This window comes from Bacteroides sp. AF39-16AC, from assembly GCF_003602735.1.
GTDB classification, from domain to species: Bacteria; Bacteroidota; Bacteroidia; order Bacteroidales; family Bacteroidaceae; genus Bacteroides; species Bacteroides uniformis.
The window spans coordinates 1-57,671 of the sequence record NZ_QTLN01000007.1 but is presented as its reverse complement, the minus strand read 5'-3'; the positions used below and the strand labels follow the sequence as shown (position 1 = coordinate 57,671).

Sequence of the window (57,671 nt, the reverse complement as noted above, 5' to 3'; positions counted from 1 at the left end):
AAGACAATTTCGTATCTTCTGTTTGTGGCGTTTGGATTTGTTCTTGTAAATACTTGACTGGATGGAGGCATGCTTCATCCTCCATACGGTAAACAAGCAGAGTAATAAGCATAGTAAAATAACGCCTGCCATATATTCTATTGTCTGTATCAATAATAGGTCCCGTTCAATGACTAATGTGAAATCAAATAAAGAGAATGAAAGGTAAGGGGTAAATATTTCTATCAGACAGAAAGTCAATAAGAAGGCTATGAACGAAATGATAATGGCTTGGGTAAAAAGTAACCAAAATAGTTTGTTGCCATTACTTCCATTCACTTTACGAATGCCGAACTCGTGCGAACGGTTCAGATAACTCCCCGTCAAAAAATGAAAAAAGTTGAGTAGACCAGTCAGTAGAATCAAAAGGCCGACAATGAATGTGATTCCGGCAAAGTAAGGGGCAACGGATTTCTCCCGAAAAAGTTTTCCGAAATTCGAGGCTGATACGGTATTTTTCTCATTGAATATTGTGTGCTTCAAGTCCATTGCACGGAAACTAGCTTCAAGTTGCGCGGATGTTTTGCCCGGACGAAGAAGAGCAAAAGTAAGTCCACCGGTCATACTGTCTCGTCCATCGAATTGTATAAGTCCTTCGCTGTCGTTCAAGATTAACATATCAATCTTTTGGAGAAAGCTAAGGCTGGTATTCAATGGAATATCTTCTATTATCGCTTGTATGGTATAGATGGTACCTCCTGTTCGTGGTGTGGTATCAGGTGAAGAGAAAAGCCGTTGTGCTAAGGTCATTCGCTTTCCTATCGGATTCTCTCCGAGACCAAATATTTTGTGTGCCAGAGAGCGTGTCAGTATCACGGCATTGGGAGTTTGCGATGCTACAGCCCATGAACCTTGTAATACTTCCGGGGTGAACACGCTATGGTAGGCTGTATCTACTTCCATAGCATATAAATCTTCGTAAGGCAGTTCTTCCTTGTCGATAGTTTCCACATTGTAGCTACGTGGGCGGGGATAGGCAACAAAAGTAAATGCTTCTACTTCTTGGAATTGCAATTGGCGCAGACTCTCAAACAACGTAGCGGGAGTTCCGGAATAAGGTTCTTCTGCTGGAGTGTATAGGTTTATGTCTGCAATGCGTTCCCAGTGGGTAAAGCACTTGTCGGTAGAATTTATATAGCGGCTGCAATATAGGCAGATACTAAAACAAAGTATACCTACCGACAGTCCGATGATAGAGATGATATTCTGTGCCTTGTACTTTAATAGGTTTCTGAATGCTGTTTTAATATAATGTCTTATCATAATAGTATCATTATTGTATTATTCGCTTTTGATTACTTCCGCCGGATTCTGTCGTGCAGCCTTTTTTACTTGATAAACCAATGTTAATATGGAAATTAATGATATGATGATTGCTGCAATAATGAACAACCAACTGCTGATGTTGGCTTTGTAGGCAAAATCTTTCAGATAAATGGTTATTCCCCAATAAGATATAGAAATGGCAATCAAAAATGACATTGCTAATATGATAATGTATTTTTTGAGTAATAACAATAAAATTTCCTTATGTGTAGCGCCATGTACTTTTCGTATAGCTATTTCCCGGTATCTTTGTTGTATGTCAAATAAGGACAATCCAAACAAAGCTATTGAGGATATTAGAATGGCCATAAAGGCGAAAAAGGAATAGGTAATAGTTATTTGCTTGTCTGACTTATAGAGATTCTCAACTTCCTGTTTTGCAAAAGTATAATTGAAGGCTCCATCAGCATTGTCGTTGTGTAGGTTTTCCAGGAAGGCAACGGCATCTTTTTGATGTCCTGGAGCAATTTTAGCTTGCAAAGGAATTTGTGAAAGATATGTTTCACCGTATATAAAAGCGATAGGAAGAACCGGTTGGGATAAATGTCCGCAATAAAAATCTTCGACGATACCTATAATCTGATAAGGGCTCAAATCCCTACGCGGCCATAAAGGTTGTTGGGGTTCCAGCCGGGCATTGATTGCGCTTTCGAGTCCGAAGAGTTGCATGGCTTTTTGATTGAGAATCAGTTTTGCTTCACCTTCATGGTCGATGTCGGCATCCCATAAACGTCCCTGGGATAAACGGAAGCCATGAAATCTTATTTCTTCTTCTGTTATGGGAATGCAATACAATTGTTTGAAATTGGCTTCTCCGAGCTTACGGAAAAGTACCGGAGATTCTGTGAAATATTCATAAGGGGATAAAGAGTAATTCCATGCCGTGAATAAAGGAGAGGCATTCATTGCAGTGGATATATTTTCTTTGGAGGCTTTGCGCAAGGAGGTCTGTTTCAGATATTCTGCTTCAGTGGTAGGCTGTTTGCGTTCATAGCGTTCAAAATGGACTTTAACGATAGAGTCTGTGTCATAGCCTAAATCTATATGAGTCATTTCATACAGTTGTTTGGCGAAGAACATGGAAACAACTATTAGAATGAATGCCACGATATACTGAATACTCAGATAGAGGTTTCTTACAACAGACGATTTTTCACCACTGCCTATTTTCCGTAATGAATGGATAGGCGTGTTGTATTTGAATTTAAAAAACGGATAGATTGAAGCTGTCAATGGCTGTAAAATCAGGATAGCTATGGTTATTCCTATGTCAAATATACCATTAGGTTGTTGAATGACATCAAAATATTTATTTAAGGGAAAGACGGAAATCTCGACAAGGAACCAGGCTATAAATAATGATACAAGTGTCAGACATAAATTCTCGATATATAGTTGGGAGAATAGCTGTGCTGAATTGTTTCCAAAAACCTTCTTTAGTCTGAATTCTTTGCTTCGTTTCAATAATACAACCGTATAAAGACTCATAAAATTGAAGATGCCTACAATTAAAATTAGTACAGCAACAAGTGCCAATAGATGTAGCTGTGGTAAATTCCCCCTTTGCAGCATGTCCTGCCAAACATCAATGGCTGGATGAAAATACACTTCACGCATGGGAAGCAGTTGATACCTGAATTCAACATCCGCAGCACGTGGAGATTGCCGGAACGCTGCATGCCGTGCATTTATCTTCGTAAAGGAGGCCCCTTTATGAATTAATGCCATTTTCATCGGGAAACGGAACTCCCAATCCTTCTGCAATGTTTCAGGAACAAGCAAGTCGAAATGAAGCGAGCGTTTCCCTCTGTCTTTGCCGATAACTCCGGTCACCGTAAGAGGGTCACCGGTAGAGTATTCAATGGTTTTGCCGATAGGATTTATGTTCCCGAATAGTTTCTCACTCAGCTCTTCTGTGATAAAGGCGGTTTGTGGAGACGCCGCCCATGATTCGGCTTTTCCATATTTCATGGGAAAATCAGTCACTATTAGAAACAAGCTGTCTGCTACAATCGTTTCTACATCAATATGTTTTTCTTCCTTTATGATATAGTCTTTATTGAACCATACGAAAGTGGACATCGCTTCTATGTCTGCATCTTCGAGGGGACCTCCGATAACTGCCGTTTTATTGTTGTCATCTTTGTATTCCTGCACCATGATGCCTATCCGGTCTTTGTTGGGACTATAACAATCTACATCATTTTCCTGCTTCACGTAGCGGAATATAATAATGACACAAGCCAAGCTCAGTGCCAGTCCGATAATATTGATTACCGTATATACTTTAAACCTACTTAATGTTCGGATATATAATAGTATGAGTTTCATATTCGTGTCTTTTATTCGTTTTTCATAATGCTTGCCGGATTGATGTTGGCAGCCTTGCTGATTTGCCTAATAATAGTCAACAAGGAGATGGCAGTTGTTATGGCTACTGCTACGGCAAACAAGTCGAATGTCAAAGGGGCTTTGTGGGCAAAATCCTGCAAATAGAGGGTAATGGCAATCCATGACAAGGGTATGGATAGCAAAGTGGCGACTCCCATGACCGAGAGATACTTTTTAATGAGTAAGGGGTAAATATCCTTTGCTTGCGCACCGTTCACTTTGCGTAAACCTATCTCACGGTAACGTTGCCGAATATCGAACAAGGATATTGACAATAATCCCAATGAAGAGATGAAAATGGCTATTCCGGCAAAGAGCGTATAAATGTTCACCACTTGACGGTCTTCACGATACATCTTTTGGAGTTCATCTTCTATCAGCGTATATTCAAAGTCGGTTCTTCCCGTAGATTCTTCGTATAAGCGGCGCAGGAAATCAATGACTTTGGCTTTATTCTCGTGCTTATACGAGGCTGTAACAGTATAAATTCCGCCTATGCTTGCATCGTGATAATAGATGACAACCGGTTGGATGGATTGTGAAAGGTGCCGAACATTGAAATCCTTTATGACCCCTACTATCTCGCAAGGTGGATTGTAGAAATCCGGTAAGCTGCTTGAGGCGTAGTGTGGTTCTTCAGGTTGCAGCTTGTCTTTGGTGATGTCTTTTATTCCATAGACTCTTTTAGCGGTTTCGTTGATAATTACCTTGAAACTGTTTTTGGTGAACGCTTCATCTATGGAGTCGTTCCATAGGCGCCCCTCTACAAGTTGAAAATCGTATATTGCCATGGAGTGGGTCGTTAAATGTGCAGATAATGCCGGATGGAAACCGTTTTCGGCTCTGTTGAGCGCAAAACTGTCAAAACGGAAGTCGGTGAACAGCAAGTCGTTTCCTCTGCTCCAATGCTCAAACAGAGTGCTTTCACTCATTCGTTTATTGACCAAAGCATTACTTATATATTGTCTTTTTCCTTCATCCAATCCCTCCTCTTTAGTTGTTTTATATAAGCCCAATTTATCGACATACATCCGGCAAGTTATCACATCGTGCGAGCGGAAACCGAGGTCGGCGCAGAGCATATACTCCAACTGCCGTACAAAGAATAGAGAAACGGTTATTATAAAGATGGTTACGACATATTGAAAACACAGTAATATCATGCGTGACCGTGTGGAAAAGCGTGAAGATGCCAGCTCGCGTATGGAGTTGACGGGTCTGCTACATGTGTATTTCAAGAACGGATAAACAGTAGTCAGCAATGGCAATCCTAAAAGTACGATGGCAGAGACCTTCCGGTCAAAGCCGGAGTCTGTTGTGGTAGGTATATAAAGTTCATGGAAAAAGAAAAACCTGGTTATTTCTATTAAAGCCCAGCAAAGGAGTAATGCCAGTCCCGTCAATAAGATGTTCTCGGCATATATTTGCAGGAAAATGTCTGTCCTGCCTGCACCGAACACTTTTTTCACCCCAAACTCTCTTGACCGCTTGGACATGATGACAGTGTAGATGTTGATGAAGTTCAGCAGCCCTATGATACCTACCAGGAAGGCTACTACCATCAATACCCGGACATAGCTTTGGTTGCCATATTGATAGTTCTTGTTTTCTTTTCCGTGGTCTTTATCGTAATATAAATCTTTCAAAGGCAAATACTGATAGCGTACTGTCTCATAAGTGCTCCATTTGCTGCGGGGGTGTTCTTTTGAATACTTTTTATTCAGCAGTGCAATGTCTGTATCCGGTGCCATCAGCATGGCGTATATAGGGTCGAAAAAAAGGAATTCATCCAGTTCATCCGACATAAATATATCCGGCATCCATGATGTCTTGGTATCGGGGTCGTCCACCACTCCTATAATAGTGAATTTATTCCCTTTTGTGTTTTTGAAAGTAGCGCCTATGGCATTCTTCCCTCCCAGCTTCTTCTTCCAAAAAGAACGGGTGATGACAACATCCCTCGGGCGGACTATTCTTCCGCTTCCGGCAATCACCCTATATGGAAAGATTTTGAAGAAGGTGCTGTCTACGGAAAAAGCGTTCGCTGCAATTTCCTGTTCACCGAACAGAACGGGCATATCCGATATTTGATAAATCACCGTAAATTGTTCTACGGCAGGATCCTTTTCCAATCCCGACCGGTAGCCTCCCAAGAAGTTCTCACCACTGCTGGTAGAGGTTTTTATCAGGCAAATGCGTTTATATTCGGGAAAGCATTGGTTCACTGTATTTTCTTGGTGGATATATCGGGCTACGGTGAGTACGCAAGCCAAACTGCACGCCAGTCCCAATACATTGATAAGGGTGTATGCTTTGAATTTCAGCAATGCATTGATGGCTAAGATTATTTGTCTCATAGTGCGTAGTTTTATTTCATTATCAATTCTTCCGCCTCGCCAAAGGTATCATATCCCGTTGTAATTACCCAATCTCCGGGCTGCAAACCTTCCGTAATCTCGTATTGTTGCGGATTTTGGCGACCGATGCCAAGCGGCACGCGCACGGCTTTTGTCTTTGCGGCGTTCAGTTTGTAAATCCATTGTCCTCCGGTACTCTGGTAGAAGTTGCCGCGCGGAATGACGAGCGCCTCCTCCGGCTGGCCGAGTTCTATCTGTACCCGGAAGCTTTTGCCTACACGTACGTTGTCGGGCATGTCACCGGTGAAGACGAGGTCTACGTCGAACGTGCGGTCTTTGACTTCGGGAACCACTTTCGTGATGCGCAACGGGTATTTTCTTCCCTGATAATTGATGGTGGCAGGCAATCCGGTGATAATGCGGTCGATGTAGTATTCGCTCAGGGAAGTATGCACTTTATATTGGTCCAGCACCTTGATTTCCGCAATGCTTTCACCGGAAGCGACCTGCTGTCCCGGAGTCACCTTGACAAAACTGAGCTGGCCGGCGACGGGAGCTTTCACCACCAGGTTGCCGAGCCGTTCGCAGGCGCGTTCATACTTCTTCCGTTCCCGTTCGCGGTCGTTCCTGATGAGGTCTTTGCGGATGACGGTGACGGCAGAGTCATGACGGAGGCTTTCCCTTTGAAGATGGGCATTTTTCACTTTATAGTTGTATTCGTCCTCGGAAACTTCGAGCTGCGCCTTGCTCTTGATGCCCATGCGGTACTCCTCCTTGTCAAGGGCAAAACTCTTGCGCAGGCGGTTGAGGTCATAATCGGTCTGCAGGGCTTGTTGTTGCAGGTTCAGGCTTTTCTGCTCCATTTCAATTTCTTTTTCGCGGTAGGTGATAAGCTGCTTTTCCCAGTCGTCGCGCTGGTCTTCGATACTGCGCAGCAGGTCGGGGTTTTCCATGACGAGGATGGTATCTCCTTGCCGGAGCAGGCTCCCCTCCTCTCCTATGATGCGTTCCACGCTTCCGGCTTCACGTGCATTGACCTTGATGGTAAGGATGGGCTGAATCACTCCCTCCACATCTACATATTCCATAAATTTGCCGTTCTTGACTTCGGCTATCTGTATGTTGTCCTGCTCGATACGCAGTTTGCTGGGACCCAGCGAAAGGGTGACTACATAAATCAGGAAGGCAAGGAAGGCAACGCCTCCCGCCAGATAGTAGCGGTAACGGATGTACCAGGGTTTCTTTTCAAGTTTTATATCCATAATGCAATATTTTATATACTCTTTTTTTACTTTTCAGATACCCCCTTCAGAAGTACTTCTGAATAAGGGTTCCGAGTTTTACTAAAACTTTACCGGAGATTTAGTAAATCGTCACCGGAGTTTTAGTAAATCTCCGGCCAGTTTTTACTAAAACTATTCCACGATTCTATTACTGTATAGATTCTTCATTAGTAACCCTTTCCAAGTCTTCTGCCAGTGGCCTCTCTTTTTCAAAGTCATATAGCGTGATGCTTCTCAGTGCATAGTACAAACTCCAATAGTTGTACAAAGCCGTTATATAGCTTCTCCGGGCCGTATCTTTTTCCGTGATGGATGCATTGAGGTCGAGTACCGAGGACTTGCCGAGCAGATAGAGTTTTCGGGCTACTTCGGCGCGTCGTTGGGCTGTATGGTCCGTGCGGGCGGCTATGTTTACCCGTTGCGCCTGCAGGTTGAATTGCTTTACGAGTTTCCGTACGTTCAAGTCGAAATCCGTCTTGTCTTGCTCTACCTGCGTGTAGACAAGGTCTCGGTTAGAACGGGCCACGCGTACTTGTCCCCTTCCGCGCCCCCAGTCCAGGATTGGGAGGGTAATGCCCAAGCTGACGTACTGCTGGTCCAGTGGATTCCGGTAGGCATCTTTCAGCTTGTCGGCAGTTTGTGTCAAGCCGAAGCGCAGGTAGATGTCTGCCTTCAGTCCGGCATTGGCCTTGGCGCGCGACACGGCACTCTCGCTTTCCACCTTGCGGCGTAGCATGTTCTGTATCTCCGGACTGTTTTCGTTGGCAAGCATCAGCGCGGCATCCAGGTCGATGTGCAGGTCGGGCACGCGGTTGTCTATTCTCACCTTTATAAGGAGGTCTTCTTGGATGCCGAGGTAGGAACGGAGTTCCTGCATGCAGTTTTCCACTTCGATGCGGGCATTCATGCAGTTGGTTTCTTCGGTCAGTTTGTTGAGTTCGAGCTGCAACATTTCGTTTTCGCTGATGGTGCCGATGTTATATCGTCCTTGCGCATATATATATAAGGTGTCGGCATTGGCGTAGTTGGCGTTGGCTATTTCGTAGTTGCTTTGTGCTTTGGCCAGGTTGAAGAACTTCTCTGTGGCATTGGCGGCAACAAGCTCAAGGGTTTCTACGTAGGTTTTCTTGGCTTCGCGATAACGGATAGGTTCGATGCGCCGGTCCCACTTCAGGCTGTTGTAGCCAAACAAGGACTGGCTGTATCCGATGTTGACGGGTGAAGTCTGCCAGGAATAGGTGTCACTGCTGAAAAGGTCGAGGCGCTGCGCAGCCGTTTCAATGAAAAAGGTTCCTCCGGTCCACGGCACGTTTTGTGTCAGGCTCAGTGTTAGGTCAGTGCTCAGCAGGTTCTGCTCTATGAACTTGACGTTGCCATCGCTTTGGGTCACTTTGTTGATAGCACGGTCCAGATAGGGATTGGAAGTAAGCTTGAGCGTCGGCAGGTAGTTGGCACAGTAGTATTTGTAGTTCCAATAAGCGGAACGGAAGCTATGGCGGGCATTTTGGGCGTCGGGCGACTGCTGGCGGGCCTGCTCGATGGTTTCTTCCAAAGTCAGCTCCAACGTGTGCTCTTGGGCAACGGCACTCGACGTCAGACTGAATGTAATAAGCAATAAAAATATATTCCGGTGCATAGTTGTTTTCTTTACTCTATAAAGTTCAAATTCTATGCCATAAGTATAAGTTGTTGTATTATAAGTGTTTGTTGTGGTTCGAAGCTTTCCAAACGTGTGCAGTTGCGCACAAAAATAGTGCGATAATGCACGCACAACACATGGATATTATACTTATCTTTGCCCGTACAAGAGATGTGGGATTGTGTAGGCCTTGCCTGCACGAAAAGAAAACAGATATGGAGCAGTTTGGTAAAATATTGATTGTAGATGATAACGAGGATGTGCTTTTTGCACTGAACCTTCTTCTCGAACCCTACGCCGAGAAGATAAAGGTGGCGGTGACCCCCGACCGCATCGAGCATTTTATGACCACTTTCCGTCCGGACATTATTCTGCTGGATATGAATTTCAGCCGTGATGCCATCAGTGGTCAGGAAGGTTTCGACAGCTTGAAGCAGATTCTGAGTATCGACCCGCAAGCAGTGGTCATCTTCATGACTGCCTACGCGGATACGGACAAGGCAGTGCGTGCCATCAAAGCGGGGGCTACGGATTTCATTCCCAAGCCGTGGGAGAAGGAAAAATTGTTGGCGACCCTTTCTTCGGGCATGAAGTTGCGCCGTTCGCGCACCGAGATAAATCTGCTGAAAGAGCAGGTGGAAGTACTGAGCAATGCCACAACGGGAGGCTCCGAAGAGATTATTATCGGTGATTCTCCCGTCATGCAGCAAGTTTTCTCTACTGTGGAGAAGTTGCGCGATGCGGATGCCAACATTCTTATATTAGGTGAGAATGGAACTGGAAAGGATGTGATTGCCCGTATGCTTTACCGCAATTCTCCCCGCTATGGAAAGCCGTTTGTCACGATAGACCTCGGCAGTATCCCCGAACAGTTGTTCGAAAGCGAGTTGTTCGGCTACGAGAAAGGCGCCTTCACCGATGCACGGAAAGCGAAAGCTGGACGTATGGAAGTGGCAACCGGCGGTACGCTTTTTCTGGACGAGATAGGTAACCTTTCCCTGCCCATGCAGGCCAAATTGCTGACTGCCATCGAAAAGCGTTGTATCAGTCGTTTGGGAAGTACGCAGGCTACGCCCATTGATGTGCGGCTCATCTGCGCCACCAATGCAGACATCCGTCGGCTGGTGGACGAAGGAGACTTCCGCCAAGACCTGCTGTATCGCATCAACACCATCGAGTTGCATATTCCACCTCTGCGGGAACGCGGAAACGACATCCTCCTGCTGGCAGAGTATTTCCTGCAACGGTATGCCCGCAAATATCAGAAAGAGATGCGCGGGCTGACCCGGGAGGCGAAAAACAAGTTGTTGAAATATGCCTGGCCGGGTAATGTACGTGAGTTGCAGCATACAGTGGAACGTGCTGTCATATTGGGAGACGGTTCTCTGCTTCGTCCGGAGAACTTTATGTTCCAAGCTTCTGTTTCCCGTCAGAAGAAGGAAGAAGAAGTCCTCAACTTGGAGCAATTGGAACGGCAGGCTGTGGAACGTGCCATGCGGCTCAGTGAAGGAAATGTGACCCGTGCCGCCGAATACTTGGGCATTACTCGCTTCGCCTTGTACCGGAAACTTGAAAAACTGGGCTTATGAAACGATATTCATTGATTGTGGCACTGCACATCATCGGCATAGCCTTCCTTTCGGTCGGCGTTTATCTGCTGGTGGATGCCGGACTGTGGTTCAGTGCACTGATGGCTTTTTTGATATTGCTGGCGATTGCCGTTCATCTGTACCGCCTGCAGATGATGCAGGTGCGCATGATGCGCCATCTGGCAGAGAGCCTGCGCTATGACGACATGATGCTGTCGTTCCGTTCTCCCTACAAGAACCGGTCTATGGAGGATATGGTGGACGAGCTTTCCGAAGCGATGAGGAATTTCCGTACCCGCGTGCTGGAACGCAATGAGATGGAAGCGTGGCAAAAGCTGATACGTGTGCTGACGCACGAAATAATGAATTCAATCACTCCCATCATCTCCCTCTCCGAAACCTTGAGCGAGCGGGAAATGTCGGAAAAGAACTATCCCGTCATGCGGCAGGGAATGCAGACTATCCACCGCCGTAGTAAGGGGTTGTTGGAGTTTGTGGAGAATTACCGGAAGCTGACAAGACTTCCCGCCCCCGTCCGTCGTCCGGTTGCCGTCCGCGAGCTGTTGCAGGATTTGCAGAAGCTGTTTTCGGAAGAGTATATCCGGATAGAGCTTCCGGAGACCGACCGCATACTCCAGATAGACCGGACACAGATAGAACAAGTACTGATTAATCTGATTAAAAATGCCAAAGAGGCATGTAGCAGGAAAGAGCATCCCCGGATAGAAGTGAAGATGCTACCCGCCCTCTCGTGGCAATGCCTAATCACTGTCAATGACAATGGTGAAGGCATTCTGCCGGAAGTGCAAGATAAGATTTTTGTACCGTTCTTCACCACCAAGCCTTCCGGTTCGGGCATCGGGCTCAGTTTATGTAAACAAGTGATGAACCGGCATGGAGGGAATATCACGGTGCAGTCTATTGTGGGAAAAGGGAGTTGCTTTACGCTGCTATTTGGATAAGTGGGAAAGAGGGTATATACAAAAATAAGCTACTGAAAAATCAGTAGCTTATTAATTTCTGTCGGGGTAGCGGGATTCGAACCCACGACCCCCTGCTCCCAAAGCAGGTGCGCTAACCGGACTGCGCTACACCCCGAATACTTTACTTCTGAAAAGCGAGTGCAAAGGTAAAAACAATTCTGATACCAACCAAACATTTAGGCAAGTTTTATGCAATTAAAATTACATTTTCAGATAGAAATCCTTCGTTAAAGCTACATATTCAGGGGTAAACTCATTGTGATTCACCTCAATACAGAGTTTCTCTTCTCTACACTCTTTTGCTTCAAAACCAAAGTTCAGCAATACCCGTCTACACGGTTTTCCGGGCTTGGTGAAGACTTGCACACGATGCAATGGAAACAACTTATGGTTCCAAGCTGTATCCACAACCGTTTTTTCAGCTTCCGCTGGAATAATGATGCTTACGACTCCTTGCTCTTCAAGCAAAGATGCCGAACGATGAAACAGTAAATCGTAATTCAAATTGCCCGCATGCCGTGCTGTGCACCTTTGTTCGTCAGGACATTTCAACGCATCTATAAAATAGGGAGGATTGGAAACGATGAGGTCAAATCTGTTTTCCGGCTGATAATCTCGGAAATCATGACATATGACCTCTACTCTATCGGCCCATGGAGAGTGAGATACATTTTCTGTGGCTTGTCCGGCTGCAGCCGCATCTATCTCGATTGCAGTAATCCGGGCATGCGGATTCCTTTGCGCTAACTGTAAGGCTATTAATCCGGTACCGGTTCCAACGTCCAGTATACGCTTTGCTTTGTCTGCCGGGGCCCATGCCCCAAGTAGTACACCATCTGTGCCGACCTTCATGGCGCATTTATCATGAAATATGGTAAATTGTTTAAACTTAAAAGATGATTTTGGCATGTTTATCTTCTTTAATTGGGCTCAAAAATAATCAAAGCCTGCATATTTGTCATAAAATTGGCACTGTTTTTGTCTTTTTAAAGGGTGAAGAACGTTTATTTATGAAGAAATAGCTTAACTTTGCAGGCGCTTTATTGGCCTGCCAATATGACATAAACTAAAAAGAAAGAAATGAAGAAAAGAAATTACCTGAGTGATGTCGAAGATAGAAGCGGAAACGCTTTCTCTGTAATTGCTGATTTTGAGGGGAATGAAGAACAATTGATGGACATTGAGGTAGAAGAGGTTTTACCGATATTGCCTCTCCGAAATATGGTATTGTTCCCTGGGGTGTTTATGCCGGTATCTGTAGGAAGAAAATCTTCCCTCAAATTGGTGCGTGAAGCAGAAAAGAAAAATTCTTATATAGCTGTTGTATGCCAAAAGGTGGCTGAAACAGAGACACCTCTGTTTGAGGATTTACATACCATCGGTACAGTTGCCAAGATAGTACGTGTGCTTGAAATGCCAGACCAGACAACTACCGTCATTCTGCAAGGCTCCAAACGTATGGAACTGAAGGAGATTACGGATACGACTCCTTATCTGAAGGGACGGATAGCTACGCTGAATGAAGAACTTCCGGAGAAGAATGACAAGGAATTCCATGCATTGGTAGAGGCGTGTAAAGACTTGACAGTACGCTACATCAAGTCATCCGATATGTTTCCGCAGGATTCGGCATTTGCCATCAAGAACATTACCAATCCAATGTTTTTGGTAGACTTTATCTGTACGAACCTGCCACTCAAGAAAGACGAAAAGATAGAACTGCTCCGTATCGACTCTTTGCGGGCGCGTACCTACCGCCTGCTTGAGATTCTGAATCGTGAAGTGCAGCTTGCCGAAATCAAAGAGTCTATCCAGATGCGTGCACGTGAGGATATAGACCAGCAGCAGCGTGAGTATTTCCTGCAGCAGCAGATTAAAACCATTCAGGATGAGCTGGGTGGCGGCGGTCAAGAGCAGGAAATAGAGGAGATGCGTAAGAAGGCGGAGACCATCAAATGGAATGATGAGGTGAAGGCTACGTTCCTGAAAGAGGTGGATAAGTTGGAACGTACCCATCCCCAGTCTCCCGACTATAGCGTGCAGCTGAACTATCTGCAGACGATGCTTAGTTTACCGTGGGGCATTTATACGACGGATAATCTGAGCCTTGTCAATGCAGAAAAGACACTGAACAAAGACCATTATGGTTTGGAGAAGGTGAAGGAACGCATTCTGGAACATCTTGCTGTATTAAAGCTGAAGGGCGATATGAAGTCCCCCATCATCTGTCTGTATGGCCCTCCGGGTGTGGGAAAAACCTCTTTGGGGCGTTCCATTGCTGCAGCCTTGAAGCGTAAGTATATCCGTATGTCGCTGGGAGGCGTGCATGATGAAGCTGAGATTCGCGGTCATCGTAAAACCTATATCGGTGCCATGCCGGGACGGATTATCAAGAATCTGATAAAGGCAGGCTCCTCCAATCCGGTATTTATTCTGGATGAAATAGACAAGGTGAGTGCCGACCGCCAGGGAGACCCCTCCTCTGCCCTCCTCGAAGTGCTCGACCCGGAACAGAATACTACATTCCATGATAACTTTCTGGATGTGGACTATGATTTGTCCAAAGTGATGTTCATCGCTACTGCCAATAATCTGAATACCATCCCCGGACCGTTGCTGGACCGTATGGAGCTGATTGAGGTAAGCGGCTATATCACGGAAGAAAAGATTGAGATTGCCCGCCGCCATCTGGTTCCGAAGGAATTGGAGGCAAACGGTATGAAAAAGAATGATATCAAGATTCCGAAGAACACACTGGAAGCCATTATAGAGAATTATACCCGTGAGAGCGGCGTGCGCGAACTGGAAAAGAAAATCGGAAAGATACTCCGTAAATCTGCACGCCAATATGCTACGGACGGTTATTTTGCGAAGACCGAAATAAAACCGGGAGACTTGTATGAATTCCTGGGTGCACCCGAATATACCCGGGACAAGTATCAGGGTAATGAGTATGCAGGGGTGGTGACCGGTCTGGCGTGGACTGCCGTAGGTGGTGAAATACTTTTCGTGGAAACCAGCCTGAGCCGTGGCAAGGGTGGACGTTTGACATTGACCGGCAATTTGGGTGATGTAATGAAAGAGTCGGCCATGCTGGCATTGGAATACATCAAGGCGCATGCCTCCCTGCTGAATCTTGACGAAGAGATTTTTGATAACTGGAACATCCATGTCCATGTGCCCGAAGGCGCCATTCCGAAAGACGGTCCGTCTGCCGGTATCACGATGGCTACCTCCCTCGCTTCTGCCCTCACCCAGAAAAAGGTGAAGGCCAATCTTGCCATGACGGGAGAGATAACACTTCGCGGTAAGGTACTTCCGGTAGGAGGCATCAAGGAGAAGATACTGGCTGCCAAGCGTGCCGGTATCAAGGAGATTATCTTGAGCGACGAGAACCGCAAGAATATAGAAGAGATACAGGATATATATCTGAAAGGACTGACTTTCCACTATGTGAAAGATATTAAGGAAGTGTTTGCCATTGCGCTGACTGATGAAAAAGTAGCCGATGCCATCGACTTGTCCGTAAAGAAAGAAAAGACCGAAAAGAAAGAGGAATGACATTCGAGTTACAATATACAGACAGCAAGACCAATGCACGTGCCGGACTGATTACTACTGACCACGGGCAGATTGAGACACCTATCTTTATGCCGGTAGGTACAGTGGGAACAGTGAAAGGCGTGCATCTGCCTGAGCTGAAAGAGGATATAAAGGCGCAGATTATATTGGGTAATACCTATCATCTTTATCTGCGTCCGGGACTGGAAGTGATAGAGAAAGCCGGTGGACTGCATAAGTTCAACGGCTTTGACCGTCCTATGCTGACAGACAGCGGCGGTTTCCAGGTATTCTCGTTGTCCGGTATCCGCAAGTTGCGCGAAGAAGGTGCGGAATTCCGTTCGCACATCGACGGTAGCAAGCATATCTTTACGCCGGAGAAGGTGATGGATATAGAACGGACTATCGGTGCAGACATCATGATGGCCTTTGATGAATGTCCTCCGGGGGATTCGGACTACGAATATGCAAAAAAATCACTGGGATTGACACATCGCTGGCTGGACCGTTGTATCAAGCGTTTCAACGAAACAGAACCGAAGTACGGTTATCAGCAATCCTTATTCCCCATTGTGCAGGGTTGCGTCTATCGCGACCTCCGCGAGCAGTCGGCAGAGTTTGTCGCCTCTAAAGGTGCTGACGGTAATGCCATTGGCGGTCTGGCTGTGGGCGAGCCTGTAGACAAGATGTACGAGATGATTGAGCTGGTGAATGGTATTCTTCCCAAAGACAAGCCTCGCTATCTGATGGGAGTCGGGACCCCGGTAAACATTCTAGAGGGCATTGAACGCGGTGTCGATATGTTCGACTGTGTGATGCCTACCCGCAACGGACGCAACGGCATGTTGTTTACCAAGGACGGCATCATGAACATGCGCAACAAAAAATGGGAAATGGATTTCTCTCCCATTGAAGCAGACGGTGCCTCCTACGTAGATACCATGTACAGCAAGGCATACTTGCGCCATCTGTTCCATGCACAAGAGCTGCTTGCCATGCAGATAGCATCTATCCACAACTTGGCTTTCTATCTGTGGCTGGCAGGCGAGGCACGTAAGCATATCATTGCAGGCGACTTTGCTACCTGGAAACCGATGATGGTGAAACGCGTATCGACAAGATTATGAGAAAAATGAACTGGAGGATATGGAAGAATATAAAGCTGCCGAGAGGTAAATTCCTGAAGCGGCTGGACTGGTACATTATTAAGAAGTTCCTGGGTACATATGTCTTTGCCATCGCATTGATTATCTCCATTGCGGTGGTGTTCGACTTCAACGAGAAGATGGACCGCTTCATGTCTCATGAAGCACCGTGGAATGCTATTGTCTTTGATTATTATCTGAACTTCATCCCCTACTTTGCCAATCTGTTCAGTCCGCTGTTTGTATTTATCGCCGTAATCTTCTTTACTTCCAAACTGGCGGAGAACTCGGAGATTATTGCCATGTTCTCTACGGGAATGAGTTTCAAGCGTATGTTGCGTCCTTATATGGTATCTGCGGCAATCATTGCGGTAGTGACGTTCTGCCTCGGGTCTTATGTCATTCCCAAAGGCAGTGTGACACGTATCAATTTTGAGGACAAGTACTACAAACCCCGTAAGGCGAATACGGCACGGAACATCCAGCTGGAAGTGGATTCGGGGGTAATTGCCTATATCGAACGTTTTGAAGACTACAGCAAGACCGGTTATCGCTTTTCTTTGGACAAGTTCAATGACAAGCAACTGGTCTCCCACCTTACAGCCCGTTCCATTACCTACGACACGACGGCCGTGCATAAGTGGAAAATCAAGGATTATATGATTCGCCAGATGGATGGCATGAAGGAGAGTATCACGAAGGGTGACCGCATAGACACTACCCTTTTTATGGAGCCTGCCGACTTCCTGATTATGAAGAACCAGCAGGAGATGTTGACCAGCCCTCAGCTAAGCGAGTACATCAACAGGCAGCGGCAACGCGGCTTTGCCAACATTAAGGAATTTGAGATAGAGTACCACAAACGCATTGCCATGTCGTTTGCCTCCTTTATCCTGACGCTGATTGGAGTGTCTTTGTCTTCCAAGAAAACGAAAGGTGGAATGGGATTGCATTTAGGTATAGGCTTGGCATTGAGTTTCTCTTATATTCTGTTTCAGACCATTGCTTCCACATTTGCCGTGAACGGCAACATGCCTCCGGTCATCGCTGTGTGGATACCGAATATAATGTATGCCTTCATTGCATTCTATCTATATAGGAAAGCGCCGAAATAAGCATTCTAAACCTCTACTTCAGCTTGCTCAAGTTGAGGTTTGGCGTACTAAAGCAGAGGTTTAGGATGTTTGTCTCTGGAAGCCCATTAAAATAAGAAGCCCCTCCCACTCTTGCGTTGTACAAGTGCGGGAGGGGCTTTTTGTTGTATTCATTTTCCTCTTTTGTTCTGTTCCCTTTTTTGCCGGAAAGAGACGTCGGTTTCTAGGGAACACCCTCACTTTCGTCTTACAGGTTTTTTTAAGTTGCTGTTGTATGCACCGGGCATCAGCAAGCTTAATTCAAGTAAGCGGAAAGTTCTGCAGCAGAGATGTTTTTGGCAATAATTACACCATTATCATCCAGTAAATAGTTAGTGAATCCGCGGCCTAAGCGATATTTCTTAAAGAGGCCGGAATATTCGCCTTTAGTTTCCACGAAACAAGTGGGCGTAACTATTTGGTCCTTACGGATGGTTTCTTCAAAGATTGACTGATACTCATCGAATGAAACTGAAACCATCTTCACATTGTTGCGGGCAGTAGAGCGAAGCGCATTGCTCAAACTTGCGTTTTGCATCCGGGACTGCGCGTCGTAACTTGCCCAAAAACTGAGCAATACATACTTTCCTTTCAAGTCTGAAAGTTCGGTTTGGGATTGCTCTGCCGACATGGTTTGGATTTTGAAATCCGGGGCCATGTCACCCACATTCAAACCTCCGGTAGGTTTGTCTTTTTCTACAAAAGAAGTCAAGGAACTTATTAGTAATACAACAAAAATCCATTTTGCATATTTCATGCGGCACGGTTTTGGTTAATACTATCCGGGACTGTCCTTCAACAGTGATTTCTTCCCGGAACATCGTCTTGTCAAAGCCTTGAATAGTGATAAATACACTGATAATCAAAGCTTTTAATTGTGAAATCGGGTGCAAAGGTAAGTAATTCCTAAACAAACTTCCAAATAAACAAGCATTTTTCTCACTTTTTAGAGGCATATTTTTATGTTATTTAGCATAAATAGTGGGAATTTTCCTTACTTTTGTAGCCTATTATTCTATCAAAAAGATGACTTATGCAACCATTGAACACTAAACTCATCCTGATACGTATTACGGGTGAAGACCGTCCGGGACTGACAGCTTCCGTGACGGAAATTCTGGCGAAATATGATGCTACCATTCTGGATATTGGCCAGGCAGATATTCACAATACTCTTTCGTTGGGTATTTTGTGCAAGACGGAAGAACAACACTCGGGGTTCATTATGAAGGAACTGCTTTTCAAGGCTTCCTCCCTGGGAGTGACTGTCCGTTTCTACCCCATTACTGCCAAAGAGTATGAGGATTGGGTGAATATGCAGGGAAAGAACCGCTATATTCTTACTTTATTGGGGCGTAAGTTGTCTGCCCGTCAAATATCTGCCGTTACCCGTATCCTTGCAGAGCAAGGCATGAATATCGATGCCATCAAGCGCCTTACAGGACGTATCCCGCTGGACGAATGCGAATCGCGTACACGCGCCTGCATCGAGTTTTCCGTTCGAGGCACTCCGAAAGACCGTATTGCCATGCAAGAGCAGTTGATGAAACTGGCAACCGAACTGGAAATGGATTTCTCTTTCCAGTTGGACAATATGTACCGCCGGATGCGCCGCCTCATTTGCTTCGATATGGACTCTACGCTGATTGAAACGGAAGTGATTGATGAATTGGCCATACGTGCAGGTGTGGGCGACCAGGTGAAGGCCATTACCGAACGTGCCATGCGTGGTGAGATAGATTTCATCGAGAGCTTTCGCGAACGAGTGGCTTTGTTGAAAGGATTGGATGAGTCCGTGATGCAGGAGATTGCAGAGAATCTTCCCATTACGGAAGGTGTGGATCGCCTGATGTATGTTTTGAAGAAATACGGTTACAAGATAGCTATTCTTTCGGGAGGGTTTACCTACTTCGGGCAGTACCTCCAGAAGAAGTACGGTATAGACTATGTGTATGCTAACGAGCTGGAAATAGAGGATGGCAAACTGACCGGCCGCTATCTCGGTGATGTAGTCGACGGTAAGCGTAAGGCGGAGTTGCTGCGTTTGATAGCTCAGGTGGAGAAAGTGGATATTGCGCAGACTATTGCTGTGGGCGACGGTGCCAACGACCTGCCCATGCTGGGAATTGCCGGCCTTGGAATCGCTTTCCATGCAAAGCCCAAAGTAGTTGCCAATGCCAAGCAATCCATCAACACCATCGGCTTAGATGGCGTACTTTACTTTCTGGGATTTAAGGATTCATACATTGATATTCCCCGTTGAAGGCAGATGCTTGAAACAAATTTGCAAGCCCTTGAGATAATTATTGTCCCAAGGGCTTATTTTTTTACTGTAAGAGTCTATTTTATAAGTCTTTTTCCTATCTTTGTACGCAAATTTAAAAGAGATACATGAAGTTTTCAGAACTACATTTAAATGGCGATGTGCTGGAGGCACTGGATGCCATGCGCTTTGAAGAGTGCACCCCCATACAAGAAAAATCAATTCCCGTCATACTCGAAGGTCGAGATTTAATAGCAGTGGCACAAACCGGAACGGGAAAAACAGCCGCATATTTGTTGCCTATATTGAACAAGCTTTCAGAGGGCGGACACCCTGCCGATGCCATCAATTGCATTGTCATGGCTCCTACCCGCGAGTTGGCGCAACAGATAGACCAACAGATGGAAGGTTTCTCTTATTTCATGCCGGTTTCCAGCGTGGCTGTGTATGGCGGTAATGACGGAATACTGTTCGAGCAGCAGAAAAGAGGGTTGACACTGGGTGCTGATGTCGTTATTGCTACCCCGGGGCGTTTGATAGCCCATCTTAGCCTTGGTTATGTAGATCTTTCCCGTGTCTCTTATTTTATTTTGGATGAAGCAGACCGGATGCTGGACATGGGATTTTATGACGATATTATGCAAATTGTCAAATTCCTTCCTAAAGAGCGGCAGACAATCATGTTCTCTGCCACCATGCCTGCTAAGATACAACAGTTGGCTGGTAACATTCTGAACAATCCTGCCGAGGTGAAGCTGGCTGTTTCCAAACCGGCAGAAAAGATTGTGCAGGCAGCCTACGTCTGCTACGAGAATCAGAAGCTGGGCATCATCCGTAGCCTCTTTGCAGAGGAGACGCCGGAACGCGTTATCATCTTTGCTTCTTCCAAACTGAAAGTGAAGGAAGTGACCAAAGCTTTGAAGCAGATGAAACTGAACGTTGGTGAAATGCACTCCGACTTGGAGCAGGCACAGCGCGAAGAAGTGATGTATGAGTTCAAGGCAGGACGTATCAATATCCTGGTAGCCACAGATATCGTTGCGAGAGGTATTGATATCGATGACATCCGTCTGGTGATAAACTACGACGTTCCCCACGACAGTGAAGATTATGTGCACCGCATCGGACGTACGGCGCGTGCCAATAATGACGGCGTAGCCATCACTTTCGTTTCCGAAAAGGAGCAGGGGAACTTTAAGAATATCGAAAAATTCCTGGATAGGGACATCTATAAGATACCGGTTCCCGAGGAGCTGGGCGAAGCCCCCGAATACAAGCCGAGAGCATTTGACGGAGGAAGACGGGGCGGCCGTGGAAACGGACGTAAGCCAGGAGGAAACAAGAACGGCCGTAACAACAGTAAAGGTGGAAAGCCCAGAGCCAAACGTCCACAGAATGGCGGCGAGAAGAAATAAACATTGTGGTGAAGAAAAGAAATAGAAAAAGCGGATTTATTCCGCTTTTTCTATGTTCATTGTATTGTCAAAACCAATAATCATATTTACCAAATTGTATACGGAACTTTCGGGTATGCCGAGGGTTGCCTGATAATGGTACCCCTTACTATCCACACCCATGAAATTCATATCGGCAAGAATGGCCTGGTCCAGCATTTCGGCAGGGAATATATCCGCAAACATCTTTTTAGTGATGTCCTGGCCATAAAGCATCTTCTTCCCTTCGTATACACAGATGTGGATTACATTATCATAATACACATTGTCCACACTGATTCCATTTTCAGAATAGGAAGTCTTGAAAACCTTCATCTTTGAGGGGTTGATATATACATATCCCCTATATCTTGTATTCTTGTATGTTACGATACTGTCTTTCTTTATCACTTCCGGAGTAGTAGAAATGACCTCCACTTCTCGACTGGTGAAAACCAAAGAATCTTCCGCATTCTCTGATTTATGCAGTTTAATTACTTCGTCGGCCAGCGAGTGGAACCAGAAGCTGTATTCCGTTTGACGGTCTATCTTATAGGCCACCGGTTCATTGCTGTATATGTAGATTGTATCGTGAACAACCTTGAAAGGTACGGGAGCGCTTTGCGGGTTGGCATAATATACCGTATCCCCTTCGATGCGCATCAACGGCATTTCTGTTTCATCGTTCACCCAGATGCCTTGTAACAGTTGTTTTGCAATGAGGTCTTCCTTTACGGAAACCTCTCCTGTTTGTCTGTTGCTGCATGAGGCCAATGAGACAACAAGTACAATGAGAATCGCACTTCCTTTTATTGTCATAACGTCCCTATTTATTTCTTTTCTTTTTTCTGCAACTTTATTTTCCGATGCAATGATATGTGAAACCTTGTTCTTCCATATCTTTCTTGTCATAAATGTTACGTCCGTCCAATACCAACGGCTGCTCCATAGTTTTCTTGATGACTGCCCATGAAGGCAGGCGGAATTCTTTCCATTCGGTCACCAGCATCAGTGCATCTGCATCCAGCGCAGCATCATACATATCTGTCGCATAATAAATACTTTCTCCTATGCGGCGTCGGCATTCGTTCATGGCAGCCGGGTCGTAGGCACGTACTTTACAACCGGCCTTCAGCAACTCGTCAATCAATACCAGAGCCGGGGCTTCACGCATGTCATCTGTTTCGGGTTTAAAGGCCAGCCCCCAAATGGCAATGGTCTTTCCCTCCAAATCATTATTGAAATGCTTCTGCAACTTTTCGAATAAGATACTCTTCTGTTTCTCGTTCACCTCCTCTACTGCATGGAGTACACGCATCTTGTAGCCGCTCAGTTCAGCCGTTTTAATCAGTGCCTTTACATCCTTAGGGAAGCATGAACCGCCGTAACCTATCCCCGGATAGAGGAACTTGCGTCCGATACGGGTATCCGAACCGATACCACTGCGCACCATGTTTACATCCGCTCCCACCAATTCGCACAAATTGGCAATGTCGTTCATGAAGCTGATGCGGGTGGCAAGCATGGAGTTAGCTGCATACTTTGTCATTTCTGCAGAAGGGATGTCCATAAAGATGACACGGAAGTTGTTCAGCAGGAATGGTTTGTAGAGCTTGCTCATTATCTTCTTGGCTCGTTCGGACTCTACTCCCACCACTACACGGTCGGGACTCATAAAATCGTTGATAGCATTACCTTCTTTCAGAAACTCGGGATTCGAAGCGACATCGAAGTCAATGTTCATCCCTCTCTTATCAAGTTCTTCTTGAATGGTAGCCCGCACTTTTCTGGCAGTACCTACGGGAACGGTACTTTTGGTTACCACCAACACATATTTCTGCATATTGCGTCCAATGGTGCGGGCAACTTCCAGCACATAGCTCAAGTCGGCACTTCCATCCTCATCGGGTGGTGTACCTACGGCACTGAATACCACTTCCACCTCATTCAGACAACTCTCCAGAGACGTGGTGAATTGCAGGCGTCCTGCTTTCACATTCCGGCTAACCATTTCTTCCAGTCCATTTTCATAGATAGGAATAACACCCTTTTTCAGTGACTCTATCTTTTCACTGTTCGTGTCTACGCAAATAACGTTGACACCGATTTCCGCAAAGCAGGTTCCGGTTACCAAACCGACGTATCCTGTACCGACAATGGCTATTTTCATATTTTATTCATAATAGACCGCATCCTTGAACGATACGGCATGTCCGTCTTTATCTGATAATAGAAGCTGTTCCGTAGCAACGGGCCATTCAATACCGATGGTTTCGTCGTCAAAACGGATGGATGCCTCGGATTGTGGTGCGTATACGTTGTCTACCTTGTATGTAAAGACAGCTTCATCGCTCAGCACCAGAAAACCGTGGGCAAAACCACGCGGAATGAAGAATTGTCTTTTGTTCCCCTCACTTAGCTCCACACTGACATACTTTCCGAAAGTGGGAGAAGATTTTCTTAAGTCGACAGCCACGTCCAGCACTTTTCCCTTAATGACACGTACCAGTTTGGCCTGGCTGCAATCACCCTTCTGGTAATGAAGACCACGTAATACACCGAAAGAGGATTTGGACTCATTGTCCTGGATGAAGTGAACGTTTCCGACATGTGCACGGAACTCTTCTTCCTTAAATGCTTCCATAAAGTATCCGCGGGCATCATGGAATACTTTCGGCTCAATCAGCCATACGCCGTCAATCTCTGTTTGTATGTAGTTCATTTTCTTAAAATGTTTTATGTACTTTCAGTTGGAATCCAAAATTGTCTCCATATATCTCTCCCATATCCAATGCAAGGGACGCGTTGAAGCACCAGCCCTTCCATTTACGGGGAATATAGTAAAACGATGCAAAAGTAGAAAAATTTTCTAATATATCGGGTATTGGACGATGAGGAGTTCCCCAAGTTCTGTTGTGGGACAATTTTGCCACATATCTCCACTCACTGCTGATGTCGCCGCTCCATCCCAGATGCAGGGCCTTAACGCGATTGTACTTGAAACTCATATCGCCATCCTTATTATAGATAGGCGATGCTATCAACGGATTGGCTATCGCCATACCCCAATGTGCCCATCCTGGGTAGTAACCGTTGTTGTAGTAGTTGTCGGCTCCTCCGGTCTTACCTACTACAGAATTTTGCAAACCGTGCAGTGGACCGCTCATATTGGTAGTCTGGAGATATTCGATAACGATTCCGTTGATGGCTTGTCTATGGTTGGATTTATATTCCACACCCCATAAGCCATCCCAACCGTTGAGTTTGGCCATGGCGGAGAAGTCATCAAAATGATTGTCCAGATAGGCGCTGATGGAGAAATCTTCCTTAGGACGATAAGTCATTTTGATATATTCGCTACCCAGAAAATTGCCTTGGAAAGCCAGATGTTCACCTACCGGTCCGTCCTCACGCCCGTGGCCGGGGAAGAATACGCGTACGTAATCCTTCCATCCGTTGCCCAAGTCTCCCGATTCGGAACCTCCAATCTTGTATCCTCCGAATTGGGTGTCGAGGGTCATTCCGAGTTCCAGTTGCCATTTTCCTTTGGGTATACCGATACGCAGGAACCCTTCTTTATGATGGTATTTGATACTCTTGGTGTACCAGTATTTTTCTCCGACTTGCTCCCGCTGGTATTTGTTATCTGTAAACCATCCGTACGAGATTTCTCCTTTCAGGCCTAAACGGGGTAGCAACTGTACATACTCGGGTATGCCTATCTGTACTTGTGGGATGGGACGCGCATTACCCGACCAGGTCATGCCGCCACTGCTCAGCTCTTGATTCAGCAATGGAGAATTCTGTTCCCGGCTTCCGGCAAAGAATCCAAACCACTTGTAACGGATGTCTACGTAAGCCTGCTGTACAATGAAGGAGGTCGTGCTGAATCCGGCTGCTGCAACCAAATCCAGTGCTTCTTCAAACTTCCATTTTCCAAGTTGGTGTTTGTAGGATATTCCTCCACGTATGTAAGTATTGTTGTCGAGCGAAGTGAGTCCTTGCTGGTTGCTGACCTGCCAAAGAGGGGTGTTGTCACCGGTATGCAGGGTTGTTCCATATTCTACGAATGAGGACAGTTGTTGTGCCAGCATCGTGTTTTTTCCTATGAACAAGAAAACCATCAAACAGAAGATAATACGCATAATAGTCTTTTGTTAAGTGTTTAGGTTTGTATACTCTTGCGAGGGCAATTGTCCTTCTATTCTTGACAAGCATAGCTAAACGGTACAAAAGTAGAAATTTTTCCGGTAAAAATCCCTTCTCTTGCCGAAAAACCTTTTTCAAATACATTTTCAATGTGCAATGTTCATAATTTGTTGATAAGAAAAAAGCTCTGAAACTAGCGTATATCCGATATTTCCGCTACTTTTGTAGCATGATTGAATTAGCACAGCACATAGAAGTATTGTTATTGGAGAACGATTGTGTCATTGTTCCCGGTTTGGGAGGATTTGTAGCCCATTATACTCCGGCAATGAGAGTAGCAGAAGAGAATGTTTTTCTGCCCCCTACCCGTATTATCGGTTTCAATCCTCAACTGAAGATGAATGACGGCTTACTTGTACAATCTTATATGGCTGTCTATGATACTGATTTTTCTGATGCTACGCGGATTGTAGAAAAAGAAGTGGCGCATATATTCACTGCTCTCCATGAAGAAGGTAAGGTGGATTTGCCCAACATTGGCGAATTGCGTTACTCCATTCATGGTATTTATGACTTTGTTCCCTATGACCACAAGATAACCACTCCTTACTTATATGGGTTGGATAGTTTTGAAATGCAGGAACTGGCGGAACTGAAGAAACCGTACATGGAAAAGACCATCCGTTATTCTGTTCCAGTTGTGCCGGAAGACAAAAAGCGAAGGTTTGAGATTAAATTCAACCGTTCCTATTTGTCGAATGCGGTTGCCATGATTGCAGTGGTTGCCTTGTTTTTCTTTTTGTCTACACCGATAGAGAATACGGAAGTGGTTGAAGGAAATTATGCGCAATTACTTCCGAATGAACTTTTTGAGATGATAGAAAAGGAATCCCTTGCCATTAATCCGATTGTTGTTAGCCGGAAGGCCGACACTCCGAAAGCGTCGGCTCAAAAAAACACGGGGCAGAAGGCAAAGAAAAAGGTGGTTCCGGTTGCCGTAAGAGAGGTTAAGGTGGGCCAAGCTAACGCGCAGAATGCTCCGGTTGTTTCTCAGCCTAAGCAGCAGGCGGCAGAAGTGTCCTCTTCAACATCTGTAACAACAAAGAGTGAAATTCAAAAGACCACGGCAGGGACTGTCGCCCCGTCACTTGTCTCTGCACAGAAATACCACGTCATCATTGCCAGTGTAGGTACTGAGAAGGATGCCGAAGCAATGGCAAAGCAACTGATTGAAAAAGGTTACCCTCATGCAAAAGCAATTGTTGGAGATGGTAAAATGCGTGTCAGCATTGAGTCTTGTGGCACAGAAACAGAAGCATATCAGGCATTGAACAGAGTTCGCCAGAATGAAACGTATAAGAACGCTTGGGTATTAAAGAAGTAGAAAGTAATCTACCCTTGCTTTATTTTTTAATTCTTTAATTTTTAACTATCATGAAGCGTATCCGTTGTCCCAAATGTGAGAATTACTTAACATTCGATGAAACCAAGTATACCGAAGGCCAATCACTGGTCTTTGTATGTGACCAGTGTAAGAAGCAGTTCAGTATCCGTTTAGGTAAATCAAAGATGAAAGCCCCTCAAAAGGAAGAACGTCCGGATGAAGCGGAGTTTAAAGAGGCTTTTGGCAGCATCACGGTCATTGAGAACGTGTTTGGTTTTAAGCAGGTACTTCCATTGCAAGAAGGTGACAATATCATAGGCCGGCGTTGCGTGGGGAATGTTATCGATGTGCCGATTGAGACTTCGGATATGAGTATGGACCGGCGTCACTGTATCATTAATGTAAAGCGCAATAAGCAGGGAGTGTTGATTTATACCTTACGCGATGCTCCCAGCCTGACGGGAACTTTCCTTAATAATGAAATTTTGGGTGACAAAGACCGCATTCGCATTGAGGATGGAGCCATTGTAACTATTGGTGCCACTACTTTTATATTGCGAGCGGCAGAACAAGAGAGCCTTTAGACAAAAAAGAAAACTGTGTATTTCCCATTAAATGTGGTATAAATAAAGCAGACCGTACAAAAAAAGTTTTTGTACGGTCTGCTTGTTTAAAGTCATAGGAATTAAAGAATGCCTTTTACTGTTTCTGACATACCTTTTTCTTGGATGGATTTTAAGAAGCAGGTAATCATGTCTGTCAATCCTGGAACGGTATTCAAGTCTCCGTGTTCCCCCCAAATAAGGTCTTTGGCTGCCAATACGCCTTCTGCCACTTTGTGAGTATCCCCCGTTGCCCAAAGGTCTTTCAATAACTGCATGATTTCGGGAGCATCATTCGGGATGATTTCTGTGCCGTCTGCGCGGGTACCTCCTTTGTAGTACGTGATGATGGCAGCCAGTCCCAATGCCAGACCTTTCGGCAGTTCTCCTTTACGTTTCAAGTAGGTTTTTAGGCCGGGAAGGTCACGGGTTTGGTATTTAGGGAAAGAGTTCAGCATGATGCTGGTTATGGCATGGTCAACAAATGGATTGTTGAAGCGCTCCAATACATCTTCTGCAAACTTTTTCAATTCGTTTTTCGGCAGGTTCAACGTTTCCATCAGCTCGTCAAACATCACTTTATGGATGTATTGTCCGATTATAGGATGCTGGCAGGCATCGCGTACAATATTTACCCCCGACAGATAGGCTACCGGAGACAGTACGGTATGAGGTCCATTCAGCAAGGTTACTTTTCTTTCGTGGTAAGGTTTTTCGGAAGGAACAAACAATACATTCAGTCCGGCTTTGTCGGCAGGGAATTCTTCGGCGACTTCTTGCGGAGCCTCGATGACCCATAAATGGAAAATTTCAGCCTGCACTACCAAATTGTCATCGTACTGTATCTTTTCTTTTATAGCGGCAATGTCTTTGCGGGGGAATCCTGGAACGATACGGTCTACTAGTGTTGCATATACACCGCAGGCTTCCTCAAACCAAGTTCTGAACTCATCACCCAACTGCCATAATTCAATGTATTGATAGATTGTCTCCTTCAACTTGTGGCCATTCAGGAAGATGAGTTCGCAAGGGAAGATAATCAGTCCTTTGCTCTTGTCGCCGTTGAATGTCTTGAAGCGGTGATACAACAGCTGTGTCAGTTTGCCCGGATAAGAAGACGCCGGTGTATCTGTCAGCTTACAAGCAGGGTCAAAGGCTATACCTGCTTCCGTCGTGTTGGAAATGACAAAACGCATTTCCGGTTGTTCGGCCAATTTCATGAACTCATCGTTTTGAGTATAGGGGTTTAAGGCACGGCTGATTACATCTATCATAGTCAGACTGTTGATGGTTTCTCCTTTATCCAGACCTTGCAGATTTACATGATAAAGGTCATCCTGGGCATTCAGCATGTCAACCATACCTTTATCGATGGGTTGGACTACTACCACATTGCTGTTAAAATCGGTCTTTTGATTCATGTTATAAATAATCCAATCCACAAATGCGCGAAGGAAATTACCTTCGCCAAACTGGATAATGCGTTCCGGGCGTTGTGCTTTGGGAGCAGTTTCTTTGTTTAATGCTTTCATTTAAAAAATGATTTAAATGGTTGATATGTAATTTTTTGATTATTCAAACTCAAAGTAAAAGTCTATGTTTTCCTTCATCAATATGTCGATGGGCATGTATTTCACTGCAGTGACCGGTCTTTTAAATACCACGTGGTTGCATAAAGTCTTCACGCCACAATAGCCTTGCAGGCCTGGGCGTTGACCGATGAGAAAGGTTACTTCACCGGTTTTCAGGAACTCTGTATTTTTGTGTAAAAGGTCATATCCCACAAGTCCTGCCAGCTTCTGCCCCTTTTCGTGCAGATAATTTGCCACCTGATAAACACGGGAATTAAAAACAGCTCCCAGTACGGCTTGGGGATGTTCTTTAAAAAAAGCATCCAACATCCGTCTGTTGCCGTCAGTATCTTCCTTGTGCAACACAATGTCATGGATAATCAAATCCTTATGTTCCTCGGAAAGGTATTGCATGAACCCCTCGAGGCGGCGTTGCATCTGGATTTCTGCCGGATTGTTTTTCTGATTGTTCAGGAATAACACAAGCTCCTGCCCTTTTTCATAGCTACGCATCAGAATCTTGGCAGCGATGTATCCGCTGGTTTTGGAATCTTGTCCGATATAACACAAGGCATGCGTCTGTTCAATATTGAAGTCTATGAATGCATAGGGAATATCCGCTTCCTCCAAATAAGCAGTGAGTTTTATGGTCTCCTCTCGGAAATTCGGGGCAACAAGTACGGCGTCGGCATTTTCCTCCCGGAGCACAGCACATGCTTCTTTATAGGAGGATTTGTCCGCATGCCGATAGTACAGATAGCTAACTCCAACATTGAACGGCCGTAATTCTTGTGCGGCACGGTCAATTCCCGCTGCTACAGCATACCAATAATCATGTTCTATATAATAAGGTATAATGCAGACAATATGATAGTGCTTTTTAGCCGCCAGCCCGATGGCAAACATATTGGGATGATAATCTATCTCGTCGAGTACTTTCTGGACTTTTTCCCTACTGGAAACGGATACGTCTCCGCGGTTGTGCAGTACGCGGTCTACAGTGCCGGCAGAGACGCCGGACATGCGTGCTATGTCTTTAATGGTATAGTTCTTGTTTTCCATCTTGAGGTATGCTGCCTAAGGCAGTAAAGGTGAGACGTCTGAAGCTTAAATATTATAAATATTCGCCGCAAAGATACGAATTATTTTGTTTCTCCAAGTAAAATTTCTACTTTTGTGTTCGATAACGGTTAATAAAACTAAAAACAATTATACGACCTATTAGCTTTACAATCAATACTATATAGGTGTAATAGATAGAAAGTAATATTTTTAGATACTTAAAACACAAGAAGATGAAAAACTTTATGGACGGAAATTTTCTGTTGCAAACGGAAACATCACAGAAGTTGTACCACGAGCATGCGGCTAAAATGCCGATTATCGACTATCATTGTCACTTGATTCCTCAAATGGTGGCGGAAGACTATCAATTTAAGTCACTGACTGAGATTTGGTTGGGAGGTGACCACTACAAGTGGCGTGCCATGCGTACCAATGGTGTGGACGAACGTTTCTGTACCGGTAAGGATACTACAGATTGGGAAAAGTTTGAGAAGTGGGCCGAAACGGTACCTTATACTTTCCGTAATCCGTTGTATCACTGGACCCACCTTGAATTGAAGACCGCTTTTGGAATCGATAAAATTCTCAATCCTCATACGGCCCGTGAAATTTATGATGAATGTAATGAGAAGCTGAAACAGCCTGAATATTCCGCCCGTGGCATGATGCGCCGTTATCATGTGGAAGTGGTTTGTACTACAGATGATCCTATTGATTCCTTGGAATACCATATCAAGACACGTGAGAGCGGCTTTGAAATCAAGATGTTGCCTACTTGGCGTCCGGATAAGGCAATGGCGGTGGAAGTTCCTGCCGATTTTCGCGCATATGTAGAAAAGTTGGCCGAAGTGAGCGATGTGGCTATTTCCTGCTTTGACGATATGGTTGCTGCCTTGCGTAAGCGTCACGATTTTTTCGCGAAACAAGGATGTAAACTGTCTGACCACGGAATTGAAGAATTCTATGCCGAGGATTATACAGGAGCGGAAGTTAAGGCTATCTTTAACAAGGTATATGGCGGTACTGGATTGACGAAGGAGGAAATTCTGAAATTCAAGTCGGCCATGCTGGTTGTGTTCGGCGAAATGGATTGGGAGAAAGGTTGGACACAACAGTTCCATTATGGTGCTATTCGCAATAACAATAGTAAGATGTTCAAACTGTTAGGTCCTGATACCGGTTTTGATTCCATTGGCGAATTTACTACAGCAAAAGCTATGGCTAAATTTCTCGACCGCTTAAACTCCAATGGTAAGCTGACCAAGACTATTCTTTATAATTTGAATCCATGCGCCAACGAAGTCATTGCTACTATGCTGGGTAACTTCCAGGATGGTACGGTTGCCGGTAAGATTCAATTCGGTTCCGGTTGGTGGTTCCTTGACCAGAAGGATGGTATGGAAAAGCAGATGAATGCCCTTTCTGTACTGGGCTTATTGAGCCGATTTGTTGGTATGCTGACCGATTCCCGTTCCTTCCTCTCCTATCCGCGCCATGAATATTTCCGCCGTACATTGTGTAATCTTGTAGGCCGTGATGTAGAAAATGGTGAAATTCCTATTTCCGAGATGGAACGCGTAAACCAGATGATTGAAGATATCAGCTATTATAACGCTAAGAATTTCTTCCAATTCTAAAAAGCAATAGTAAGCTATAAGTTATGCAGTTTCACCCATAACTTATAGCTTATCTAATATTCCTTTGATACTATCCAATCGTATAAAATTGGGATGTCGTATTTCCCCTTCATGTTGCTCGTATGCCCAAGTCACGTGGTATGGTACATGGGCAGCGTATCCCCCAAGTTCCAATACCGGAAGTATGTCTGATTTTACAGAATTACCTATCATCAGGAGTTTTTCAGGCGGACAGCCCAATGTATCAATCAGCCTCTGGTAATCATCGATTTTCTTGTCACTCATAATTTCGATATGATGGAAATATTCTCGCAGTCCGGAAGCTTCTATTTTTCTTTTCTGGTCGAACAAGTCCCCCTTAGTGGCCAACACCAATTTATATTTCCCATGAAGTGACGATATGGTCTCCTTCACGCCTTCCAGTAGTGTAACCGGTTTCTGCAGAAGCTCTTGTCCCCATCCTATTACTTCATCTATAAGATGCATATTCCCGTTTCCGTCTGTCACTTTGCAGATGGTTTCAGTCATACTGAGCATTATGCTCTTCAGCCCATAGCCATACATATGCAGATTCTTCATTTCTGTTTCAAAAAACCTTTGTGATATGGATGAAGCAGGCAGATATTGCCTTAAAAGGTTACAGAATTTGTGCTCGAACTCCTGAATATAAAGTTCGCTTTCCCACAGTGTGTCATCAGCGTCAAAAGCTATAAATTCGATTTTATCTTTCATGAATGGTCGTTTTATAAAAGCGTCCAAAGATACGGAGTATTCTATATAAATGAAAAGATAAATAGTGATAAATGGGAAGTTAATATCTTGTCTGCAACTTATTAATATTGTGTTTGCAGAAAATTAATATCTTGCAAACACGATATTAATTTCCTATTTTTGCATTTATTTTTTCATTTAATACATAAATTTTAATCGTACAAAAGGATGATGACATCACCCCAACCCGCTTCCAAAGGCTTCAGCAGAGCTTTTTGGGTAAGCAGTACAGTAGAACTGTTCGAACGCATGGCATATTATGCTGTATTTATTGTTCTTACCATTTATCTTTCCAATATTTTAGGTTTCAATGATTTTGAGTCAAGCATGATTTCCGGTCTGTTTTCGGGAGGGCTCTATTTGTTGCCTATCTTTACGGGCGCATATGCCGATAAGATAGGTTTCCGAAAGTCGATGATTATTGCTTTCTCACTGCTTTCCATCGGGTATTTGGGCTTGGGATTGCTTCCCACCCTACTGGAAACAGCCGGTCTGGTGGAGTATGGCGAGACAACCCGTTTTTCAGGATTGCCGGATAGTAATGACCGCTGGATGATTGTCCCCGTATTGTTTGTTATCATGGTAGGAGGTTCGTTCATCAAGTCTATCATATCGGGATCGGTGGCTAAGGAAACAACAGAGGCTACCCGTGCTCGCGGCTATTCCATCTTCTATATGATGGTGAATATAGGAGCTTTTACCGGAAAAACGGTGGTCGACCCTCTACGGAATGTTATCGGTGAGCAAGCTTATATTTATATCAATTACTTCTCGGCTGCCATGACGGTGCTGGCATTATTGGCTGTCATCTTATTGTATAAATCGGCACATACAGCAGGTGAAGGGAAAAGCATGCGTGAAATTGGGCAAGGTTTTCTGCGTATTATCACTAATTGGCGTTTGTTGATTCTTATCCTCATCGTAACCGGCTTTTGGATGGTGCAGCAACAGCTCTATGCAACTATGCCCAAATATGTCATCCGTATGGCGGGTGAAACAGCCAAACCGGGGTGGATAGCCAATGTAAACCCGTTTGTAGTGGTTTGCTGCGTAAGTTTTATCACCCGGTGGATGGCAAAGCGCACAGCTATTACTTCTATGAATATAGGCATGTTTCTTATTCCGGTATCGGCATTGCTGATGGCATGCGGTAATTTGCTGGGCAACGATATTATTTCCGGCATGAGCAATATTACTTTGATGATGGTGTTTGGTATTGTTGTGCAAGCTTTGGCAGAATGTTTTATCTCACCGCGTTATCTGGAATACTTCTCTTTGCAGGCCCCCAAGGGCGAAGAAGGTATGTACCTCGGTTTCAGTCATCTTCATTCATTCCTCTCTTCTATTTTCGGATTCGGTATTGCGGGGGTGCTTCTGACAAAATATTGTCCTGATCCAGTCTTGTTTGAAACCCGCGAAGCGTGGGAAGCAGCTAGTGTCAATGCACATTATATCTGGTATTATTTCGCTGTTATAGGATTGGTTGCGGCAATAGCATTATTCGTTTTTGCCAAAACTACCGAATTCATCGACAAAAAGAAGAAGGCATAAGGTTTATATATTGCATACTTTTTGTATATTTGCCGTCACTTTTTTTAAAAGCGACGGCTTTTTTGTAATTAAGGAGATTAGGATGAAAGTAAAATTTATAAGCCTTGCCAGTGGAAGCAGCGGCAACTGTTATTATATAGGCACAGAAAAATATGGAATACTCATCGACGCCGGCATTGCAGTACGGACGATAAAAAAAGGACTGAAAGAAGCAGGTATCAGCATGGAAATGATACGTGCGGTATTTGTTACGCATGATCATGCGGACCATATCAAAGCAGTAGGCGGATTGGGTGAAAAACTGAATATTCCTATTTATACAACCGCCCGGATTCATGAGGGCATCAACCGGAGCTATTGCATGACAGAAAAGTTATATTCGTCTGTCCGTTACCTGGAAAAGCAGCAACCCATGCAGTTGGAAGATTTTCATATCGAATCTTTCGAGGTACCTCATGATGGCACGGACAATGTGGGCTATTGCATTGAGATAGGCGGAAAAGTGTTTGCTTTTCTTACAGACCTTGGTGAAATTACTCCTACGGCCGCAGAATATATCAGAAAGGCCAATTATCTGATATTGGAAGCCAACTACGATGAGGAAATGTTACGCATGGGTACCTACCCCCAATACCTGAAAGAACGGATTACCAGCCGCACCGGACACATGAGTAATATTGCTACTGCTGAATTTCTTTCGGAAAATATGACGGAACATTTACAGTATATTTGGCTTTGTCATTTGAGCAAGGACAACAATCATCCTGAATTGGCATATAAAACAGTGGAATGGAAATTAAGGGAAAAAGGAATTATCGTAGGAAAGGATGTACAGTTGTGTGCTTTGAAGCGTACTACTCCTTCTGATTTATACGAGTTTGAATAAAAAATCCCATTTCATCGCAAAAAATACACCGTTTTGTTTGCACGAATAAAATAAAAGGACTACTTTTGCACCCGCAAACAAGAAATAAGGAATGCACTCTTAGCTCAGTTGGTAGAGCAACTGACTCTTAATCAGTGGGTCCAGGGTTCGAATCCCTGAGGGTGTACTTAAAAAAGGAACAACTACTGTTGTTCCTTTTTTAATTTGTCTTAACAAGAACATGCTTTGATGGGTATAAGCTCCTCATACGGAATCACTAGTAAATCTATATGGGGATGATACATTATTTTTCGTTAGTCCGCATAATAAATTCTTCAGAAGTTTGTTTTTATACCTTTGCCCTCACCCGCTTTCCGCCTCTTTCGTCACATTCGAAAATATATGTCAGAAAATGAAAGTAGGAAGAAAACTTTTATTTCCTCCTACTCGTATATCTATATTTTGTATATTTGTACACACATCAATGATTTTAAACTAAAAGAAAAACAATATGGATAAAGATTCAAAGCAAGTAGTAGTTCTTCTGACACATCCCAATATAAAAGAGTCGCGAGCTAACAAGGCATTGATGGATGCTATTAGTGACATGGGAGAGGTAGCCATATACAATTTATATGAGATGCGTATGGAAGATGCTTTTAATGCAGAGATATGGAGCACTATCATATCGCATGCATCTGCGCTTGTATTTCAGTTTCCGTTCTATTGGATGTCGGCTCCTTCTTTATTGAAGAGATGGTTGGATGAAGTATTTACTTATCTGGCAAAAACTCCTGCTGTGGCTGGTAAGACATTGATGGTGGTCACTACTGCCGGCTCTGAACATGATGCTTATAGAAGCGGAGGAAGAAATCGTTTTACGGTGGATGAGTTGTTAAGACCTTATCAAGCAAGTGCTGTACATGCTGGAATGATATGGCAAACTCCTCTTGTAGTCTATGGAATGGGGACTTCGGAAGCTAGTAAAAATATAGCAGAAGGGATAAATTGCTATAAGCAAAGAATTGAAGCATTGGTGAAGAAAGACATTTTCAGTGATAATTGGTAATAGTAGGACCATATCGAAATGGAACATTCTTTTTCATTTTTGAATGTTTGTTTTTCTCTTTATCTTTTTCTAAAATCCTGATTATAAGCAATAAATAAAATATTGTATGAGTTGGCATATTTCTTGTGTTAACTCATACATGAAATTTTATATTATATCAAACAGATTACCCGTTAAGGTTACCAAAGAGGATGAAACGTTCGTGTTTTCATGAAGTGAAGGTGGACTGGCTACCGGTTTGGACTCACTTCAGATTTCCTACGAAAAACATTGGATTGGATGGCCTGGAATATGCGTTGACAACGAAGAAAGTAAAAAGGAAATCACTTCTAGATTGGAAGGAATAAATTTTCACCCAGTATTCTTGTCCGAAACACAGATAAAGAATTATTATGAAGGCTATAGTAATAGTACTATTTGGCCATTATGTCACTACTTTTTTGTTTATACGCTATATCGGAACTCTTTCTGGCAATCGTATCAGGAAGTGAACCAGTTGTTCTGCGATGCCATTTGCCGCGTGATACATCCAGGTGACAAGGTGTGGATTCAAGACTATCAGCCAATGCTGCTTCCCGGAATGCTTCGGAAGGTTTACCCGAATTTGAATATCGGATATTTCCATCATATCCCTTTCCCTTCCTATGAACTTTTCCGGATATTACCGGAACGTGCAGAAATCCTGAAAGGATTATTGGATGCTGACTTTATAGCTTTCCATACTTATGACTATATGCGGCATTTTATTAGTGCTGTCGAACGGGTACTGCGTATTGACTTTAAACTGGACGAAGCACAACTCGGGAATAGAGTAGTTGAGACCGATGCTCTTCCTATGGGAATCAACTACGGACTGTATCACAATGCTTCTTCCAGACCGGAAGTACGGCGGGCGATAGACCGTACACGGAAATTTTTCGGAAATCATAAGTTGATTCTTTCTGTAGACCGCTTGGATTATAGTAAAGGCATTCTGCACCGTTTATTTCTTTCGTTTTTAATTCCATTGAATGATGATATCTTTCTTTTTTTCTTTATTTTTGCATAAAGAAAATTTTACTATTTCGGCAGTTGTTTTGTACTCATATCGCTGATATAGAATGTTTAGGAACTCAAAATAAAGGATTATCATGTTACGGAAGATTAGACTGACTTTTGCAATGATTTGTTTTGCACTCATCACCTTGCTGTTCCTTGATTTTACGGGAACGTTGCATGGGTGGTTCGGCTGGTTAGCCAAAATCCAGTTTTTGCCGGCTGTATTGGCGCTGAATGTGGGAGTGATATTGTTTCTTGTAATTCTCACTTTGGTATGCGGGCGTATCTATTGTTCTGTGATTTGCCCCTTAGGGGTATTTCAGGATATACTGGCATGGCTGGGCCGGCAACCTAAAAAACGCAGGAAGCTTCCTTACTCTTATTCTCCGGCCTTATCTTGGCTGCGCTATGGCGTATTGGGTGTGTTTATCATTGCCTTGATTGCCGGAATTGGTTCATTGGCTGCTCTACTTGCACCCTATAGTGCATACGGACGTATTGCCAATAATCTTTTTCAACCTATATGGCAATGGGGCAACAATCTGCTTGCTTATCTGGCTGAACGGGCAGACAGTTATGCCTTTTATGAAACGGATGTATGGTTGAAGAGCCTGCCGACTTTTATTATTGCTGCCGCTACTTTGGCTGTGCTTGTTGTTCTGGCCGGACGCAACGGACGAACCTATTGTAATACGATTTGCCCGGTAGGAACGGTCTTGGGCTTCCTTTCACGTTATTCGCTTTTCCGCATCACAATAGATTCGGAAAAGTGTAACCAATGCAGTCTTTGTTCACGCAACTGCAAGGCAGCCTGCATCAACTTTAAGGAGCATCAGATTGATGCAAGCCGGTGTGTGGTTTGCATGAACTGCATTGAGAAGTGCAAGCATGGAGCCATTTCCTACAAGTATCATCCTTTCGGTAAACCTGCTGCGGGCAAGGCAGATTCGGAACAGATAAACGAAACCCGCCGCAGTTTTTTCACAGCAACGGCTCTGGTTGCAGCTACTTCTGTTTTAAAAGCGCAGGAAAAGAAAGTAGACGGAGGACTGGCAGCCATTGAAGATAAGAAGATTCCTGAGCGAAGCACTCCCCTCACTCCTCCCGGCTCATTGAGTGCCCGCAATATGGCGCAACACTGCACGGCCTGCCAGCTCTGTGTGTCGGCATGTCCCAATCAGGTTCTTCGTCCTTCTGCAGACTTAAGGAAATTGATGCAACCGGAAATGTCATACGAACGCGGCTATTGCAGACCGGAATGTACAAAATGTTCGGAGGTATGTCCTGCAGGGGCTATCCGTCCGATAACCAAAGCTGATAAATCATCCGTTCAGATAGGGCATGCCGTGTGGGTAAAGAAAAATTGCATACCACTGACGGATGGTATGCAGTGTGGTAACTGTGCACGCCATTGTCCGACGGGAGCCATACAAATGGTGCCGAGTATACCTGAAGACAAGGATTCTCCAAAGATTCCGGTAATCAATGTGGAGCGTTGTATCGGCTGCGGGGCATGTGAGAATCTTTGTCCGGCCCGTCCGTTCAGTGCCATCTATGTGGAAGGACATGAAAGACATCGAATTATATAACAAAGTAGAATTTCTATAAGTATGGAAGAACATCATAAAAACAATATGAACCGTCGTGATTTTTTGAAGATAGTGGGAATTACAGCCGCCACATCTACTGCTGCCCTCTATGGATGTGGTTCTAAGGAAGGAAGCAGTGAAGGCAGTAAAGTATTGGGCCCCATTCCGACGGATAAAATGACCTATCGTAGTTTTCCTGGTTTGGGGAGTGACAAAGTTTCTATTTTAGGATATGGCTGTATGCGCTGGCCTACCGTTCCTGCTCCGGATGGAAAAGGGGAAATGATAGACCAGGATGCTGTAAACGAACTGGTGGATTATGCCATTGCCCATGGCGTGAATTATTTCGATACGTCTCCGATGTATGTACAAGGATGGAGTGAGAAGTCTACGGGAATAGCTCTGAAACGCCATCCACGCGAATCGTTCTATCTTGCCACCAAACTATCCAATTTTCATCCTGATACCTGGACTCGCGAGGGTTCCATCGCCATGTACCGTAAGTCGTTCGAGGATATGCAGGTGGACTATATAGACTACTATCTGCTACACATGATTGGTGGCGGTGGCATGGAGCAATTCCGCAAACGCTACATAGACAACGGTATGATTGATTTTCTTGTCAAGGAGCGTGAAGCAGGACGCATCCGCCGTTTGGGATGGTCGTTCCACGGAGATATCGAAGTCTATGACTATGCCTTGCAGATGCATGACCGTGGTGAAGTTCATTGGGACTTTGTACAAATACAGTTGAATTATGTGGACTGGAAACATGCTTCGGGCAGCAACTTCAAGGCAGAGTATCTGTATGACGAGCTGGCCAAGCGTAAGATCCCTGCTGTCATTATGGAGCCTCTGCTGGGTGGGCGGCTCTCCAATGTCCCCGACCATATTGTGGCACGGCTGAAGCAGCGCGAACCCGAACGCAGTGTGGCGTCTTGGGCATTCCGTTATGCCGGTTCTCCCCAGGATGTACTGACAGTGCTGAGCGGCATGACTTATATGGAACATTTGCAGGATAACATCCGTACTTACTCTCCATTGGTACCACTCACAGAAGAGGAAACTCAGTATCTGTATGATACGGCAGATTTGATGATGGAGTACCCCACCATACCTTGCAACGACTGCAAGTACTGCATGCCTTGCCCGTATGGAATTGACATTCCTGCCATCTTGATACATTACAATAAATGTGTCAATGAAGGAAATGTGCCGGAAAGCAGCCAGGATGAGAATTATCGGAAAGCACGCCGTGCTTTTCTCGTAGGATATGACCGAAGTGTACCCAAACTGAGGCAGGCCGACCATTGTACCGGGTGCAACCAGTGTTCTCCGCATTGCCCGCAAACGATTGATATTCCCAAAGAACTGCATCGTATTGACAAATTTGTAGAACAGTTGAAACAAGAGACTTTATAAAATGGAGAGTATCATTGACATACTGCACAAGGGAGGATACTCTTGTGTTATGAAGAACCGGGAGGAAGTCCGTACTTTCACCCAACGGGGAGTAGCGGATTTGTATGATTTGTACCAGGCAGATTCTGCATTTATGAAGGGGGCTGCCATTGCCGATAAGGTTATAGGGAAAGGTGCCGCTGCTTTGATGGTACTGGGAGGCTTTAAAACGGTCTATGCCGATATAATCAGCACTCCTGCGCTGGCATTGCTGTGCGAAGCAGGAATTGAAACGACTTTTGCCCAAGAGGTTCCCCATATCATTAACCGTGACAAGACCGGCTGGTGCCCGTTGGAGACGGCTTGCATGGAGCTGAATACGGTAGAGGAGATGTATCCGGTGATTCAGAATTTTATATCAAGAATCAGGGCAAAATAGCAACAGCCTGCTCTCTTTCCCTGATTACCTGATGCCTTTCTCTTCCAGCATCTTGAAGTCTTCCTTGAGCATACCGACATCATCCAGTGTGCGGGCTTCATTGTGGTCGTTCAGATAGACTCTGGGTCTTTCGATAAACAGAGCGCTGGTGACAGATAAAGAGTCATTCCGGTATGGGGTCTCCACTCCACCTATTTCCAGCATTGTCTGGAAGAATGAGGCACTGGAAGATACATTCTTCTGCCTATTGGCTTGTGCGGCCTCCAATAACGATGGGTATCTCTGCCGGTAGTTTTCGGACATCCAAATAAAGAATGGCACATGTATCTGATAATAGGAAGGTACCGGTGAAGCATGCAGAAAGAGATGCCGGTTGTCATCGAAAATATCTTCTCCATGGTCTGAAGTGTATATCAGGGCAGAATTGACATGTTGTTCTTGAAGCATATCTATCAGACGAACCAGAAAATTATCCGTGTAGCGGATAGAATTGTCATAGGCATTGATCAGGTTGTCTTTGTATTTCACTTCCGCATCAACGGGCATGTCCGGCAGGAAGAAAGCCTGCTCTGCCGGATAGCGCTCTTTATAATTAAAATGAGAACCGTAAGTGTGGAGAACTATAAATTGTCTGGAAACTCCTTTGCCCAGTTCTTTTGCTACCAGTTTCAACAGTTCGTCATCAGAGGGGTTGTAATTGGAATCCCCCACATCTTCTTTAATGAAATCATACGTGTCGGCTTCTTTGCCGAAGAAGTCTATAAATGAGTGGTTATAGCGCTGGTTCGAGAAAAAGGCGGTCTGGTAACCGGCTTCCTTGAATGCTGTGATAATCCCTTTTTGATAATAGATGGAATCAAAACTGGAAGCACTGACCGGTGACAGCAACATCGGAACACTCTTGTGGGTAGTGTTTGATTCTGTCAGCACATGGCTGAAAGCTGTCAGTCCGCCAATGCCCGACAGTCCCGGGTTAGTCTCCCGTTCGTAGCCGTACAAAGCCCAGTTGCATGCCCGTGAGGTTTCTCCCACCACCATTACATATACTTCCCTTTCATCAGCCTGATGAGTACTTCTAGCATGAAAGGTAAAATCTTTAGAGGTCTTGTGATAATTCCGCGTCTGGGCCGTCCGTTGAAAAGCAAGTGCTATGTTGTAGCATACGTTGGCAGGATACAGTTCGGATTTCGGCTCATACCGGTTATCTGTCAAATAAGCAGTGCCTAAGGATAATATTCCGGCAGACAACACATACAGAGTGCGACGGCGAGCTTGCCGGATGAATGCTTCGGACAGTCTGCGTTTGTGTACAATGGATATGGTTGCCAGAATTAATGCAGGTATATAGAGCACTACCACAATAACGATGGCAGGTATCAGATTGTCCAGCAGTTCCAGCGCCTCGCTCGAATTGGTTGTCACCAGATTCAGAAACATATCCACTGCGATAATGGACTGACCGAAAAGATACAGCAATACAAGCTGGAAGGCTCCGAAGAAGATGAACGGAAATAGCAGCCAGAATGTCCTGCCACAGTTTCTCGACCAAGCCATTACAGCATAATATATAGAAAGGGGTAGCAGGATATTACATATCTTTGCCGTCCATGATATGGGTTCTGTAAAGCATAGCACTACATTGGGCACTATCAGAATGACCAGAAACAGATAGAACAAATGTTCCTGATTGTCGAACCATTTTTTTATGTCTCTAAAAAGCTTCATTGATATTGAATATAAATCCGGTCTGGTGTTTGCCAAAACCTAAATCCAAACGTACGTTTACTCTCTTTTTGAACTCCCAGCGGTAGCCGAAACCATAATTAGGAAGAATATGCCTGGCCTCCAATTCCGAGAAATTCGGGAATATGGTTCCCGCCCCTACCCATACGGCAACTCCATTTCGCTTCCATACATGTTGGCGTAGTTCCAGCTGGACATCCATTGCACACTTGTCACGGTAGCGCCCCTCATAATAGCCACGCATAGAATAGGAACTTCCCAATGTTGCCATCAGTCCCCAGGGCGGATTTCCGTAGTTCAGCAGAGTATGGAACTGGCCTGCCAACACCCCACCCTTCCACACGGACTGGTAATAGCTGGTCGTCAGTTCCGTATTGCTGAATGCATATTTATTTCCCAAAAAGGCCGGACTGAAGTGCTGGTCTATCCGTAGGTAATATCCTTTATAGGCATTTGTCAGAAAATCGCGTGAATCATACAACAAGGAAAACCCCAAGCTCACGTTGGTGCTACGCGCTTTCATTCCTTTCCATAATTCCGGTTTTTCAAAGTCATGTCCATACACGTAATCAAATGTTGTCATCGGACCGATATAAAAGTTACGTGCCATCCGGAACATGAAGTCCACCTTAACCTGCGCCTGAAAGCGATCGTATTCACTCTCATTGTCATCATTGGCTCCATTGTCATATCCTTGTCCCCAGTAAAGGCTTGGGAAAGAATAGAAATACAGATTGTAGTTCAACCGGTATTTGTCTTGGGGAAACAGATGGTTTCCACGTACTCCCAGCAAATAGAATCCCACTGTGGAGACATCCCCATACAGAGAGACATTGGACGGAGGGAGAATACTATCGTTCCGGTCGGTACGGTAGAGTCCTGCCGCCACCAGTCCGATTCCAAATTTGGTGTCACTGGAATAATGAGGCCCGCCTATAATGCTGAAATCAAATTTCTTGTTTTTCTTTTCTTTGTTGGCATCGTTGAAGTAATTCAAAATTTTTCCGAAAAAACTGCGTTTCTTGGGAAGCGAGTCTATCGGATACGTAGAAATTGAGTCCACAGAGTTTTTTGCTTCTGCAAGGTGTGTTTGTGCATGAACAGCCGTTTCTGTAATCAGCATCAATATTGGTAATATCCATTTTGTCAATTTAGTGTCCATTTACTTGTAGAAAACTTCCGTGGCAAAGTTAGTTTTTATGTTCTTCATTACAACAATGTTACTGTTCTTTTTGTTTCCAATTTTTCTCTTTTAATGTTCATTTCTACATTGCATGTGGGGTTCACTCTTTTTAACTACATCATTTATAGAACTTTCCTCGATTTATACTGTTATTTTAATATTACAAAGAACAACATGATATTGAATTATGAAAACAGCAATGGACATTCCCGATAAAGAGGGACAGAAACGACTGGTAATCGTAGGCGGCGGCTTTGGCGGATTAAAGCTGGCACGAAAATTGAAAAGCAACAAGTTTCAGATAGTTTTACTGGATAAGAATAACCATCACATCTTCCAACCGTTACTCTATCAAGTGGCCACAGCAGGTATTGAACCGAGTGCCATATCATTCCCATACCGAAAAATCTTCAAAAAAAGAGAGCATTTCCATATACGTATTTGTGAAGCACAGCAAGTCTTCCCGGAACACAATCTGCTGGAGACTTCCATCGGCACGCTGGCATACGACTATTTGGTCATTGCCACCGGCTGCAACACAAATTATTTTGGAAACGACGGGCTGGAAAAACAGACCATGGCACTAAAGAATACTTCGGAAGCCTTGTTCAACCGAAACCAGATATTGGATAGTTTTGAACAAGCCCAGAACACCGGTAATAAAGAAGAGCGCAGGCGTCTGATGACCTTTGCCATTGTAGGCGGTGGAGCTACGGGAATAGAGTTGGCTGGTGCTTTGGCCGAGATGAGGAAGTTTGTCCTTCCTCAAGACTATCCGGACTTGAATATCAATGAGATGCGTATCATCTTGTTGGATGGCTCTTCCCGGCTCTTGTCTGCTTTTTCAGAAGAGTCTTCCAAAGAAGTGGCCGATTATCTGAAGAAGCGTGATGTGGAAATCAAATTGAACCAACGGGTGATGGGATACGAGAATTATCAATTGGCATTGAATGACGGGACTGCCATCGATACCAAAAATGTATTCTGGGTGGCCGGTGTCAAGGCAAACAGCCTTCAAGGATTGCCTGCCGATGCCTATGGACCGGGAAACCGCTTGAAGGTGGACACTTATAACCGTCTTTCTCAATATCCCAATATTTTCGCTATCGGGGATACGGCCCTTATGATTTCTGAGGAGTATCCCAAAGGACACCCGCAAGTGGTGCAACCAGCCATCCAGCAGGCCCGCAACTTGATAAGGAACTTGCAGCGTGCAGAAACAGGCCTGCCGTTGCAGCCGTTTATATATCAAAACAAAGGCTCCATGGCGACCATTGGCCGCAATCATGCCGTAGTCGAGCTTAAGAAACTGCGTTTTGGCGGTTTTCCGGCATGGGCTGTGTGGCTATTCATCCATTTGATGAGTATTGTGGGTGTAAAGAACCGTCTTTTCATCTTCGTAGACTGGATGTGGAGTTACTTTACCTATGACCCGTCTTTACGGATTATCATCAAACCGTTGAAACGGGAGTAAACTTTTATTGAGTAATATTTGTTATAGTTCATATACGAACTTAAAAACGAATGAATATGTTAAAACGACTTTTATTTCCTGTCAAACCGGACGGAACGGCAACATCTGCTATGCTATTGATTGCAAGAATTGTATTCGGTATATTATTAATGAACCACGGCATCCAGAAGTGGACTAACTTTCAAGAGCTGTCGGCCGTTTTCCCTGACCCGCTGGGTGTAGGCAGTCCGCTGTCTTTAGGACTGGCTATCTTTGGTGAATTGGCATGTTCCATGGCATTCATTATAGGTTTTCTCTATCGTTTGGCTATGATACCAATGGTGTTTACAATGGCTGTTGCCTTTTTTGTAATTCATGGTAATGACCCGTTTGCCACGAAAGAGTTGGCTTTTGTATATCTGGTAGTGTTCATATTGATGTATATCATAGGTCCGGGCAAGTTTGCCGTTGACCGCTGGATAAGAAAAGCTCTTTTCCAAAAGGCTCGTAAATAGACACTTCCGTTTTACTGAAAACAGATTTTAAGCTCAAATAGGATGTATTTTCGTAAAAAATCCTATATTTGCGGATGCTTAAAATAACTCGATGAGCTATAAAGCTAATTAAACACAGTAAAATAAAAAAGAGTGATTATGAAAAAGTTCAATTTGAAGATGGCTGCGACCGTAATGATTTGCGGCTCGTTTCTTTTCAGTTCTTGTATCGGTTCTTTTGGACTGCATAGTAAACTGGTCAGCTGGAATCAAGGTATTGGTACCAAGTTTGTAAACGAACTGGTTTATCTGGCATTCAATATTATCCCGGTATATGGCGTTTGCTATCTGGCCGATGCATTGGTCATCAACTCCATCGAATTCTGGAGTGGTTCAAACCCTATGGCCAGCATTGGTGATGTAAAGAAAGTGAAAGGCGAAAACGGTGACTACCTGGTAGAGACACTTGAAAACGGCTATTCTATCACCAAAGAAGGTGAGACTGCTTCTATGGAACTCATTTACAACAAAGAGTTGAATACTTGGAATGTTGTTGCCGATGGTGTCAGCACAGAATTGCTGCAAATGAACAATGACGGCACTGCACAAATGACCCTTCCGAACGGTGAGGAAATGACAGTGACGCTGGATGCCCAAGGTGTGGCAGCAGCACGTCAGGCGACGATGATTGACAGCTATTACGCTTTTAATTAAAAGTTGAAAATGGAAAGGTGAAAGTTGAAAATGGCTGGGTGCATAGATGCCCAATAACCATTTTCACCTTTCCACTTCCCATTAGAACGGATATCCCACAGCAAAGTGGAAGGCAAAATCGCGGCTGAATTTAGGATGGATAATGGGATAACGGTCTTTTTTCTTCTCATACGCCGGATTGACGGCCTTCATACCCCCGTCGAAACGCAATACAAAGAAATCCAAGTCAAGACGCAATCCTAAACCATATGCCACGGCAATCTGTTTATAGAACTTGTCAAATTCAAACTGACCTCCCGGCTGGTCTTTATAATCCCGTATTGTCCAGATATTCCCGGCATCTACAAAGAGGGCTCCTCTGAATTTCCAGAACAACCGTGTGCGGTATTCAATGCTGGCATCCAGCTTGATGTCTCCCGACTGGTTCATGAAGTTATTATCGCCGGGGAAAGAACCGGGCCCCAAATCACGTACAGACCATCCGCGCACACTGTTGGCGCCACCGGAGAAGTAGCGTTTCTCAAATGGAAGCATTGTTGCATTGCCATATGGAATGGCGATACCGGCACCAAAATGAAATGCCAATGAATTGCGGTTGTCAATGACCAGATTCTTGGCAAAGTCAAAATCGCCTTTCAGGTATTGGGCAAAAGGAATGTTCAACAAAGTGTATTCCCCCGATGCATTCTTCTTCATTCCTCCGAGCTTTGCCACAGCATACAACAAGTTACCCGCCGATTCAAAATTGAGGCGGATGGTATAGGAATTTCCGATACCGGAGTTATTCATCAATGCTCTTCCGGCACTGTTGTAGATATAGCTATAGCCGGTGCGGACAATAAAGCGGTCTTCATAATTGTATTTGAGGATGTAGTTCTCGTCTTTCTCCAGATAATCCTCTTTGAATGTCTGGTCTATGCTGGGCATATACAGATAGTTGATGTCCAGCAAATCAATGCGATGCTGCGAACGCTGTTGTTGTACCCCCCATTTGTAGCTCCATCCGGCAGATGCTACAATGCGCGTGAATTCGGGTCTCATCTGGTAGTTATATTGCAATCCGAATTCTGTAGTAGCCCTTATCCTCCGCTTGAAATCGCTGGATACAAAGGGAAACATAAACCGTGGGAAGTTGATGGTTGCTTCCGCACCTAATTCTATGTAGTCTTGATTCAAGGAGCTCTGCAAACCGGACACAGCCTCGTATGCCCCACGTAGTTTGAACATGAATGTTTCGGAACCTTTGAACATGTTGCGGTGCTGAAAAGCCACCGAAGCGGCAGCTCCCAGGTCGCCGGCAGAGTTTGTGCCTTCCACTTCAAAGGATACGGACTGATGCTTGCCTCTGGTCAGCATCACATAGGCGTTGAGCTTTGCACTGTCACTCTGCTGCACTTCGAAAAAACGGATATTGGTATATTTCAGGGCTTGCAGGCGTCCGTAGTTGGAGTAGGTACGCTGCACGTTCTGCTCGTTGTAGAGAGTTCCCGGAATGATGCGCAGATTGTTGGTCAGCACTTTGGGACGCAGATAAAGCTTGTCTTTGTAGTAGATGGGGAATCCTTTGTAATGCAATGAATCATTCACCTCAATGCTGTTCAAGGCAGATGCCTGCAACACATTATAGTCGGTAATGAAACTCACTTTATTGATAGTGTATTGCCGGTGATTCTGCGGTGTATCCTCGTTGTGCTGCCTGTATGGAGCCAAGTGCAACGTCAAATCTACCAGATAAGAATTACGGACGGTATCTGCGGTATAGGATATGTACTCTTTGTTGAACTTGTAATATCCATTCTGAAGCAGTTTGTTTGTGATACGCTGGCGTTCTGCATCCAGTACATTGACATCAAAATACATGCCTTCGGACAATAGGGTTACTGCGGAATCCTGCCGCATGTATTCCTTTATTTTACTGTCCCGGATATCATATTTCAAGGTACGCACTTTATAGGGCTTGCCGGTCGTCACCTTATAGACCAACTTCATCTTTTTCTTCTTGACTTGGCGTACCGGTTCCACCAGGGCGCCCATATAGCCCATATTCTGCACAGCCTTAGTGATTTCTTCCCTGGTCCGGTTGGTTTCCTCCTCACTGTATATGACCGGGGCATCACCTAATTTCCTCAATGTACGGTTTATCCAGCGTGTAGAGTCCCGTCCGGACCAGTTGTAGACATACAACTGGGTCTTTATCAAGCTGAACCACTTCGCATTGGGATTCTGGCGGATGTACATGGAGAGATTGGATGGTTTTACTTCCTTATTATCAGTATGTATGCGCACTTCATCCAGCAAATACGAGCCGTCCGGCACATATTTGGTAGAAGAACAGGAAGCCAACAAAAGTACGATAGTAGTAAGTATCGCGTAGCGGAAACCTTTATTCATACCGAGTCATTAATTGCGCATAAACAGCTACAAATATACTTGTATTTTTTTGTTCCCGAAATAAAAAACGCCGGAAGAGTGCAGAGTTTTTGATTATATTGAAATAATCACGTATTTTTGTCAAATGATAACATGTGTGTCCTATGGCATTAAGTAAAAATCGCATTAAATATATCCACTCGTTGGAGCAGAAAAAGAACCGGAAGGCCGACAAGGTATTTCTGGCAGAAGGACCTAAACTCGTAGGGGATTTGTTGGGACATTTTCCTTGTCAGTTCTTGCTGGCAACTTCAGAATGGCTTTCCCGGAACCGCCCTCTCTCCACCGTAACAGATGTCACGGAAGTATCGGAGGAGGAACTTTCGCGTGCCAGCCTGCTGAAAACTCCCCAACAAGTGCTGGCTGTGTTCCGGCAGCCGGATGAGGAGACGGATATTTCCGTCATCAGCCACTCCCTCTGTCTGGCTTTGGATGATGTGCAAGACCCCGGTAACCTGGGAACGATTGTCCGCCTTGCTGATTGGTTTGGGATAGAGCATATTTTCTGTTCGCCCAACACGGTGGATATCTATAATCCCAAAACTGTGCAGGCCACGATGGGAGGTATCGCACGCGTCAGACTGCATTATACTCCCCTACCCGAGTTCATCCGCTCACTGAAGGATATTCCCGTTTACGGCACTTTCCTGGACGGAGAGAATATGTACGGACAACCGCTCTCGAAAAATGGGCTGATTGTGATGGGTAATGAAGGAAATGGCATCGGAAAAGAAGTGGAGGCACTCATCAACCGCAAACTATACATACCGAATTATCCCGCCAGCCGTGAGACCTCGGAGTCATTGAACGTGGCTATTGCCACAGCAGTAGTTTGCGCTGAGTTCCGGCGCCAGGCTGCATTGTAGTAAAATCAAAAGGAAAAAACAACCAGGGAATCAAATAAGGCAATTCTTCCTCGATAAGCGGAGGGATTGCCGTCAGTATATTGCAGCACGTATCAAAATGAGGATAGTCTGTTTCCGCCTCCGTAAGCAAAGCTATGACTCCCGGTAGCCATTCCGTATTCTCCACCTCTTCTGTCAATGGGAAGATACGTGATACACATTGTCCTTCACCTATCTCCACCACATATTGTTTCAGATAGCCATGCCCGGGAAGAAACAGAAAATGGGAAGCGTAGCGTTTCATGCTTTCGGACGGGGACGTATGGTTCTGGGAGTCGTGGTATTTTCCTGCTCCTGAATTTCCAGAGGTTTCAATTTCTCAGGTTTTCCGATACTGTCTTTGCGAAGGGAGTCTGTCGCCTGCTGAAGGCTGTCCTTTGGGGCAATGACCAAGCTGTCCGTGGCGTGATAGCGCATCAATGAGATACGGTCTGCCAGCAAAGGCTGTGGAGTCTCCTGCTGCGGATAATAGATGAACCCGCGTATTTCCTTGATTTCTCCTAAAGTATCGGCAAACAAGGTGAGCGTTTCCACACCTGTGTCTTGTACTTTCCGAATGGCACTGATGACACTGTCATTCTTTTCGTAAAGAATCTGCATCGCCATCAACGGAGCATGTATGCTGTCCGGTGCACCGTTGTGGAAACGGAAGCGCACGCTCCAGCGCAGCGTGTCACGGTCGTGGAAATTGGTGTCTGATGGCAACGTAAACGTTATCTTGTTGTCCAGGGGCATACCCGTCAACTGATAGATATGCTGCCATATCCACACGTCGATACTGTCTCCGGGAAGTGATTCTTTCGGCTTGTTGTCACGCAGGGCAATCAAGTGGTTGATACCGTCTCTCTCGGCTTTCAACCGTACATTCACTTTCTCGTAGATTTTGGTAAGTACTTCCGGGTTACGGGCAAACCAGACCATAGAAGAGTCAAAATCGGCCTGAGTAATGCCATATTTCTTGAAAACCGATTCAATGTATAGCACCCGCTTATAACTTTCGTTATACGGCACTTCTTCACCCATAGCTTTGGCTATGTGATAATCATAAAGTACGTTTTCCATCTTGGCATCCGGAAGGACGGTTTCAGGTCTTTTCACCTTACAAGCCGTCAGACTGAACGCCAGAAGGACCACGCTACACCATTGAATTCGATTTATTCCTTTCATTTATAATTTATTCCTCTAACATTAGTTAAGGATATAACTATTTCTTATTTTTCTTTATTTTGCCAATAATATATACAGTAATCCCTATCAAAATTAGAATGCAACCTTGCATTAACATGTCTACAAATAACTTGATATCATTAAATATATAACCAATGAGCCAACCTAATGCGATACAAGTAATGCCAATTTTTATTCCGTTCTTTCCGATTTTCGTTAAATTAGGAGTTACAGTATGAAAAACTTCATTCAAATATTTGCTATAGAATAACAATAGTGAGATAATACCACAACTTATTGCTGCATCAGCAAAGTTAAAAATCGGACTAAAGAAAATAAAATGCTGTCCACCGATAAATGGTAGCCACTGGGGCCAGTTAGTATCAATGATAGGGAAATAAAACATATCTACTACCTTACCATAAAATAAGGAAGCATACCCTCCTCCTTCAGGTAGAAAAGAGGCTATCTGGGAATGAGTACTTTCATTAAACAGTACACCATAAAATACACTATCAATTATATTTCCTAATGCTCCAGTAAGGATAAGTGATATACAGATTATAAATCCAGTTTTAACACCTTGTTTTACAAATTTATATAAGAACCATCCTATGATTGTTACAGCAACAATACGAAATGACGTCAAAAACAGCTTTCCTAATATTTCCATACCGAAAGCCATACCATTATTTTCTGTAAAGTATATATAAAACCAATCTGTGACACGTATACTTTCGTGCCAATACATATGTGTTTTTATCCATACTTTTATTATCTGGTCGATAATTAATACCGAAAAAATAACAAGTAACGCAATTCGACTTTTGGTGAAAAAATTACCCATTTCTATTTCTTGCCGTTATTTTTAGCTTCTATGCTTAAGGTAGCATGGGGCACAGCACGTAAGCGTTCTGCCGGAATCAACTTACCAGTTTCACGACAAATACCGTATGTTTTGTTTTCAATACGTACTAAAGCAGCTTGTAATCCTTGGATGAACTTTAGTTGACGCTGTGCTAAACGTGTTGTTTCTTCCTTAGACAAAGTATTAGCGCCCTCCTCCAACACTTTATAAGTAGGAGATGTATCGTCGGTATCGTTACCATCTGCACCTGTTAGGCTGGCCTTTAATAGTTCATAGTCACGTTGTGCCAATTCCAACTTTTCTAAAATGATAGCACGGAATTCTTCCAATTCTGCATCTGAGTATCTTGTCTTTTCTGCCATAACTTTACATGTTTAATTAATTATTCTTTAACAATGCTCACATGGAGTTTGAAGTTTTCAAACTCTATTTCGGTACCATTTTCAATAAAATCCTTAAGTTCTAGAGAAGTCCCCAAAACTTGGTTACAAATATAGTCTTTATTATTAATTACTGCACTATCTGTTTGTGGATTTTTAGATAGTGTTATTTTTATTTTATCAGTAATTTCAAGACCACTTGATTTACGTATATTTTGGATACGATTTACTAATTCACGAGCAATACCTTCAAATCGAAGTTCTTCCGTTATCTCAATATCTAAACCTACTGTTAGATTACCATTCGTCATTGTCAACATGCCAGGAGCGTCTTCTGTTAATATTTCCACATCACTAAGTTCTATAACAGCAACTGTATCATTTATTTTCAAAGAGTATTTCCTTTCTGATTCGAATTTTAATATTTCTTCTTGAGAAAGTTCTTCTACAGCTATAGCTATGGACTTCATCAGTTTGCCAAACTTGGGCCCCATCTTTTTATAATCACATTTGACGCGTTTTATAATCATCCCAATAGTATTACTACTCATTAATGTTAAGGATTTAACATTAACTTCAGCCTCTATTAAATGCTTTACTGCGTTAAGACGTCTTTCCATATCCTCATTTGTGATAGGTATCCATGCTGTGTATAATGGCTGACGAACCTTAATATCTGCTTTGCGGCGCAATGCCAATACCATGGAAGTGACGTCTTGCGCCATCTGCATACGGGCTTCCAGTTCCTTGTCTATCATTTCCTCCTTATACTCGGGGAACTTGGCAAGGTGTACGGAAACGACGTTGTCGCGTCCGGTAACTTCGGTCAGGTCGGAATAGAGCATATCAGCATAGAACGGAGCGATGGGTGCCATCAGCTTAGCCACGGTTTCGAGGCATGTATAGAGTGTCTGGAATGCAGAGAGCTTGTCCTGCGTCATACCACCGCCCCAGAAACGTTTGCGGTTCAGGCGGACATACCAGTTGGAGAGGTTGTCATTCACGAATTCGGAAATGAGACGTCCCGCCTTTGTGGGTTCGTATTCATTGTAGCAGGTATCCACGTTCTTCACCAGCGTATTCAGCACGGAGAGAATCCAGCGGTCTATCTCGGGACGTTCCGTCATGGGCACGTCGGCTTCCTTGTATTCAAATTCGTCCACATTGGCATAGAGGGCGAAGAATGAATAGGTGTTATAGAGTGTTCCGAAGAACTTGCGGCGCACCTCTTCCACGCCATCCACGTCGAACTTGAGGTTGTCCCACGGAGAGGAGTTGGTAATCATGTACCAGCGCAACGGGTCGGAACCGTATTTCTCGATGGTCGAGAAGGGGTCTACGGCATTGCCCAAGCGCTTGGACATCTTGTTTCCGTTCTTGTCGAGCACCAGACCATTGGAGATGACGGCTTTGTAGGCGGTGCTGTCGAACACCATCGTGGCGATGGCGTGCAACGTGAAGAACCAACCGCGTGTCTGATCCACCCCTTCGGCGATGAAATCGGCAGGATATACCTGGTGGCTATCCAGCAGTTCCTTATTCTCGAACGGATAGTGTATTTGTGCATAAGGCATGGCACCGGAATCGAACCAAACGTCAATCAAGTCCGTTTCGCGTTTCATCGGCTTGCCGTCTTTGGAAACAAGGATGACATCGTCCACGTAAGGACGGTGCAGGTCTATCTTGTCGTAATTCTCTTCGGTGTATACGCCCGGCTGGAAGCCTTTGTCCTTGTAGGGGTTGGACTGCATCAGGCCGGCAGCCACGGATTTCTCTATTTCGTTGTAGAGCTCTTCTACAGACTCGATACATTTTTCCTCGCTATTGTCCTCCGTGCGCCAGATGGGCAGCGGAGTACCCCAATAGCGCGAACGGCTGAGGTTCCAGTCATTCAGGTTTTCCAGCCACTTGCCAAAACGTCCCGTACCGGTGCTTTCCGGCTTCCAGTTGATGGTCTTGTTCAACTCTATCATACGTTCCTTGCAAGCAGTGCTGCGGATGAACCAGCTATCCAGCGGATAGTACAATACGGGTTTGTCCGTACGCCAGCAGTGCGGATAGTTGTGTACATGCTTTTCTATCTTGAATGCCTGGCGGGCGGCTTTCATCATCATGCAGATTTCAATATCCAGCGATTCGGCAGCTTGTGCGGCTTGTTCGTCGTACTTGCCGTCTACAGTGAATTGGGGGTCGTAGGCATTCTTCACCCACTTGCCCTGATAGTCCTTATAGAGGTCCACGTTGACACATGCCTTTACGAAATCCTCATCCAGTTCATCTATCAGATAGAACTTACCGGTGAGATCCACCATCGGGCGGGTTTCACCTTTCTTGTTTATCATGAACAGGGAAGGTATGCCTGCAGCACGGGCCACAAAGGCATCGTCCGCACCAAAGGTCGGGGCGATGTGTACGATACCCGTACCGTCTTCGGTCGTCACATAATCACCCGCGATTACGCGGAAACCTTTGTCGCTGGCAGTCCAACTGCCGTCTTCGGCCACGTCTATCGGCTTCACCCACGGGATGAGCTGTTCGTACTCCATGCCTATCAGGTCCGGGCCTTTATATTCGCCCACCACCTTGAACGGTATCAGCTTATCACCCGGCTTATAGTCCTCTAATGCAATGCCTTCCGCTTTTTTGTTGAAGTGGGTATAGAGCAGCGCCTTTGCCAGGACGACGGTCATTTTCTCGCCGCTATAGCCGTTGTAGGTCTGCACGGCAACGTAGTCTATCTTAGGCCCTACACAGAGCGCGGTATTGCTGGGCAATGTCCACGGAGTGGTAGTCCATGCCAGGAAGTAGGGAGTCCCCCACTCTGCCATTTCCGGCTTCGGGTTCTTTATCCTGAACTGCCCCACCACGGTCGTGTCTTTCACGTCGCGGTAGCATCCGGGCTGGTTCAGCTCGTGCGAGCTGAGTCCCGTACCGGCAGCGGGAGAATACGGCTGTATGGTATATCCTTTATAAAGCAGTCCTTTCTTGTAGAGTTGCTTCAACAGCCACCACAAGGTTTCGATGTAGCGGTTGTCGTAAGTGATGTAGGGGTTCTTCATGTCCACCCAGTAGCCCATCTTGTGAGTCAGGTCTTCCCACTCTTTGGTGAACTTCATGACGTCCTTGCGGCAGGCGGCGTTGTATTCTGCCACTGAAATGGTCTTGCCAATATCCTCTTTGGTGATGCCGAGCGCCTTTTCCACACCCAGTTCCACGGGAAGCCCATGAGTGTCCCATCCGGCCTTGCGCTTTACCTGAAATCCCTTCATTGTCTTGTAACGACAGAAAATGTCCTTAATGGAGCGAGCCATTACGTGGTGAATGCCCGGCATACCATTGGCCGAGGGAGGTCCTTCGAAAAATACGAAAGAAGGACAACCTTCACGTTCTGTCATACTCTTGGCGAAAACCTGGTTTTCGTCCCATTTCTCCAACACTTTCCCGTTCACATCGGAAAGGTCAAGCTTCGAATATTCGGCAAACTTCTTACCCATCTTGATATTTACTATTTGACAATTTACGATTGAAGATACTCTTGACTGGCATATTTCTTGATACGTCAAAAGCCATCTTCTCTATTTTAAGGGTGCAAATTTACAAAAAACTTAGATACAAGAGACTTTTTAGGTGGAAAAAGCTAGCTAAGTGCGATAAAATGTTTTATTTGGCGTCAGTTCAATGGATGTGGGGGGAATATTCGTTTGATATGACCTTTCTAAAAATCCCCAGAATCCACGGGTTCCCTAAGCAAAAAACGGCAAAAAACGTAAATTTAGCTCAAACAAGCGGCCTAAAAACTACGTTGAAAACTGCAAATGAGAGGGCTGCTTTGCTGAGTTCAACAAACGGCATGTAGAATTCTGCGAATGTCATTGCCGCAATCAGCAATAATCGTGTTGAGAACAGCATGGGAAAGAATAATAAAGTATTATATTAAAAGAAATAATAAAAGTATCAGCGACGGTTGACAATCAACTGCCGCTGCTGCCATGAGTATAATATAACGTGAATTCGTTGAGGTAATGGTTCACCACTCCGAAGCAATCCAATGTCTCGTCGAAGGAGAGGAAGTAATACATCAGGTTTTCAGGCATTTTCTTTCCGGTCAAGACTTCGTCCACATAATGCCATTGTTTTGTTTTTTTAGAGTAAAATCGTGTAAAGATACGGATAAGTAATGGAATTACCATCCGAAATGCCACACTTCATCGTCCCGAATGCCACACTTCGGCAACTGAAATGCCACACTTCGTTGTCCGGAACCCGTGGCATTCGGAACGCTAACCTATGGCATTCGGGACGATGAAGTGTGGCATCCGGAAGAGGGTCATTTTTTCATTTTCACCTCATACAGATCGCTTCTCCGGTCTTTCAAGTTGCGTACACTGCCGTAGGTATGCAGTTCATTCAGCAAGTCCAGATCCACATCCGACACAAGAATCATTTCGGTATTCGGAGTGGCTTCCGCACGCTTGCCGTCTGTGGGGAAAGCGAAGTCGCAGGGAGTGAACACACCGGACTGGGCATACTGGATGTCCATGTTGTGCACGCGGGGAAGATTGCCTACACTGCCGGCTATCACTACAAAGCACTCGTTTTCGATGGCACGAGCATGGGCGCACACCTTTACGCGGCTGTAAGCATTCTGCGTATCGGTAAGGAAAGGAACAAAGAGTATCTGCATGCCTTGGTCCGCCATGATGCGGCTCAGTTCGGGGAACTCTACATCGTAGCATATCAGCACGCCTATCTTAGCACAGTCCGTATCGAAAGTTTGGATGGACTTGCCTCCGCTCAGTCCCCAGGACTTTATCTCGTCGGGAGTGACATGTATCTTTTCGTACATTTCATAACTTCCGTCACGTCGGCAGAGGAATCCTACGTTGTATAGCAGCCCGTCTTCCTTGATAAGCGGCATACTGCCCGTAATAATGTTGATGTTATAGCTGATGGCGAGCTTGACGAAACGCTCCTTGATTTCCTCGGTATAGGCCGCCAGCCCGCGGATAGCCTGCGACTCGCCCTCGTTGTTGAATTTTGCCATCAACGGTGCGTTGAAGTATTCGGGAAAAAGGACAAAGTCACTCTTGTAGTCGCTCACGGCATCCACAAAGAACTCCACTTGCTCAAAGAGGTCGTCCAGTGTCTTATAGGTACGCATCTGCCATTGCACCAGACCGACGCGGACGGTGGTTTTGGGGTTTACGAACTCTTGTGTGGGGGCTTGGTAATAGATATTGTCCCATTGCAGCAGGCAGGCGTAGTGCTTGGACTCCTCATCATTGGGAAGGTAGTTGCGCATCACCTTGCGCACGTGGAAGTCGTTAGAGAGCTGAAAGGTCAGCACCGGGTCGAAGATTTCCTTTTGCTTCACCTTATCTATGTACTCCTTGGGGCGGATTTGATCGGCATATTTGTAGTAGTTGGGGATACGTCCGCCAAACATGATTGCCTTCAAGTTCAATGTCTCGCAAAGTTCCTTGCGGTATTCATACATACGGCGTGCCAGACGCAGGCCACGGTATTGAGGATGGATAAAGACTTCGATGCCATAAAGTATGTTGCCTTTCGGATTGTGGGTGTTGAAAGTCTCCTTGCCCGTAACCTGGGCGTAAGTGTGGTCGTTCTTCACATCATCGTAGTTCACTATGATGGAAAGCGCACAGCCCACGATTTTCTCGTCAACCACCGTCACAATCTGCCCCTCGGGGAAGATGCGTATCAGTTTTTCTATTTGTTTGTGCGTCCAGAACACATCGCTTCCGTCTGAATAAACGCGCGTAAACGATTGTGCCAACTGGTCATAATCTTCAATCTGCAGATTACGTATCTGCACCTTATTGATTTTCATTGAATCCATAACTTTCTTGCTATTCCTGATTAAAAACAGTGCAAAGGTACGGTTTATCCTTACATGTTATCTTCCCCTCCGAAGATTTTTCTTTCCCATCTTGAACGGATAAGGGAAAAGATACGGAATTGATAACAAAAAGAGGAGGCATTCATCAGAGGGCACTGAAAAAGCCCTCCCTTCCTTTTTAAGAGAAAATATCTGCACATG

At 44.8% G+C, this 57,671-nt stretch carries 43 protein-coding genes, 2 tRNA genes and 2 pseudogenes (1 of these 47 running past the window's edge); 22 read left to right on the top strand and 25 right to left on the bottom strand.

Annotated elements, in window-relative coordinates:
* The 5 genes from DW039_RS08185 to DW039_RS08165 form a co-directional block, all read right to left on the bottom strand.
* On the bottom strand, positions 1 to 1,302 hold the 5' portion of the coding sequence (locus DW039_RS08185) for an ABC transporter permease (protein ID WP_008664546.1). 1,098 nt of this gene lie to the left of the window's left edge; the window shows 1,302 of its 2,400 coding nt (coding positions 1–1,302); its start codon is at positions 1,300 to 1,302; its stop codon lies off the left edge, out of view.
* An 18-nt stretch (positions 1,303 to 1,320) separates the two neighbouring features.
* Entirely contained in the window at positions 1,321 to 3,696 is a 2,376-nt protein-coding gene (locus DW039_RS08180) for an ABC transporter permease (protein ID WP_057258609.1), read from the bottom strand.
* A gap of 11 nt (positions 3,697 to 3,707) precedes the next feature.
* A complete protein-coding gene (locus tag DW039_RS08175) occupies positions 3,708 to 6,113 on the bottom strand; it encodes an FtsX-like permease family protein (RefSeq protein WP_057097904.1) in 2,406 nt (801 codons plus the stop codon).
* An 11-nt stretch (positions 6,114 to 6,124) separates the two neighbouring features.
* Positions 6,125 to 7,375, bottom strand: a complete 1,251-nt coding sequence (locus DW039_RS08170) for an efflux RND transporter periplasmic adaptor subunit (RefSeq protein WP_005837154.1) — start codon at positions 7,373 to 7,375, stop codon at positions 6,125 to 6,127.
* 169 nt (positions 7,376 to 7,544) lie between these two features.
* The gene (locus tag DW039_RS08165) at positions 7,545 to 9,032 is read right to left on the bottom strand and encodes a TolC family protein (RefSeq protein WP_008664553.1); all 1,488 of its coding nucleotides are present in this window, start codon (positions 9,030 to 9,032) and stop codon (positions 7,545 to 7,547) included.
* Between the two features lie 218 nt (positions 9,033 to 9,250).
* Here DW039_RS08165 and DW039_RS08160 point away from each other — a divergent pair, with 218 nt between their 5' ends.
* Entirely contained in the window at positions 9,251 to 10,624 is a 1,374-nt protein-coding gene (locus tag DW039_RS08160) for a sigma-54 dependent transcriptional regulator (RefSeq protein ID WP_034532868.1), read from the top strand.
* A complete protein-coding gene (locus tag DW039_RS08155; protein ID WP_117703306.1) occupies positions 10,621 to 11,586 on the top strand; it encodes a PAS domain-containing sensor histidine kinase in 966 nt (321 codons plus the stop codon). The genes DW039_RS08160 and DW039_RS08155 overlap by 4 nt, the downstream gene beginning before the upstream one ends.
* A gap of 61 nt (positions 11,587 to 11,647) precedes the next feature.
* Here DW039_RS08155 and DW039_RS08150 read toward each other — a convergent pair.
* Together DW039_RS08150 and DW039_RS08145 are read right to left on the bottom strand one after the other, a co-directional pair.
* Positions 11,648 to 11,722: transfer RNA gene (locus tag DW039_RS08150), tRNA-Pro, on the bottom strand.
* Between the two features lie 86 nt (positions 11,723 to 11,808).
* Positions 11,809 to 12,516 carry a tRNA1(Val) (adenine(37)-N6)-methyltransferase gene (locus DW039_RS08145; RefSeq protein WP_005825467.1) on the bottom strand — a complete coding sequence of 236 codons (708 nt, stop codon included), beginning with the start codon at positions 12,514 to 12,516 and terminating at the stop codon, positions 11,809 to 11,811.
* Positions 12,517 to 12,687: 171 nt separating this feature from the next.
* Here DW039_RS08145 and lon point away from each other — a divergent pair, with 171 nt between their 5' ends.
* The 3 genes from lon to DW039_RS08130 are packed head-to-tail and all read left to right on the top strand — an operon-like array spanning position 12,688 to position 17,428.
* Complete coding sequence (lon, locus tag DW039_RS08140) at positions 12,688 to 15,168, top strand: endopeptidase La (protein ID WP_005825468.1); 2,481 nt, start codon at positions 12,688 to 12,690, stop codon at positions 15,166 to 15,168.
* Positions 15,165 to 16,295: a tRNA guanosine(34) transglycosylase Tgt gene (gene tgt, locus DW039_RS08135; RefSeq protein ID WP_005825470.1), complete on the top strand. Its 1,131-nt coding sequence runs from the start codon at positions 15,165 to 15,167 to the stop codon at positions 16,293 to 16,295. Before lon ends, tgt begins: the two co-directional genes overlap by 4 nt.
* Complete coding sequence (locus DW039_RS08130; protein ID WP_005825471.1) at positions 16,292 to 17,428, top strand: LptF/LptG family permease; 1,137 nt, start codon at positions 16,292 to 16,294, stop codon at positions 17,426 to 17,428. Before tgt ends, DW039_RS08130 begins: the two co-directional genes overlap by 4 nt.
* A gap of 274 nt (positions 17,429 to 17,702) precedes the next feature.
* Here the strand turns inward: DW039_RS08130 and DW039_RS08125 are convergent, their stop codons facing one another.
* Positions 17,703 to 18,203: a thioredoxin-like domain-containing protein gene (locus DW039_RS08125; RefSeq protein ID WP_005825473.1), complete on the bottom strand. Its 501-nt coding sequence runs from the start codon at positions 18,201 to 18,203 to the stop codon at positions 17,703 to 17,705.
* A 276-nt stretch (positions 18,204 to 18,479) separates the two neighbouring features.
* Here DW039_RS08125 and serB point away from each other — a divergent pair, with 276 nt between their 5' ends.
* Positions 18,480 to 19,709, top strand: a complete 1,230-nt coding sequence (serB, locus tag DW039_RS08115; RefSeq protein WP_120381856.1) for a phosphoserine phosphatase SerB — start codon at positions 18,480 to 18,482, stop codon at positions 19,707 to 19,709.
* 128 nt (positions 19,710 to 19,837) lie between these two features.
* On the top strand, positions 19,838 to 21,124 hold the full coding sequence (locus DW039_RS08110) for a DEAD/DEAH box helicase (RefSeq protein ID WP_044467634.1): 1,287 nt from the start codon (positions 19,838 to 19,840) through the stop codon (positions 21,122 to 21,124).
* A 36-nt stretch (positions 21,125 to 21,160) separates the two neighbouring features.
* Here DW039_RS08110 and DW039_RS08105 read toward each other — a convergent pair whose 3' ends face one another.
* From DW039_RS08105 to DW039_RS08090, 4 genes are read right to left on the bottom strand one after another with little or no spacing between them, the layout of a single operon-like run.
* Positions 21,161 to 21,961, bottom strand: coding sequence for a DUF4738 domain-containing protein (locus tag DW039_RS08105; protein ID WP_005837141.1), 801 nt, complete (start codon positions 21,959 to 21,961; stop codon positions 21,161 to 21,163).
* Between the two features lie 37 nt (positions 21,962 to 21,998).
* On the bottom strand, positions 21,999 to 23,312 hold the full coding sequence (locus DW039_RS08100; protein ID WP_005825480.1) for a UDP-glucose/GDP-mannose dehydrogenase family protein: 1,314 nt from the start codon (positions 23,310 to 23,312) through the stop codon (positions 21,999 to 22,001).
* Positions 23,313 to 23,315: 3 nt separating this feature from the next.
* Complete coding sequence (gene rfbC, locus DW039_RS08095; protein ID WP_016273757.1) at positions 23,316 to 23,864, bottom strand: dTDP-4-dehydrorhamnose 3,5-epimerase; 549 nt, start codon at positions 23,862 to 23,864, stop codon at positions 23,316 to 23,318.
* Between the two features lie 4 nt (positions 23,865 to 23,868).
* A complete protein-coding gene (locus DW039_RS08090) occupies positions 23,869 to 25,287 on the bottom strand; it encodes a capsule assembly Wzi family protein (RefSeq protein WP_057258612.1) in 1,419 nt (472 codons plus the stop codon).
* A gap of 233 nt (positions 25,288 to 25,520) precedes the next feature.
* Here DW039_RS08090 and DW039_RS08085 point away from each other — a divergent pair, with 233 nt between their 5' ends.
* Positions 25,521 to 26,675: an SPOR domain-containing protein gene (locus tag DW039_RS08085; RefSeq protein WP_005825483.1), complete on the top strand. Its 1,155-nt coding sequence runs from the start codon at positions 25,521 to 25,523 to the stop codon at positions 26,673 to 26,675.
* A gap of 50 nt (positions 26,676 to 26,725) precedes the next feature.
* On the top strand, positions 26,726 to 27,259 hold the full coding sequence (locus DW039_RS08080; protein ID WP_005825486.1) for an FHA domain-containing protein: 534 nt from the start codon (positions 26,726 to 26,728) through the stop codon (positions 27,257 to 27,259).
* A gap of 101 nt (positions 27,260 to 27,360) precedes the next feature.
* On the opposite strand, the gene DW039_RS08075 is transcribed toward DW039_RS08080, so the two are convergent.
* Together DW039_RS08075 and DW039_RS08070 are read right to left on the bottom strand one after the other, a co-directional pair.
* On the bottom strand, positions 27,361 to 28,809 hold the full coding sequence (locus DW039_RS08075) for a tagaturonate reductase (RefSeq protein WP_016273756.1): 1,449 nt from the start codon (positions 28,807 to 28,809) through the stop codon (positions 27,361 to 27,363).
* Between the two features lie 39 nt (positions 28,810 to 28,848).
* Positions 28,849 to 29,910 (bottom strand): substrate-binding domain-containing protein, encoded by a 1,062-nt coding sequence (locus tag DW039_RS08070; protein WP_035448524.1) that lies wholly within the window; start codon positions 29,908 to 29,910, stop codon positions 28,849 to 28,851.
* 233 nt (positions 29,911 to 30,143) lie between these two features.
* Between DW039_RS08070 and uxaC the strand changes: the two genes are divergently transcribed.
* The gene (uxaC, locus tag DW039_RS08065) at positions 30,144 to 31,550 is read left to right on the top strand and encodes a glucuronate isomerase (protein WP_008664581.1); all 1,407 of its coding nucleotides are present in this window, start codon (positions 30,144 to 30,146) and stop codon (positions 31,548 to 31,550) included.
* Positions 31,551 to 31,592: 42 nt separating this feature from the next.
* On the opposite strand, the gene DW039_RS08060 is transcribed toward uxaC, so the two are convergent.
* Entirely contained in the window at positions 31,593 to 32,282 is a 690-nt protein-coding gene (locus tag DW039_RS08060; RefSeq protein ID WP_044468857.1) for an HAD family hydrolase, read from the bottom strand.
* Between the two features lie 207 nt (positions 32,283 to 32,489).
* Between DW039_RS08060 and DW039_RS08055 the strand changes: the two genes are divergently transcribed.
* The 8 genes and pseudogenes from DW039_RS08055 (at position 32,490) to DW039_RS08020 (ending at position 40,273) form a co-directional block, all read left to right on the top strand.
* On the top strand, positions 32,490 to 33,872 hold the full coding sequence (locus DW039_RS08055; protein WP_005837133.1) for an MFS transporter: 1,383 nt from the start codon (positions 32,490 to 32,492) through the stop codon (positions 33,870 to 33,872).
* An 82-nt stretch (positions 33,873 to 33,954) separates the two neighbouring features.
* On the top strand, positions 33,955 to 34,758 hold the full coding sequence (locus DW039_RS08050) for an MBL fold metallo-hydrolase (RefSeq protein ID WP_005837132.1): 804 nt from the start codon (positions 33,955 to 33,957) through the stop codon (positions 34,756 to 34,758).
* Between the two features lie 93 nt (positions 34,759 to 34,851).
* A tRNA-Lys gene (locus tag DW039_RS08045) sits at positions 34,852 to 34,924 on the top strand.
* Between the two features lie 324 nt (positions 34,925 to 35,248).
* The gene (locus DW039_RS08040; RefSeq protein WP_005825500.1) at positions 35,249 to 35,806 is read left to right on the top strand and encodes an NAD(P)H-dependent oxidoreductase; all 558 of its coding nucleotides are present in this window, start codon (positions 35,249 to 35,251) and stop codon (positions 35,804 to 35,806) included.
* A 139-nt stretch (positions 35,807 to 35,945) separates the two neighbouring features.
* Positions 35,946 to 36,806, top strand: a pseudogene (locus DW039_RS08035) (trehalose-6-phosphate synthase); the annotation flags it as partial.
* A gap of 130 nt (positions 36,807 to 36,936) precedes the next feature.
* Entirely contained in the window at positions 36,937 to 38,433 is a 1,497-nt protein-coding gene (locus DW039_RS08030; RefSeq protein ID WP_120381855.1) for a 4Fe-4S binding protein, read from the top strand.
* A 21-nt stretch (positions 38,434 to 38,454) separates the two neighbouring features.
* Entirely contained in the window at positions 38,455 to 39,855 is a 1,401-nt protein-coding gene (locus tag DW039_RS08025) for an aldo/keto reductase (RefSeq protein ID WP_005825512.1), read from the top strand.
* 1 nt (position 39,856) lies between these two features.
* Entirely contained in the window at positions 39,857 to 40,273 is a 417-nt protein-coding gene (locus tag DW039_RS08020; protein ID WP_005825513.1) for a DUF1893 domain-containing protein, read from the top strand.
* Between the two features lie 24 nt (positions 40,274 to 40,297).
* Here the strand turns inward: DW039_RS08020 and DW039_RS08015 are convergent, their stop codons facing one another.
* Positions 40,298 to 41,998, bottom strand: coding sequence for a lipid A phosphoethanolamine transferase (locus tag DW039_RS08015; RefSeq protein WP_044467692.1), 1,701 nt, complete (start codon positions 41,996 to 41,998; stop codon positions 40,298 to 40,300).
* Complete coding sequence (locus DW039_RS08010; RefSeq protein WP_044467693.1) at positions 41,985 to 43,178, bottom strand: BamA/TamA family outer membrane protein; 1,194 nt, start codon at positions 43,176 to 43,178, stop codon at positions 41,985 to 41,987. The genes DW039_RS08015 and DW039_RS08010 overlap by 14 nt, the downstream gene beginning before the upstream one ends.
* Positions 43,179 to 43,386: 208 nt before the next feature.
* On the opposite strand from DW039_RS08010, the gene DW039_RS08005 reads away from it, so the two are divergent.
* The 3 genes from DW039_RS08005 (at position 43,387) to DW039_RS07995 (ending at position 45,860) form a co-directional block, all read left to right on the top strand.
* Complete coding sequence (locus tag DW039_RS08005) at positions 43,387 to 44,673, top strand: NAD(P)/FAD-dependent oxidoreductase (protein WP_008664590.1); 1,287 nt, start codon at positions 43,387 to 43,389, stop codon at positions 44,671 to 44,673.
* 56 nt (positions 44,674 to 44,729) lie between these two features.
* Entirely contained in the window at positions 44,730 to 45,167 is a 438-nt protein-coding gene (locus DW039_RS08000; RefSeq protein WP_005837120.1) for a DoxX family protein, read from the top strand.
* A 138-nt stretch (positions 45,168 to 45,305) separates the two neighbouring features.
* Positions 45,306 to 45,860, top strand: a complete 555-nt coding sequence (locus DW039_RS07995) for a DUF3332 domain-containing protein (protein WP_005825518.1) — start codon at positions 45,306 to 45,308, stop codon at positions 45,858 to 45,860.
* A gap of 81 nt (positions 45,861 to 45,941) precedes the next feature.
* On the opposite strand, the gene DW039_RS07990 is transcribed toward DW039_RS07995, so the two are convergent.
* Complete coding sequence (locus DW039_RS07990) at positions 45,942 to 48,251, bottom strand: BamA/TamA family outer membrane protein (RefSeq protein WP_120381854.1); 2,310 nt, start codon at positions 48,249 to 48,251, stop codon at positions 45,942 to 45,944.
* Between the two features lie 143 nt (positions 48,252 to 48,394).
* Between DW039_RS07990 and DW039_RS07985 the strand changes: the two genes are divergently transcribed.
* Positions 48,395 to 49,156 carry an RNA methyltransferase gene (locus DW039_RS07985; protein ID WP_008664596.1) on the top strand — a complete coding sequence of 254 codons (762 nt, stop codon included), beginning with the start codon at positions 48,395 to 48,397 and terminating at the stop codon, positions 49,154 to 49,156.
* Here the strand turns inward: DW039_RS07985 and DW039_RS07980 are convergent.
* The 7 genes and pseudogenes from DW039_RS07980 to DW039_RS07945 all read right to left on the bottom strand — a co-directional run bounded on the left by DW039_RS07980 (position 49,104) and on the right by DW039_RS07945 (position 57,470).
* Positions 49,104 to 49,439, bottom strand: coding sequence for a hypothetical protein (locus DW039_RS07980; RefSeq protein ID WP_025835363.1), 336 nt, complete (start codon positions 49,437 to 49,439; stop codon positions 49,104 to 49,106). The genes DW039_RS07985 and DW039_RS07980 overlap by 53 nt on opposite strands.
* Entirely contained in the window at positions 49,436 to 50,362 is a 927-nt protein-coding gene (locus DW039_RS07975; RefSeq protein WP_022402446.1) for a DUF4296 domain-containing protein, read from the bottom strand. The genes DW039_RS07980 and DW039_RS07975 overlap by 4 nt, the downstream gene beginning before the upstream one ends.
* Before the next feature lie 229 nt (positions 50,363 to 50,591).
* A pseudogene (locus DW039_RS07970) lies at positions 50,592 to 51,209 on the bottom strand (lipoprotein signal peptidase); the annotation flags it as partial.
* Positions 51,210 to 51,211: 2 nt separating this feature from the next.
* Entirely contained in the window at positions 51,212 to 51,592 is a 381-nt protein-coding gene (locus tag DW039_RS07965) for a TraR/DksA C4-type zinc finger protein (RefSeq protein ID WP_005654117.1), read from the bottom strand.
* Positions 51,593 to 51,612: 20 nt separating this feature from the next.
* A complete protein-coding gene (gene ileS / locus DW039_RS07960) occupies positions 51,613 to 55,104 on the bottom strand; it encodes an isoleucine--tRNA ligase (RefSeq protein WP_120381853.1) in 3,492 nt (1,163 codons plus the stop codon).
* A gap of 477 nt (positions 55,105 to 55,581) precedes the next feature.
* Positions 55,582 to 55,731: a hypothetical protein gene (locus DW039_RS07950; protein WP_165853106.1), complete on the bottom strand. Its 150-nt coding sequence runs from the start codon at positions 55,729 to 55,731 to the stop codon at positions 55,582 to 55,584.
* Between the two features lie 206 nt (positions 55,732 to 55,937).
* Positions 55,938 to 57,470, bottom strand: a complete 1,533-nt coding sequence (locus DW039_RS07945) for a carbon-nitrogen hydrolase family protein (RefSeq protein ID WP_120381850.1) — start codon at positions 57,468 to 57,470, stop codon at positions 55,938 to 55,940.
* Positions 57,471 to 57,671: the final 201 nt, after the last annotated feature.

Coding starts and splice junctions, on each gene's coding strand:
- DW039_RS08180 (WP_057258609.1), bottom strand. CDS start 3,696: ATGAAACTCATACTATTATATATCCGAACATTAAGTAGGTTTAAAGTA.
- DW039_RS08175 (WP_057097904.1), bottom strand. CDS start 6,113: ATGAGACAAATAATCTTAGCCATCAATGCATTGCTGAAATTCAAAGCA.
- DW039_RS08170 (WP_005837154.1), bottom strand. CDS start 7,375: ATGGATATAAAACTTGAAAAGAAACCCTGGTACATCCGTTACCGCTAC.
- DW039_RS08165 (WP_008664553.1), bottom strand. CDS start 9,032: ATGCACCGGAATATATTTTTATTGCTTATTACATTCAGTCTGACGTCG.
- DW039_RS08160 (WP_034532868.1), top strand. CDS start 9,251: ATGGAGCAGTTTGGTAAAATATTGATTGTAGATGATAACGAGGATGTG.
- DW039_RS08155 (WP_117703306.1), top strand. CDS start 10,621: ATGAAACGATATTCATTGATTGTGGCACTGCACATCATCGGCATAGCC.
- DW039_RS08145 (WP_005825467.1), bottom strand. CDS start 12,516: ATGCCAAAATCATCTTTTAAGTTTAAACAATTTACCATATTTCATGAT.
- lon (WP_005825468.1), top strand. CDS start 12,688: ATGAAGAAAAGAAATTACCTGAGTGATGTCGAAGATAGAAGCGGAAAC.
- tgt (WP_005825470.1), top strand. CDS start 15,165: ATGACATTCGAGTTACAATATACAGACAGCAAGACCAATGCACGTGCC.
- DW039_RS08130 (WP_005825471.1), top strand. CDS start 16,292: ATGAGAAAAATGAACTGGAGGATATGGAAGAATATAAAGCTGCCGAGA.
- DW039_RS08125 (WP_005825473.1), bottom strand. CDS start 18,203: ATGAAATATGCAAAATGGATTTTTGTTGTATTACTAATAAGTTCCTTG.
- serB (WP_120381856.1), top strand. CDS start 18,480: ATGCAACCATTGAACACTAAACTCATCCTGATACGTATTACGGGTGAA.
- DW039_RS08110 (WP_044467634.1), top strand. CDS start 19,838: ATGAAGTTTTCAGAACTACATTTAAATGGCGATGTGCTGGAGGCACTG.
- DW039_RS08105 (WP_005837141.1), bottom strand. CDS start 21,961: ATGACAATAAAAGGAAGTGCGATTCTCATTGTACTTGTTGTCTCATTG.
- DW039_RS08100 (WP_005825480.1), bottom strand. CDS start 23,312: ATGAAAATAGCCATTGTCGGTACAGGATACGTCGGTTTGGTAACCGGA.
- rfbC (WP_016273757.1), bottom strand. CDS start 23,864: ATGAACTACATACAAACAGAGATTGACGGCGTATGGCTGATTGAGCCG.
- DW039_RS08090 (WP_057258612.1), bottom strand. CDS start 25,287: ATGCGTATTATCTTCTGTTTGATGGTTTTCTTGTTCATAGGAAAAAAC.
- DW039_RS08085 (WP_005825483.1), top strand. CDS start 25,521: ATGATTGAATTAGCACAGCACATAGAAGTATTGTTATTGGAGAACGAT.
- DW039_RS08080 (WP_005825486.1), top strand. CDS start 26,726: ATGAAGCGTATCCGTTGTCCCAAATGTGAGAATTACTTAACATTCGAT.
- DW039_RS08075 (WP_016273756.1), bottom strand. CDS start 28,809: ATGAAAGCATTAAACAAAGAAACTGCTCCCAAAGCACAACGCCCGGAA.
- DW039_RS08070 (WP_035448524.1), bottom strand. CDS start 29,910: ATGGAAAACAAGAACTATACCATTAAAGACATAGCACGCATGTCCGGC.
- uxaC (WP_008664581.1), top strand. CDS start 30,144: ATGAAAAACTTTATGGACGGAAATTTTCTGTTGCAAACGGAAACATCA.
- DW039_RS08060 (WP_044468857.1), bottom strand. CDS start 32,282: ATGAAAGATAAAATCGAATTTATAGCTTTTGACGCTGATGACACACTG.
- DW039_RS08055 (WP_005837133.1), top strand. CDS start 32,490: ATGATGACATCACCCCAACCCGCTTCCAAAGGCTTCAGCAGAGCTTTT.
- DW039_RS08050 (WP_005837132.1), top strand. CDS start 33,955: ATGAAAGTAAAATTTATAAGCCTTGCCAGTGGAAGCAGCGGCAACTGT.
- DW039_RS08040 (WP_005825500.1), top strand. CDS start 35,249: ATGGATAAAGATTCAAAGCAAGTAGTAGTTCTTCTGACACATCCCAAT.
- DW039_RS08030 (WP_120381855.1), top strand. CDS start 36,937: ATGTTACGGAAGATTAGACTGACTTTTGCAATGATTTGTTTTGCACTC.
- DW039_RS08025 (WP_005825512.1), top strand. CDS start 38,455: ATGGAAGAACATCATAAAAACAATATGAACCGTCGTGATTTTTTGAAG.
- DW039_RS08020 (WP_005825513.1), top strand. CDS start 39,857: ATGGAGAGTATCATTGACATACTGCACAAGGGAGGATACTCTTGTGTT.
- DW039_RS08015 (WP_044467692.1), bottom strand. CDS start 41,998: ATGAAGCTTTTTAGAGACATAAAAAAATGGTTCGACAATCAGGAACAT.
- DW039_RS08010 (WP_044467693.1), bottom strand. CDS start 43,178: ATGGACACTAAATTGACAAAATGGATATTACCAATATTGATGCTGATT.
- DW039_RS08005 (WP_008664590.1), top strand. CDS start 43,387: ATGAAAACAGCAATGGACATTCCCGATAAAGAGGGACAGAAACGACTG.
- DW039_RS08000 (WP_005837120.1), top strand. CDS start 44,730: ATGTTAAAACGACTTTTATTTCCTGTCAAACCGGACGGAACGGCAACA.
- DW039_RS07995 (WP_005825518.1), top strand. CDS start 45,306: ATGAAAAAGTTCAATTTGAAGATGGCTGCGACCGTAATGATTTGCGGC.
- DW039_RS07990 (WP_120381854.1), bottom strand. CDS start 48,251: ATGAATAAAGGTTTCCGCTACGCGATACTTACTACTATCGTACTTTTG.
- DW039_RS07985 (WP_008664596.1), top strand. CDS start 48,395: ATGGCATTAAGTAAAAATCGCATTAAATATATCCACTCGTTGGAGCAG.
- DW039_RS07980 (WP_025835363.1), bottom strand. CDS start 49,439: ATGAAACGCTACGCTTCCCATTTTCTGTTTCTTCCCGGGCATGGCTAT.
- DW039_RS07975 (WP_022402446.1), bottom strand. CDS start 50,362: ATGAAAGGAATAAATCGAATTCAATGGTGTAGCGTGGTCCTTCTGGCG.
- DW039_RS07965 (WP_005654117.1), bottom strand. CDS start 51,592: ATGGCAGAAAAGACAAGATACTCAGATGCAGAATTGGAAGAATTCCGT.
- ileS (WP_120381853.1), bottom strand. CDS start 55,104: ATGGGTAAGAAGTTTGCCGAATATTCGAAGCTTGACCTTTCCGATGTG.
- DW039_RS07945 (WP_120381850.1), bottom strand. CDS start 57,470: ATGGATTCAATGAAAATCAATAAGGTGCAGATACGTAATCTGCAGATT.